Here is a 57,671-nt window from a genome sequence, read left to right on the forward strand (position 1 = left end):
TTGGACGGCACGCCGCCGCTGCCGCGTCCGTGGCAACGTGAATGGGCCAGCGACTTCCAGCGGGCCTACGATGCACTGGCCAAGCGTGTCGACGCCGGGCGCGATAGCGCCATCGACGGCTATGCCGCCGAGGCACCGGAAGAGTTCTTCGCGGTCGTCACCGAGTATCACTTCAGCGACCCGGCACTGCTGCGTCGCGAGATGCCGAAGGTGGCCGCGCACCTGGAGCGTTTCTACGGCCGCTCGCCGTTCGCCTGAGGCTGCCGCTCAAAGACCCGGCGGCAACTGCACTTCGAAACGCGCGCCGCCCAGCTCTTCCGATTTCTGCACGTCGAGCGTGCCGCGGTAGCCACGCACCAGATCCTGCACGATCGACAGGCCGATGCCGTGGCCGTGCACGCGCTCGTCGCCGCGCACGCCGCGCTGCAGCACCATGGCCACCTTCTCGGGCGGGATGCCGGGACCGTCGTCGTCGACCGCGATCATCACGCCGGGGCGGCGGTTCGGCGCCATCTCGCCGAGCTTCACCGTCAACAGCACGCGCGAGCGCGCCCACTTGAAGGCGTTTTCAAGCAGGTTGCCGAGCAGTTCCTGCAGGTCCCCCGGCTCACCGTAGAACTGCACGCCGTCGGCGATGTCGAACTCGCACAGCACGCCCTTGTAGGCATACACCTTCTCCAGGCCGCGCACGATCTGTTCCGCATGCGGCTCGATCGCGATGGGCGCGGCAAACAGCGCATGGCCGCCGGAGGCGGCACGTGCGAGCTGGTAGGACACCATTTCGTTCATGCGCCGGATCTGCACGTCCACTTCCTCACGGAGCTCAACGTCCGAGGAGCGGTCGTCCAGGCGCGCACGCAATACCGCCAGCGGTGTCTTCAGACTATGGGCAAGATCGGCCAGCGTGTTGCGCTGCCGGTCGAGGTTCTCACGCTCGCTTTCGATGAAAGCGTTGATGCTTTCCGTCAGCGGTTCGAGTTCACGCGGATGGCGGCCGCTCATGCGCGAGGCGAGGCCGCGCTGCACGCGCTTGAGCTCATCGATCACGCGACGCAATGGACGCAGGCTCCAGCGCATGATCAGCGCCTGCATCAGCAGCAGGATCACGCAGGCGCCGCCGAGGTATCTCCAAAGCGCCTCGCGGAACACCGCCACCTGGCGGCTGAGCTGTGTGGTGTTCTCAAGGATGTAGATCGTGTACGGGAACTCGGCGCGGGCATCACCGTCCGCGCCCCAGATGACGCCATAGCCGTAGCGGTAGGCCTCACCTGCCGAGCCGTCGAGCTCGATGATCGGCAGCGGCCCCTCGAAGCGTTCGACGCCGGCAGGGAGCATCCCGCTGTCGGGCAGTTCGGGTCCGACCGCCGAAGGCGAATCCCAATGCCCGCGCGGGAAAGCGACCTCGGCGTAGAGGCCGCTGCCTGGCATCTCGAAGCGGGGCTCGACCGACTCGTAGGGAGGAATGAACTCGCCATTGCGGGCGAACTCGCCCTTGGCTGCGTACGCCAGCGCGTAGCTTTTCAGACGCTGGCGCAGGTTGCTCTCGGCCGTCTCGAGGAAGGCGCGGTCCAGCGCGTAGCCGGCCAGTGCCAGGAACGCGAGCAGCACCAGACTGGCCGCCAGCAACTGGCGAACCTGGAGCGAACGCGGTTGGCGCCAGCTCATGCGGTCTGACCTGCGGGGACGGCGTATGAATGAGGCATGCGCCGCCAGATTACCGGGGTTGGCACCGGTTGGCCCGACCAGGGCCAGTTCCGATGCCGGAACCGTGCGTCATTCCCCGCTGCGTGGGATGGCGAAGCGGTAGCCGCGTCCGCGCACGGTCTCGATCGGCTTCATCGACCCGTCCGGGTCGAGCTTCTTGCGCAGGCGGCCGATGAAGACCTCGAGCACGTTGGAGTCGCGGTCGAAATCCTGCTGGTAGATGTGCTCGGTCAGGTCGGCCTTCGAGACCAGCTCGCCCGCATGCATCATCAGGTACTCGAGCACCTTGTACTCGTAGCTGGTCAGGTCGACGTTGCTGCCGCTGACGCTAACCGTCTGCGCGGCCAGATCGAGCATCACCGGCCCGCACTCCAGCGTCGGCTTGCTCCAGCCGGCGGCGCGGCGCACCAGCGCGTTGAGGCGGGCGAGCAGCTCCTCGACATGGAACGGCTTGACCAGGTAGTCATCGGCGCCCTGCTTCAGGCCCTCGACCTTGTCCTGCCAGCTCGAGCGTGCGGTGAGGATCAGCACCGGAAATTTCTTGCCTTCGTCGCGCAGGGCCTTGATCAGCTCCATGCCCGACATCTTGGGAAGGCCCAGGTCGATGATGCCGAGGTCGAAAGGCACCTCGCGACCCATGTAAAGCCCTTCCTCGCCGTCCTGGGCAGCATCGACGGCGAATCCCTCGCGCTTCAGTCGCGCAGCGAGGGTCTCACGGAGCGGGGCTTCGTCTTCAACCAGCAGAATGCGCATGTGGACTCCGTCCTTAGGCGTTTTTTCGGTCTTGGACCGTGGCGTGCAGGTTAGTCGTTGTCGTTGTCGTCGCCGCGTGTACGCGGGGCCTCGCCCCGGGACTGCGGATCATCCATGTATATGCGCACCCGCCCGCTCGAATCGACGACCTTGACGCGATTGACATCGCGACCGTCGAACGGCACACGCTCGGCACTGAGCACCTGGCCACCGGTCTGGCGTTCGACGCGGCGCACGGCATCGGACAGCGCCTGATGATCGCCGCGGCGGTCATGGCCGCGACCTTCCACTCGAGGCGCTTCCGGCGGACCACCGCGCCCGCCCTGGCCGCGGCCCTGCTGCGCCCACGCGTCGAGCGGGCCGGAAGCGGCCAGCACGAGCAGGGGCAGGAGGAACAGGGTGGGTTTCTTCATTGGCGCCAGGCCGGGGATTCCAGGGTGCGTACGGTGCAGACGATATCGCACCCGCTATTCAGTGAGGGTCATTGTCAGAATCAGGCGGTGAATCTGGTCTGAACTTTTCCTTCACGAACATGGCCGAGATTCAGTCCGCTGGCTCAGAACACCTCGCCGACACAGCAACGCAGCGACCCGCCCCCCGCCTCGATTGCGTCCAGGGGCACGGTCCGCAGGTCGAATCCTGCCCCCGCCAACGCCTGTCGGCTGGCCGGGCTCAGCGCAGTCGCGGCCCGCTCGCTCATCCAGACCGCATCCCCCGACAAGGCGATGGCATTGCCTGCGAAGGCGGCATGCTCGGCAGCCGACAGCAGCACCGCATGGGGCGCGTAGAAGCCGGCGATGGCCTCCACCACCTCCGCCTGGGCAAAACCCCCGGGGCAGATCAACGCCGCACGCCCCGCGAGCACCGCCAGCACGACGTTCGTGTGGTACTCGCCCGGCGCCAGGTCGAGCATCAGCGTCGCCCGCAGGCCCAGCGCCTGGTGCATCAGTCGGGCGCCTTCCTCGTCACAGCGCTCCGACAGCCCGCAGAAGCCAATGCCACGGGCGCGGTCGATGACGAGCGCGCCGGTCAGTTCGCACGGGTGCGGCTGCATCGACAGGTCGATCTCCGCGTAGTCGAGGACGCCGGCAAAGAAGGCGCGGATGTCGGCGCGCCCGGCCTCCTGCTGCCGCACCGGATGGCGCATGCGCCCGACCACGTAACGCCCCGCCGCGGTGGCAAAAACGTTGTTGGGGAACAGCGCATCCGGTGTCTGCGGGTTGCCCGCAAAGCAGACCGTCGGCAGCACCTGTGCAAGGGCGCGGTGCAGCTCGCGATGCTGGGCGGACGCCCGCGCCTCATCGAACCCGGCCGCCTGCGCCATGTAGCGGTTGTCGGCTGCGGATTGCTCGGCAAGGCGGAAACCGTCGGGCGCGACCAGGAACGCGGCGCGCGCGGTGGCAGGTCCGAAATCGGGCTTCAGTCCACGCGCGAGGGCGAGGAACTCCGCGATGTCGCGGGTGATCATGCCGCGTCGACCCGCGCGTCCTGGAAGGACTCGGTCAGCGACAGTGCGTGTTCGATCAGAGACCAGTCCGCACCCGGCTTGTGAGCGCCTTCGCTCAACACTTGCCGGAACGCGCGGCCTCCGCGCTCCCCGGCGAACAGGCCCAGCAGGTGCTTCGCGATGTGCTTCAGGTATACGCCGCGCGCCAGTTGCGACTCGACATAGGGGCGTAGCGCGCGCAGCAGTTCGCCACGGGTCTTCAATTCGCCCCCGAACCACGCTACGTCGAGGCGGTGCAGCAGGTAGGGATCGTGGTAGGCAGCACGTCCGAGCATGGCGCCGTCCGTGTGTACCAGATGCTGCGTCGCCTCGTCCTGCGTAGCGATGCCGCCATTGACGACGATCTGCAACTGGTTGCGCTCCTGCTTGAGCCGGTACGCCCAGTCGTAACGCAGTGGCGGAACTTCCCGGTTCTCCTTCGGGCTCAATCCCTTCAACCATGCGTTGCGCGCGTGGATCACGAACATGCGACATCCCGCCGCGGCAACCGTATCGATGAAGGCGAGGAAACGGTCCCAGTCGTGGTCGTCGTCGACGCCGAGCCGGCACTTCACCGTCACGGAAACGTCGAGGCCGTGCTGCTCCAACGCCGCCGCCATCGCCGCCACGCTGTCCGCGACTAGTTGCGGCTCGCGCATCAGACAGGCGCCGAAACGACCGGCCTGCACCCGATCCGACGGACACCCGCAGTTGAGGTTGATCTCATCAAAGCCATATTCGGCGCCGATCCTCGCTGCTTGGGCCAGCAGCTCAGGCTCGCTCCCGCCGAGCTGCAGCGCCACCGGATGCTCGACGGGGTCCATCGCCAGCAGGCGTGCCCGGTCGCCATGGATCACGGCGTTGGCGTGCACCATTTCGGTGTAGAGCCGGGCGTGCGGTGCGAGCAGGCGGTGAAACACGCGGCAGTGCGTGTCGGTCCAGTCCATCATCGGGGCCACGGAGAGCCGAAGGTCGCCTGGCACGCAGGGGTGGCGCGGCTTCTTGGCCGTCTGGGCGGTAACGGAGGGCTGGCTCATCCTGGCACGATATCTGGGGGTTCCGGGCGCTTCTGTCCCGAGGACGAGGCGTGGCGATTGACGCGGCCATTGTAGGCCAAGCGCCCTGATTCACTGGCGAAGCGGCCTTCTGGGGCTGCCATAGCGTGCAGCTCAAGCAGCGCGGACAACCCCGCTAACCGTCTCATGGCGCCCGCCTGCAGCCAGCGCGCCATCCATTCATCTCCCGCAGCGCCGCCCACTTTCCAGGACTAGCGCAAAACGTGTCGATTCCGTCTGTCCTGTTCCAGCGGGACCTCTCGACTACTGGAACATGATTGGGACGAGATACACATTTACATGTTTCATCATCTTGGCGCCACACGCGTGCTGGTGGTTGACGACGACCCCCTGCACGTCGAACTGATCCGACTGATCCTGAACGAATGCGGCATTACGAACACTTACGGTGCCAAGAACGGAGCGGCAGCCCTGGCGATCCTGGCCAACGGCATCGATCTGCTGATCTGCGACTTGAACATGCCGGAGATGAATGGAATCGAGCTGTTGGCGCGCATCGCCAACCTCCAATGCCCGCCCAAGATCGTACTGGCCAGCGGGGCTGACACCCGGATCCTCGAGTCCGCCAGGCACTTCGCCCAAGCGAGCAGGCTGACGGTCCTGGGAACGCTCGTAAAGCCGCTCAATCTCAATCATCTCGACGATGCGCTGCTGAGGTTTGAAGCAGCGCGTCTGCGCCATGACATTGCAAGCCCTGCCATTTCCCCGACGCGCCTCGCCCACGGCATCCGGGATAACGCCGTCAATCTCGAATACCAGCCCAAGCTGGACCTGGTGTCCGGAAAGGTAGCCGGCGTCGAAGCGCTATTGCGCTGGCGGGACGAACTTGGCCCGGCATCACCGAAGCAGGTACTGGACGCCGCGGAAAGCAGCGATATCGGCGAGAGACTGACGGTTTCCATACTGCAGAAAGCAGTCTCTGACAGAACGCTTCTCGCGGAACAAGGCTTCGACGTCAACATCGCAGTGAACATGTCGCTTCCGGAACTGAGTCGCTGCGGCGCCGTCGAAACCTTGCGCGAGATCGTCGAAGCGCAAGGCTGTTCGCCATCCAACTTCACCGTCGAGGTTACCGAGACCTACCTGGTGGACGACATGTCGAAGGCGCTTGAGGCAATCCTCCGGCTGCGCATGCATGGGTTCCGGATATCGCTGGACGACTATGGCACCGGAACGTCCACGATGCAGATGCTTCATATGATTCCGAGCAGCGAACTCAAGATCGATCGCAGCTTCCTGGAGCTCACTTCACAATCCAAGGCCTGCGTGTTCCTGGCTTCCGCGGCCGCGCTGGGCCTGCGCCTTGGCCAGACCGTAGTCGCCGAGGGCATCGAAACGGAAGCCGAATTGCAGGTGGCCAGGGCCTGTGGCTGTCATCTCGGCCAAGGCTATCTACTGGCCAGACCGATGACGCGCGAGCACCTAGCTACCTGGCTCAGTCACAGGGAGAAAGATCCAGCACTTTGCACGCCGGAACGTGCACGCGATCGATTCCAATGACGTACTACTCAAACTCCGGTGACGCCCTGCTGCATCCGGCAGAGGCTCTCCTCCACGAGATTACCGAACGGATGCCGATCGCGGTGTTCCAGTACGTACGGTCCGAAGACGGCACCAATCGGGTGACCTACGCCAGTCCGAGTGCTTTCAAACTCTTTGGCGTCGACCCGGAGGCCGCCGTCGCGGACATGGGCTCGGTATTCAAGCAGGTCTTGCCGGAATACCTGCCTGGCATGCTGCACTGGCTGGAGGAGCGGTACCGGAACCTGGACAACACTCCCTACGAGTTCCGTTTCAGGAATCCACGGGATGGCCGCATCATGTGGGTCATGTCGCAGTCCAATCCGACGCGACTTCCGGACGGCTCCGTAAAGTGCAACGGCTACTGGGCTGACATCACCCAGCGCAAGGCCCTCGAGGACGAGCTTCTTGCCGCCCAGGAATCGGCGATATCCGCAGCATCCGCAAAGGCGACCTTCCTGGCTCGCATGAGCCACGAGATCCGCACTCCGACCAACGCCATCCTGGGCTTCGCCCACCTCCTTCGGAACGAGGCGCTGAACGAGCGTCAGCAAAGCCTGCTGGACAAGGTGGATAAAGCCGCCGGGTCATTGATCGGTGTCATCAACAACGTCCTCGACTTCTCGAAGATCGACGCCGGCAAGATGGAAGTCGATTGCACCGCCTTCCGGCTGGAAGATCTCATCGAGGGCATCGTCACGGTGAATGAGCAGGGCGCGGCCGACAAAGGGCTGCGCCTGGCACGACACATTGCACCCGATGTTCCCCGTCAGGTATGTGGCGACCCCTTCCGGCTGGGCCAGGTGCTCACCAATCTCGTCAACAACGCGGTCAAGTACTCCGATCGGGGCGAAGTTTCTGTCCTGGTAACGCGAAGCAGACGGAAGGGGCACTACGACATCCAGGTTCGCGACGAAGGGGATGGCATGACCCCTGAGCAGTGCGCGCAACTCTTCCAGCCGTACTCACAGGTGGCCCCCTCGATCTCCCGGCGCCACGGCGGCACAGGACTTGGACTTTCGATATCGAAAGAACTCACCGCGCTGATGGGAGGCACGCTCAGCGTGCGGAGCACACCAGGCGAAGGCAGTACGTTCTCGATTCACTTGCCTCTGGGGACGCACGATGCGCCCAAAGCACCGGAGGCGCCCTCGAATTCGGGGCCGCGCCCGGACTTCTCCGGCAAGACCGTGCTGGTTGCCGACGACAGCGAGTTCAACCGCATCCTGGCCGTGGAACTCCTGGCAGCAGTACACGCGGACGTGCTGCTCGCCACCAATGGCCAGGAGGTCATCGAAACACTGTCGACCCACCCCACGCCTATTCACGCGATCCTGATGGATGTGCAGATGCCCGTGCTCGATGGGTTCGATACAACTCGTCTGTTGCGCTCCGATCCGCGCTTCGCGCATCTACCTGTCATCGCGTTGACCGCCGCGGCTTCGGCCGAGGACCGCGATCAGTGCTTGGCGGCCGGAATCGATGCTCACATCGCCAAGCCAATCGAACCCGAGTGGCTGTACCAGCTGTTGGAACAATGGTTGCGTTAGCCGGCCATGACGACTTCGGAGTGTCCTGTGTGAGGCCAGCACTTCGAATAACTCTTTGGCTCCCCTCAAAGCATCCACCGATGCATGCCTCCAGTTCTTGAAAGCGACCTCCTACGAGATTCCCTGCACCTCGCACGCGCATACCCGCATTCCCGTACACGGGGCGGAGGTTAGAGAGCCGGTTGAGATACACCGCCCAGACCACGCGGATGAATTGCTCACCAACCGCGAAACATGAAGTGCTCGGATCCACCCATACAAACTGAGTTCTGAACAGGAAACACAATGAAGCCTATCTTGTTGGTCATCGCCCTTTCCCTCGCTGGAATCGGGAACACATCCGCGCAGACCCAACCCCAGACGCGCGCCCTGGCTCGGCAACACCAAGGGGCACCAGACGTTTCGCCGAATCAATGGCTGGACGCTGCAGCAAGCGTGCTATCTGCCATGGACAGCAACAAGGCCGGCGACCTCTGGGACGGCGCATCACCGGCGGTCAAGAAAGCCGTCCAGCGCAATGCTTTCGTGACACAGTCCGCCGCCACGCGAAAGTCCCTTGGCGCTGCGGCAAATCGCACCTGGATTGCCGTGCGCCGCATGCAGGTAGCCAGTGGCGGGAATGCTCCCGCGGGTCTGTACACATCCGTGGAGCTCCAGACGACTTTCGCTTCCAACAAGGTAGGCAACGAGTTGATCAGCTTTCGCCTTGACGAGGACGGCACCTGGCGCTTCGCTGGTTATACCGTCCACTAAGTCTGTCAGATGAGCCCCCTGGGCATACCTCGAATCATCACGGCATGCCCAGGGGCAAGGCGTGCCATTCGGGCCAACCCTAGATCAGGTGTCGAGCGAACCGCTGCCCTGGTTGTCTCCGCCACTGAGGTGGCTGAAGAGAAATGCCCGCGCCTTCCTCCAGTCGCGCCGAACAGTACGCTCGGTTACCCCGAGCACCTCAGCGATCTCTACTTCACTGAGTCCGCCAAAGTAGCGAAGCTCTACTACCTGGGCCAAGCGCGCATCCAGCTTGGCCAGGTCATTCAACGCCTGATCCAAAATGAGCAACTGCTCAAGTTGAGAGTATTGAGACGGTTCCCTGACCTCATCCAGCGGCAACACATCGACGCCGCCGCCTTGCTTCTCTGACAACGCGCGCCTCGCCTCATCCAGAAGAACGAAGCGCATGGTTCTGGCGATTAGCGCCACGAGATGAGACCGCCCCTCGACGGTGAACTTTGCCCCGGCCAATCGCAACCAGGTTTCGTTCACCAGCGAAGTTGGCGATCCCTGCCCCCAGCGCTGCTGATGGCGGATCTGCGATCGCGCAATCTGGTGAAGGTCGTTATATAGCAGGGCGTAGATGCGATCCCATGCATCCGCCTGACCACCCTGAGCCTCGAGAATGAGTTCCGTGATGGATTCCAGCGTGCTGTCGCTAACGCCCGACAGCGAGGCAGCAAACGGGGAAGCCGTCGGCGGCATCACTCCCTCCCCGTCTTCGCTTGCGTTGCGAGCCATGTCGCAGGCACACCTAGCATTCGGATTTGCAGTATAGAACTGCAACGCAGGCCGTGCGAGCCCACCTTCCGGGGTGACGGACAAACCAGGCAGATCGGTTCTCGACTGGTGGCCATGGCCGGCCAACCAGTCCATGGCACGTGCGGGGTTACGGGCTGGCTTCCAGCATCCAAACCTGCGCGACCCTTTGCCGCCTGCGATGTACGACAGCCGCATGCTGGTCCGCCCTCTGCATCAAGGCGCGCGCCAACGCCGTGTCCCTCCCGATGACGTCGGCGACATCACTCCAGACGCCAACGGCGTTCCAACGCAGGAATCGGACATAGAGCGCGCGCCAAGAGCCAAATTCCCTGGGGAGTTCACCCCAGAACGCATCCTCTCCGATCACCCAGAGAACACCCTCGACAAACTTCCTGTAGGTCAATTCCCGGTTCTTCGCGCGGACACTCAACTTGTCCGGCAACACACCAACGATGGATTCCCATTGGCGGTCATCGATCCGCCGGAGCTGAGCTGACCCCAACCAGTTCGAAATCACTATCTACCCCCTGCGCGGTTGATCTCTTTGTTGACTCTCGACTTACCGGGAAACCCCTGCTATCGAAGAACGCTGATCGGTCCCAAGATTTCGCGTCATAACTTGTACGTACACAGAAAGCAGGAAGCCGACGCCCCAGACCACGGCTGCGAGTAGCGTGCATCGGCCCAGCACTAGGGCTATCGCGCCTACCGCGCACAGGTAGACCGTCGCTCGGCCAGCAAGACGTCTCGGCATGACACCTCCACCTTTCGACTCGCACCGAACCTGGCACGGGTCGTTGCCTCCAGCCGCGCTGACGTAATGCAACAACTCAGCTGGATCCTCCGATCAGAGCCCCGATCAACAGCAACCTCCCGGAATAAGAAGCGACCGGAGGAAGACCTCCTCCGATCAGTCACTCGGTCGTCATGCAAGCCGCTCATCGGGGGACGGCTGCCTGCACCCCATGGCTGCGACAGGCAACAGCCAATGAACCCGAGGACAGAAACCAAAACCTCATATTCGAACGATGTCGGCGCACGTCTCGCTTCTTCCAAACAGCGCCAATCGCGTGGGTGAATCATGTCTCCAGCCAAGAACCTAGCTGCGCTCAAAAACACGAACACCGTGTTCGTAATTCACGAACCATCTCGCCATCGCAGTGCCCAACCCGATTCGGTTGATCAACGCCGGCGCTGCAAACGATATCCACGGCAGCGCGACTCGGTGCTGTCCAACGGCCGTGCGCGACGCCGCCACATCGGCAACGAACTCCTCGCGCGTCACCGCGCTCTTGGCAATCACGGATGCCCCGTACCACATCGACTCCGCGTGCGCCCGATCCATCGCTGCAGCACGCCACTACATCTTGAACATACGGGCGACTGCCGAGACAGCCGCCCGTCTTCCCACTCACGTCACCACTGGATGCCTGCGCCGACTGAGAAGCCCCAGTCGCGGGTCGTGTTGCCGCTCAGTTGCCCCTTGTAGACCCACTGGCCGTTGTCGGTGATACCGGACAGGCCGACTGCCATGCCGTATTCGCCCTGGTAGCCGCCCATGCCGACGGAGAACATGCTCTTGCCAGGGACGTAGACCTGCGGAAGGCCGGCCATGGCCATCGCCGACGCGGTGGCACCTCTGTATCCGCGATCCATCGTCCACATGTCGTTCTGCAACTGCTGAACACGACCGTCTGTGTAGCGGGTGGCTTGGCTGAGCGTGCTGCTCAGGCCTGCCTGCAACTGGCCAACATTGACTGCATCCGTGCTGGCTGTGCCGGCGGCCACGTTATGAATGGTGGTACCTCCAGCGGCTCCGCCCTTCAACGTCAGACTGTAGTAGTTGACGGTTCCATCCGGGTTCTTGTCGTACTGCGCACCGCCCGAGTAGCCCTTCAGCTGGGCAACATTGACCGCGTCGGTGTCGTTGACGCCAGCCGCGACGTTGCTGACGGTGCGCTCACTACCGACTGCACCCACCGAGACGGTGTTGCTTGCGCTGGCCACCGAACCGGCACCGATTGCGACACTGTTGCTACCGCTTGCGGTTGCGCCGGTACCCAGCGCCGTACTACCCGCTGCCGATGCGGTGCTCTGGTTGCCCAGCGCGGTCGCGTTTGCAGCAGAGGCGTTCGCACCGGCACCGCCCGCGATCGAGTTGGCGCCGGTCGGCGTCGGCGACCCAGTGCTGCCCTGGCTGACTTGGAACATGCCCACAGTTCCGTTCTGCAACTCGGCCAGGTCGCCTTCGACCGTGGTCACACGATTGTCCAGGTTCGTAACCGAGCTGCTGAGGTTGGCAACATCGCCCTCCACGCTCGTCACGCGGTTGTCCAGGCTGGTGATGCTGGTGTTGACGATGGAGATCTGGGTGTCGGTGTAGCTCTTGGCGGTGGAAATGGCCTGGTTGACGCCGGCGTTCAGCTGGCTGACGTTCACGGCGTCGGTGGCGGCAGAACCTGCGGCAACACCGGTAATCTGGCGGCCACCTACGTTCATCTCGCCCGTGGAGTTGCTGCTACCGACGTATGCCGCGTTGTAGCCGGTTTGAGCACCTACGGTCGTGGCCGAACCCGCACCCAGCGCCACGCTGTTGTCGTGATTTGCCGTCGCGCCGTTGCCCATCGCCATCGAGTTGGCATTGTTGGCCGCGGCGCTTGGACCGATGGCCACACTGTCGGCACCTGCAGCCGTACCGTCCGCACCCATGGAGTTGGTATGGAAGTACTTGATGCCCGAACCGTTGGTGATGTTGGTCAGCGTGGTGTTGATGGTGGTGATGTCGGCGGTGTTCTGGTCCACCTTCTGGTTGGTGGCGAACAGCTGGCTGCCGTTGACGGCATCGGTGCTGGTCGCGCTGACACGGCCAGCCGCGACGTTGGTGAGCGTGCGCTCAGCACCAGCCGTACCCACGCTGACCGTGCCCACCGGAGCACCGCCAGCATAGGTGTAGGCGGTACCGCCAACCGTGCCGTCGGTGGTCGCCACCACCGGAGCGGTGGCGCTGCCCGCGCCCAGGGCCACGCTGCCGGCATCGTTAGCAACAGCGCCGTTGCCGATGGCGATGGCATTGGTGGCCGTGGCGCCCGTCACCGCGCTCGGGCCGATGGCCACGCTGTCGCTGCCATTCGCCGAGCTGTCCCCACCGATGGAGTTGGCATGGAAGTACTTGATGCCCGTGCCATTGCTGACGATGTTGGTGATGTCGGTGGTGTTCTGATCGACCTTCTGGTTGGTGGCGAACAGCTGGCTGCCGTTGACTGCGTCAGTGCTGTTCGCATCTACACGGCCTGCGGCCACGTTCTGGATCTGGCGCTCGGCGCCGGCGGCACCGACGCTGACCACGCCACCGGCCATCGGGGCGCCACCTGCGTAGGTGTAGGTCGTACCACCCACGACGCCACTGGTCGTCGGCGTCGCGGCGGACACATTGGAACCGTCGCCCAGTACCACCGCACCATCCAGGCCCGCCGCCACGCTCACGTTGTTGCCGAGCACGAACGCTTTCTGGGCGTTGATGGTGTTGTTATTGCCGATGGCATAGGCGTCGTCGGCGTTGATGTAGCTGGGATCGCCGATTGCGCCGGAATTGTTGCCGCTGACCACGTTACCGGTGCCGATGCTGATCGACGAAGCGCCGACTGCCTTCGCACCATTGCCGATGGCGATGGCATCCGTCGCCGCAGCACCCGTCTCTGCATCCGGCCCGATGGCAAGACTGTTGTCACCTCCGGCCTTGCTATCTCCGCCGGTGGCGGAGTTGGTGTGGAAGTATTTGATGCCGTGGCCGCTATTCACGACCCAACCCAGTTGATCCTCAGTCGCCGCTTGGCCGCTGGCGAAGTTGGTCGGGTCGAACGTGGTGTTGCTCAAGCCATTGATCGTGTTGCTGGTGCCACTGACCACGATTGTGCCGGTGCTCAGACCGGTCAGGCCCAGGCTGGTGATGGCGCTGCCGTCGGTGATGGACATGCCGGCCGCACTGGTCGTGGCGGTCATCGTGCCGTTGGTCACCGACGTGCCGCTGGCGGTGTAGCTGCTGACACTTCCCGCACCGTCATCGATGGCCAGGCCGTTGGTGTCCAGCACGCTGTTGCCGGCCGTCACGCTGGCGACCTCGATGTCGTCGGCCAGCTCGAATGTCAGGCCGCTGGCGCCGTCGTTGGTCACCTCCACATCGCCGTCGCCGTTGGTTAGCGTGACCGTGCTGCCCAGCGCCACCGTGTTACTGGTGGTGCCGTCACTGATGACCCAGCCGGTGCTGGACAGCGTGTCGCTTACCGCCTGTAGCTGGCTGACGTTGACCGCGTCGGCGGCGTTGGCACCGGCCGCCACGTTGGTGATGCGACGCTCGGCACCGGCGTTGCCGATGCTGACCTCGCCCACCGGGGCCGTACCGGCCAGGGTGCCGGTGCCCGGGTTGTATGCCGCTGCACCCAGCGTGCTGCCATCGGCCAACGAGTCGCGGCCGATCGCCACGCTCTGGTCGTGGCTGGCGGTGGCGTTGTAGCCAACTGCCGTGGCGCCGCCCACCGTCGCGTGTGCATCGTCTTCGGTCAGGCCGGTGTCGTTGGTGCGGGCGTAACGGGTACCCTTGCCGTTGTTGGTGATGTAGGTGGTGCTGGTGTCGCCGGCCACGGCGAACAGCTGCGAGCCGTTGACCGCGTCGGTCGAGGTCGCATTGACCGCACCCGCCGCGACGTTTGTTATCACCAGGTTGCCGGCATTGATGCCCGCTGTGGTTACGCTCGGGCCGTTGGCGATAGTCATCCCGGTCGAGCCGTACACCGCGCTATCGGCGCCGTCGTCGACCGTCAGGCCGCTGGTGTCCAGCTTGCTGTTGCCCGCTGTCACGCTGGCGACTTCGACATCGTCGGCCAGATTGAACGTCAGGTTGCTGTTGCCATCGTTGGTGACCTCGATGTCACCGTCGGTGCTGGTCAGCGCGACCGTGCCGCCCAGCGCCACCGTGTTGCTGGTGGTGCCATCGCTGACGGTCCATCCGGTGCTCGACAGCGTGTCGCTGACCGACTTCAGCTGGTCTTCCGTCGCCGCCTGGCCGCTGGTGATCGCGGCCGGGTCGAACGTCGTGTTGCTCAAGCCGGTGATGGTGCCGGCATTGCCGGTGTTGACCACGACACTGCCGAACTGCGGTGCGTCGGCCATTTGCAGGTTAATGGCACCGGTGACCGGATCGGTGACGGTCTTCAGGTTGTTGCCGCTGTAGGTGCCGCCGGTGCTCGCACCACCGGCTATCGTCAGGGCCTGGCCCAGGTCGCGGTGCACCACGCCGGCCGTCACATCGTTGCCGGCAAAGTCCAGGCCCGTCGACGTTGCGCTGGTCACGGCGTTTTTCAGGTCGCCGGCATTGACGGCGTTATTGGCGTTGAGCGGGTCGGTGATGTCACCGGCACTCGCCAGGTTGGTGATCTGCAGGCCACCGGCATCGATGCCGGCGGTGGTCATGCTCGGGCCGCCGGTAATGGTCAGGCCGGTGGTGTCCAGCTTGCTGTTGCCTGCCGTCACGCTGGCGACCTCGATGTCGTCAGCCAGCTCGAACTTCAGGTCGCTGGCGCCGTCGTTGGTCACCACCACATCGCCGTCACCGCTGGTCAGTGTCACCGTACTGCCCAGCGCCACCGTGTTGCTGGTGGTGCCATCGCTGACGGTCCATCCGGTGCTCGACAGCGTGTCGCTGATCGACTTCAGCTGGTCTTCCGTCGCCGCCTGGCCGCTCGTGATCGCGGCCGGGTCGAACGTCGTGTTGCTCAGACCGTTGATGGTGTTGGTCGCGCCGCTTACCACGATGGCGCCGGTGCTCAGGCCGGTCAGGCCCAGGCTGGTGGTGGCGCTTCCATCGCTGATGGTCACGCCGGTCGCCGTGGTGGCGGTGGTGGTCGTGCCGTCATCCACGGTCAGGCCGGTTAGGCCCAACACGCTCTGGCCCACCGTCACGCTGTTGACGATCGCCACGTCGTTGGCCAAGTCGAAAGTCAGGTTGCTGGTGCCGTCGTTGGTCACCACCACGTTGTCGTCGTTGCTGGTCATCGTGACGGTGTCGCCCAGCGCCACCGTGTTGCTGTTGATGCCGTCGCTGACGGTCCAGCCGGTGCTGGACAGCGTGTCGCTGACCGACTTCAGCTGGTCTTCGGTCGCCGCCTGGCCGCTGGTGATCGCCGCCGGATCGAATGTCGTGTTGCTCAAGCCGTTGATCGTTCCGGCATTGCCGGAATTGACCACGACGCTGCCGAACTGCGGTGCATCGGCCATCTGCAGGTTGATCGCCCCGGTGGTCGGGTCGGTGACGGTCTTCAGGTTGTTGCCACTGTACGTACCCGCGGTGGTTGCGCTGCCGGCGATCATCAGGGCTTCGCCCAAGTCGCGGTGCACCACGCCCGCCGTCGCGTCGTTGCCGGCGAAGTCCAGTCCGGCCGATGTTGCGCTGCCCACGGCACTGTTCAGGTCCCCGGCATTGACCGCATTGTTCGCATTGAGCGGATCAGTGATGTCCCCGGCGCTGGCCAGCTTGGTGATCTGCAGGCCATTGGCATCGATGCCCGCGGTGGTCACGCTCGGGCCACCGGTGATGACCAGACCGGTGTTGTCCAGCTTGCTGGCGCCGGCCGTCACGCTGGCGACGTCGATATCGTCGGCAAGGTCGAAAGTCAGGCCGCTGGTGCCGTCGTTGGTCACCTCGACGTTGCCATCGGTGTTAGTCATCGTGACCGTGTCACCCAGCGCCACCGTGTTGCTGGTGGTGCCATCGCTGACGGTCCAGCCGGTGCTGCTCAGCGTGTCGCTGACCGACTTGAGCTGGTCTTCCGTCGCCGCCTGGCCGCTCGTGATCGCGGCCGGGTCGAACGCGGTGTTGCTCAGGCCTGTGATGGTGTTGCTGACGCCGCTGATCACGACGTTCCCAGTGGTCAGGCCAGTCGCGCTGATTGCGGTGGTGGTGGTGCCGTCGGTGACCGTCAGGCCACTGGTACTGAGGATCGTGTTTCCGGCCGTCACGCTGTTGACGGCGATGTCGTCGGCCAGGTCGAACGTCACATCGTCGGCGGTCGCGGTCTTGCCCACCACGATGTTGCCGTCGGTGTTGCCCAGGTCTACCGTCTCGCCCGGCGCCACGTTGGTGGCATTAGCGCCTTGGGCGCTGATGTCCCAACCCGAACCTGCTCCGGCCAACGCACTGCCGATATCAGTGTAGGTCGCACCACCGACCACGTAGCTCGGTGCACTGATCGTCCCGTCCGGGTTGACGACGCTGCCGCCGCCCAAGTTGGTCGCCACACTCTGCGATACGCCAAACAGCTGCGAGCCGTTGACCGCGTCGGCCGAGGTCGCGTTGACCGCAGCCGCCGCAACGTTGGTCAGTTTGGTACCACCCGCACCGGCCAGCGTCGCTTGTGTGTAGTCCACCTCGCCCGGGTCGACGAGGCCGTCAGCATTCGCATCGGTCCAGTTGTACTTCACAGCACGGTCGCTGGCTCCGTTGGCGGTATTTGCCACCACGGCCAGTTGGTCTTCCGTCGCCGCCTGGCCGCTGGTGATCGCCGCCGGGTCGAACGTGGTGTTGCTCAGGCCGTTGATGGTGTTGTTGCTGCCGCTGACCAAAACCGTACCAGTGCTCAGGCCGGTGGCGCCCAAGGTCGTGGTGGCGGCGCCGTCGGTGATGGTCACGCCAGTCGCTGTGGTGGCGGTGGTGGTCGTGCCGTTGCTGACCGTCAGGCCGTTGTTGTCCAAAGAGCTGTTGCCCGCCGTGATGCTGTCGACGTCCAGATCGCGGTTCAACGTCACATTCACCTGGCCGGCGTCGTCCGTGCCGGCCTGCTCCACTGTGATGTTGGCGTCACCGTCGAACGTCACCGTCCCGTTCGGGCCGATGTTCGCCGCCGTGGTGCCGTCGGTGACGTTCCAGCCGGCGCCGGCCGTGGTGCTGACCGCCTTCAACTGCGCGAGGTTGACCGCATCGGTGTCCTGCGTGCCCGCGGCAACGCTGGTGATCTGGCGAGTGATGCCGACATCAGCGCGACCGACGCTCACAGCCCCGGCCGTGCTCAGCCAAGCCGGGCTCGCATCCGTCGAAGCAGCGCCCGTCAGCGGGTCATAGCCCGCAACACCGGCAGCGGTCGATGCCACCGATTGGCTGCCAAGCGCGACGCCGTCATCGGCTGTGGCATTGGCATGATCGCCGATTGCGACCGCGTTGAGGCCGGAGGCCTTGGCGTAGGAGCCCTGCGCGATCGCCGAGTCGGCAGTGGCCGACGTAGCGTAACCCTGCGCGATCGATGCGAAGCTGGACGCCTCGGCATCGACACCGGCAGCCACGCTGTAGATGCCCGTGGCGCCATCGTTGGCATAGTTGCCGCCAGCCATGCCGCCGTCATTGACGTTGTAGTAATGCGTGCTGCTCGCTTCCAGCTGCGCCACGTTGACCGCGTCGGTCGCCGCCGTGCCGGCTGTCACGTTGGCGATGACCGTGTTGGCGGCGTCGATGCCGGCTGTGGTCACGCTGGGGCCGCCGGTGATGACCAGCCCGCTGGTGTCGAGCTTGCTGTTGCCTGCGGTGACGCTGGTGACGTTGATGTCGTCGGACAGTTCAAAGAACATGCCCTGTGGGGGGTTGTTGACGATCTGCAGGTTGCCGTCAGTGTTTTGGAAGGCCACCGTGTCGCCCAGCATCACCGTGGTGGTGTTGCTGTTATCGCTGATCTTCCATCCGGTGCTCGCCAAGGATTGCAACTGCCCGACGTTGACCGCGTCAGTGATTTGCGAGCCCGCGGCTACACCGGTGATCTGGCGGGTGGCGTTGGTGCCGCCAACACTCACCGCGCCGTGGGTGCTCGTCCAGGAGGCATCCCCGAAGTTAATGCTGGAAGTTCTGGTGGCCGGGTCGTACCCGGGGATGCCGGCCGCCGTCGATGCCTCCGAGTCGCTGCCGATGGCCACACCGCCGGTTGCGGTCACGCTAGCGTTGTTGCCGAGCGCGAAGCCATTCGATGCCGTGATGGAGCTGTTGTTGCCGACGATGCGACTACCGGTGACACCAGCCGTGGACAGGTTGTTGTTGTTGCCGAAGATGCCGGACTCGTCGGCGGCGACCGTGCCGTTGTTGTTGCCGATCGTGTAGGTGCCGCCGCCGGTGATGATGGTCGGGTCGCCGATGGCGCCGGAATTGTTGCCGGAAACGGTGTTGCCAGTGCCGATGCTGATGGACTGTGTGCCGGTGGCCGTGGCGCCATTGCCGATCGCAAGTGCGTTGGCCTTGCTGGCCGCGGCCGACGTGCCGATGCTGATGGTGTCGCTCGCCGTGATGCCGTTGCCCGCGTTCAGGCCAATGGCCACGTTGTTGGCGCCGGTGACAGTCCGGCCAGACTGAAAGCCGACGGATGTGTTGTAACTGCCCACGCTGTTCTGGCCGGCGTAGGCGCCCACTCCGGTGGTGCCGGTGCCCTGCGTCCTGAAATTGGCTGCCTGGCCGACGGAGACGTTTGCGTCGCCCATCATCTGGGCGCCTGCATTCTGCGAACCGATGGCGGTATTCATCCCACCCGCAGTGGACTGACCGGCGCTTGAGCCGACCGAGACGCTCGCGAAGCCGTCGGTGGCGAACTGGCCCGCCCCACTACCCACGGATACCGCGTAGGTGTTCACTGTGGTGGCGCTGGAACCGATGGCGGTGCTGAGCATGCCCCCCGCGCTGGCCCCATCACCCATGGCCGCGCTGTTGGTTGCCGCAGCGGCGACGTTGGCTCCACGGCCGATGGCGATGCCGGAAGTAGCCGTGGCGTTGACCGAGGACTGACCGCCGAGGGCGATGGAGTTGGTAGCCGCCGCGCTGGCGCCAGCCGCAAGGTTGCCGCCGATGGCGATCGAACCCGTGCCGCTCGCACTGCTGTCTGCGCCGGTCGAATTGGCATGGAAGTACTTGATGCCCCCGCCACCCGTCACCACTGACTGCAACTGCGCAACGTTGACGGCATCGGTGGCGGCCGTACCCGCTGCCACGCCGGTGATCTGGCGGGTGGCCGTGGTGCCGTTGCCGACGCTGACCGCCGCGAGCGTGCTCTTCCAGGTGGCGGAAGTGTTGGTGCTGGCCAACTGCGTGACCGGGTCGTAACCCGCCACACCAGCCGCGGTCGAGGCCACCGAATTGCTGCCGATCGCCACGCCGCCGGCCGTCGTCACGCTGGCGCTGTTGCCGAGCACGAAGGCATCGGAAACGGCGATGCTGCTGTTGTTGCCTACGATGCGGCTGCCGGTGACGCCAGCCGTCGACATGGTGTTGTTGTTGCCAAAGATGCCGGACTCGTCGGCGGCGACCGTGCCGTTGTTGTTGCCCACCGTGTAGGTGCCCGAACCGGTGATGGTGGTGGGGTCGCCGATGGCGCCCGAGTTGTTGCCGGACACGGTGTTGCCCGTGCCGATGCTGATGGACTGTGCACCCGTGGCCTTGGCGCCCTTGCCGATCGCCACGCCGCTGGCCGCTGCCTGGGCGCTATCGCCTTGCGCGATGCCAAACCCTCCCGTGACGGACGCGCCGCGACCAACGGCGATACCGGATGCGCTTGTCCCGCTGACGCTCGACTCGCCGCCGATGGCGATGGCATCGGTCGCCGATGCGGTGGCGCCGCCGAGGGCATTGGCGCCCAGCGCCGTGGCTCCGGCGCCGGCAGCCGTCGTCGACTTACCGATGGCGACGGCGTTTGCGGCACCCGACTGGGCGCCGTCACCCGCGGCGATGCCGAGGGACGCCGACGCCGTCAGGTTGGCGCCGCGGCCGATGGCGATACCGGAGGTCGCGCCGCTAATGACCTTCGATTGGCCGCCGATGGCGATGGCGTCGGTGGCCGCCGCGCTGGCGCCCGTACCGTTGGAGCCGAGCGCCACGGCGCCCGTGGCGGATGCTGCCGCGCTGGTGCCCAATGCAATCGTATTGGTATTTGAAGCGCCAGCGCCGTTGCCCAATGAGACCGCGTTCGTCCCGCCTGCGCTCGCCAGCCTGCCGATTGCGGTGGCTGCGCTGCCGTTCGTGACGGCGCCCTCGCCCACGGCGATGCCGAAGGTCGCCGCCGCCGCATTCACCCTGGCGTTGTGACCGACGGCGATGCCGGAGGTGGCCGCCGCGTTGACCACGGATTGGCCGCCGATGGCGACGCTATCGGTCGCCCCCGCGTTGGCGCCGGCCGTCGCGTTGGAGCCCATCGCCATGGCACCCGCGCCGGATGCCGAAGTGTTGGCGCCCAACGCGAGCGCATTGGTGCTGGACGCTGCGGCACTGGTGCCCAACGCGACCGTGCCCGTGCTGGATGCCGCCGCGCTTACACCTAATGCCACGGCATTCGTGCTGGATGCCGATGCCGACTTGCCGATGCCGATGCCCGAATCGCCGCTGACCGTGGCGCCGTCACCCTGTGCGATGCCGTACAGCGCGGCCGCGCTCAGATTGGCGCCGCGGCCGATGGCGATGCCCGATGTGGCCGCCGAGTTCACAGACGATTGGCCGCCGATGGCGATGGCGTTGACTGCCGAGGCGGCGGCACCGGCCCCGGTGGCCGGGCCGGCATCGTAGTTGGAACCCACCGCCACGGCACCGGTAGCGCCAGCCGAGGCCTTGCTGCCGACGGCAGTCGCACTGATGCCGGACGAGAGGGCCTGGCTGCCCATCGCGATGGAATCGATGCCGGTTGCTTTGGTCGCCACCGTGTCGCCGCCGATTGCGAGCGAACGGGCTCCCGTACCGGTGGCAGCCACCGTCGCAGTACTGCCGATCCGCATGGAGCTGGCGCCCCCGCCGGGGTTGGTCGTGCCCCCACCCAGCGCCAGGCTGCCGGTGTTGACAGACAGCCTGCCACCAAGGCTGAGGTTGTTGGCGTCGCCACTGGTGCCGTTGTTATAGAACAGCGCAGTGCTGTTCTGCGTGTCGCTGCTGTTACATCGGGTATCGCCTGATCCGGTGGAGCCTGTCGTAGTGCTACTGGAGTCGTAGTTGACGTAACCGCACGGGCCGCCGGTCGCGGTGTTGTTGATGAAGATGGCGGCAGCCATCGCAGGTTGCGGAACTCCTAGTGCTGCGGGCAAGGCCGTCAAAGCCAGCATCAACGTCGCCAGCCGCGGAACTGCACGACCCATGCCGCCATCCGCCACCACGCCTACGGTGTCACTGCTCGCCAGTTCCGAAGCCACGACCAGCTGGCCCAGTTCCTTGTTCCACACCTTGCTGTAGATCTTGTTCATGGCTGTCCTTATGAAATCCGGCGAAGCAGTGAAAGCGACGAGGGACTCAACGAGAGCCGCGCGCCGCAAGTGAACCCAAAGTAGAAGGTGGGCTTTTGGTGGTGTTTCGTTGCTTGGCGCCATGACAGGACACACCTGACATCGATGTGATCTCGCATCGCGAAGGAATCACGCGTTCAAGCGATTCGCCCTGCAGATGAATGCGGCAACCGTGCCGCGCGTAACACATCGCGTCCTGTATCGGACTCGCAATGCGAAAGGGAAAGGGTCGAAACCGACTTCAGGGCGGGCATATGCCCGATGGCGGCGTTCGATGACGGATCGATTCCCTGCGCAAGGACGTGGCGATGTCAGACTTCAAGGCGCGCGCTATGAAACTGTTCGACGACTTCGTCGACATGCCGAAATCCAGGCAACTGCGATCGCTGGCGCGACTGAGACGAGACGACGCCGACCTTCACGACGCGCTAGACGCGTTGCTGAAGGCCGACGCGCAAGAGCATCCTCTGGACTCGCTTCCATTCGAGCGGATGCTCGGTGCAACCGACGGCCGCGGAGGACAGGACACGCAGGCCAGGGTGGGAACCGTGCTGGGTCCTTGGCGTCTGGAGCGCGTGATCGGCAACGGCAGAACCGGCACGGTGTACGAGGCGTACCGCGCCGACGGCCACTACGAGCAGCGTGTCGCACTCAAGTGCGTCCGCACGGAACTGTTGTCGTCGACGATGATCCAGTCGCTCCTCAATGAGCGAAAACACCTAGCTCAGCTTCACCATCCACACATCGCGCCCCTCCTGGACGGCGGAACGGAACCCAACGGACACCCATGGTTCGCGATGCGCTATGTGGATGGCGAAAGCATCGACTGCTGGTGCAAGCGGCGCCGGGCGTCGGTTCGCTTGCGCGTGGAGCTGCTGATCCAGACCTGCGATGCACTGGCGCATGCCCACAGCCGTTGCGTGTTGCATCAGGACATCAAGTCGTCGAACGTTCTGGTCACCGAGGATGGCCGAGTTCACCTCGTCAGTTTTGGCTTGTCGGCAGATTTGTCGATCGAGTCCGAGCCAGCGCAGCACGCCATTACCAACGGTCATGCGGCTCCTGGCGCTGCCCGAGGCAAGGCTTCGGACGCGACAAGCGACATGCACGCACTTGGCGTCCTGATGTACCGCCTGCTGTGCGCGAGCTGGCCCGTCCCGCCTCGACCCACGGGGGCATGCTTGCCATGGCTGCTGGAATCGCCACAACGGATGGACACCCTGCTTTGCGCTGCGCCGAGGTGGGTCGCCTGGCAGCGCGGGCACGCGGATGTCGCCGCGTTGGCGACAGAGCTGGCCGGCGACTTGAGCAGCATCGCGTACCAATGCATACACCCCGAGGCGGCACTGCGCTACCACAGCATGGGCGAGCTTCGTGACGACCTCCAGCGCTGGCTCGACCACCGCCCCGTCAAGGCGCACAGCGCAGGCATTGGCTATCGGCTCCGCAAGCTGCTGCGACGCAACCGGCTGACGCTGTCGTTTGGCGCCACGACTGCGGCATGGGCCTGCGTCGCTACCGTGGCGCTGATCTGGCACGGGCGCCAGCCGAGGGACAACGTGGAGGTTTCGCGAGCGGCCAGCTTGCTGTCGTACGGAATACAAGGCTCGGCCCCCGCGCCTTCGAAACACGTGAACGAACGGCTCGCCGGTCGCCAAAGCCCCCCGGCGAAAAACCATCCGGAAACGGTGCGTGCGTGGCTGACCCGTGGCGAGGCGCAGCTTCGCACTGGCCAGCTACGCATGGCCGCCCGGTCGCTCGAACAATGCCGCCGGGTCGTGCTCGAACGCCTGGGCAGCCAGCATGTCGAATACGCGCGATGGCTGCTGCTGCAATCGCGCCTGGAGGCAGTAACCGGAGCGGAGGACCGCGCCGTCGCCGATGCCCGGCAGGCATTGGCGATATTCCTGCAGAACAACGAACCGGCCCATGCGGCGAAGGCAGAGCTGGCCGAGCGCCTGATGGACCTTCATCGCACGCCGGATGCGGACACCATTACGGAAGCCATCGTCCTGTGGAGGGATGCCATCGACATCTCCGGCCCGTGGCACTTGCCCAGACCCGAATACAAGCTCGGACTGGCCCAGGCGCTGTGGCGGCGCAACGCAGGGCGCGGCGACGATCGTACGGAGGCCGTCGCTGCCATCGACGACGCGGTGGCCGATTACCTCGCGTTCCATGGCCTGGACCACTTGCAGACGCAAATGGCGCTGCAATGGCAGATGCTCATCCACGACGCAGTGACGCCCACCGGGGAAAGACTGCTGGTGGCGCTGGCTTGAATTTCACCTTCGCGAGGCGTACATCGAGCGTCAGGAACACCTGCCAAGGGAAGGCGCTTTCCCTTCGCTCGCGTGCCGATGAAGCGCGCCGCGCGGACTGCCATGTCAGATCCTAAGCTGCGGGCGCTGGCCCTGTTCGATCGCTACGTCGGGCTTTCGCGATCCCGGCAACGCCAGGCGCTGGAAAAGCTGCGCGAATCCGATCTTGCGACCTATCACGCGCTGGCATCACTGCTGGATGCCGATCGCATGCAGCAGGGGCTGCTGGACACGACCGCTGCCGCGCTGCTGAAGCCACCCCGCGAATCCGCCGACGCCCGCGTCGGGCATCGGCTGGGTGCGTGGGTGATCGCGCGCCTGATCAGCAGCGGCGGCATGGGCACGGTGTACGAAGCACATCGCGCCGATGGTCAGTACCAGCAGCGCGTGGCACTGAAGTGCATCAGACGCGAGTTGGACTCGCCCACGCTCGCGGCGGCATTCGTCAGGGAGCGCAGTGCGCTGGCCCAATTGGAGCATCCGAACATCGCAAGCCTGCTGGACGGAGGCGTGGAAGCCGATGGCCGCCCCTGGTTCGCGATGCGCTATGTGGAAGGCGTCAGCATCGATCAGTTCTGCGACGATGCCGCGCTCGACATCCACGCACGCATCGCGTTGCTGCTGCAGGCCTGCAACGCGCTGGCTTACGCGCACCGCAACGGTGTGCTGCACCACGACATCAAACCTTCCAACCTGCTGGTTACTCCTGAAGGCCAGGTGCAGTTGCTGGACTTCGGGCTGTGCAGCGCCATGTCCGCTTCCGCACCGGAGCCTGCACCCGAAGCCGGATCCGGCGGGGCCTTGCTGGCGGCCTCCCCCGGCTATACGGCACCGGAACGCCTGACAGGCAAACTGGCTTCCGTCTCCGGCGATGTGTATTCGCTCGGCGTGGTGATGTACCAGTCGCTGTGCGGCGACTGGCCATTGCCATCGACGTTCCCCTCGGCGGCACCCGCGCAGCCTCGCCCCATGGATGAACTCGCCGCGCACGCGACGGTGCGTACCGCGCAAACGCGCGGCCTCCGCAATGCCCGTGCCCTTGCACGATCGCTTGCCGGCGACCTGACCGCCATCGCCCTGCGCTGCGTCGACAACGATCCACGGCAACGCTATCCCGACATGCAGGCGTTCGGGGATGATCTTCGCCGCTGGCAGCGAGGCTATCCCGTGTCGGCGCGGCGCGGCGGTCGCGTCTATCGGCTTGCGCGTTTCCTGTCGCGAAACCGGCTTCCCAGCGCACTGGCCGGTGGCGTCGTGCTGGTGCTGGTGTCGAGCCTGGCGTTCATCGGCTGGCAATGGCGGCAGGCCGCGCGCGAAGCCGAGGCGACGCGCACGGTCGGCCGGATGTTCGAATCAACCTTGGGCGCGGCCACCCTGTCAGGCCTCAGCGAGGCTCCCATTTCCAGCCAGGTGCTGCTGCAGAAAACCGAGCGCCAGCTTCGCGAGCAACGGGCACTCGAAGACCACCCAGTGCTACTGGCACGCAGCCTGGCCACGCTCGCCCGAAGTCATGCCATGAGCGGCGACTACCCACAGGCCATGCGACTTGCGCGGGAAGCCAGCGCACTGGCAGGCGACGATCCGGTGCTGCGCGCCGAGACCGAAGCCACCCTGGCGTCGTTGCTCAATCTGCAAACCTCCTATCGCGAGGCCTTTCGGATCGCATCGGCTGGGCTGACTGCTTTGCAACGGGCTCGTGGCGCCACAGCGGATGAGGCCGGGCTGGCCCGGATCCATCTGCAAGCGGAGCAGGCACGCGCGCAATGGGGCCTTTCGAACTACGGCGACGCGATGGTCCTGCTGGACACGGCGATGGCTGCCGCCAAGCGGCGCGGTCCGGAATCGTCGGAATCGCTTGCCGAACTGCTCATCCTGCGCGGGCAATGGCGTGTCCTCCCTTGGACGCCGGAGTACCGCCTTGAACCGGCGATCAACGACCTGCAGGAGGCGATCTCCCTCACCGAAACCAGCAACCCGTTGCTGGCCGATTCCGCACGCCTGCCGTTGGTGCGTGCGTTCAATGAGATGGACCGGATCGAGGAAGGCCGGAGCCACGCGGTGCTGCTGGTGGAGAACCGGCGACACCGCCTGGGCGATCACCATCCGGAAACGGGAAAAGCCTGGGTGGCCCTGGCCGAGAACCAGTGGTGGCTCGGTCAGTTCGCCGATGCGGAGAAATCGCTGCGTCGTGGCGAAGCGATCCTCGAGAGCGTTTTCCCGCCACTCCATCCGGAACGGATCGAGGTACTGAAGATCCGAGGCCGGATGGACATGACCGTGCGCTGGGTAGGCGCGACCCGGCACGACGCATCGACCGTCATTTCACTGGATGCGGTGCGCAAGATGGTGGCTGCATTCGACAAGAGCGAGGGCCCCGAATCCAACCTGGCGATCAACGGACGATATTGGGTCGCCTTGTTGCTGACCTATCCGCTTCCACGTGAGCAGCGTTGGCAAGTGGCGCATGACCAGCTCGAGGAAGCGCGGGCGCTTTACGAGCTGAACCTCGGCATCATGCGGCGCAAGCAGGCTCCCGCGATGCTGCAGAAGGTGCACTACGCGCGAGCACTGGCCAGGATGACGCAGCTGACCGGCTATGCAGATGACATTCGCCTCGCCCAGCAGGTGCTCAAGGAGGCGATCCCCGAGACGATCCGCTACCTGGGACCGGAACATCGCCTGCTGATCCATGCCCGCCAGACCCAGGCAATGCTGCTGTATCAGTCAGGCCAGTTCGATGAAGCCGACCGCCTGCTGGACGGTGTGATCCGTGACGCCAGGGCCGCCGTCCCACGCCCGACCGCCAATGGCGTGCTGATCGAAGCGCAGGAGTTGCGGGGGCTCGTCGCCGCGCGTCGCAACCAGCACGAACTCGCGCGTGAATACTGGCAGCAGGCATTGCGCGACGCCGACCAGATGGGCCTGACCGGCCATCCCGTCGTCCTGGCGCTCGCGACAACGCTGTCGCAGTACGACCGCACCCAGCGGGTTCCCGACATCCGCTTCTGACGTTCGCCATACGGACAGCGGGAATGCAGGCTTAGGCCTCGGGTTCCCAGACCATGTAGACGTCGGCACGTGCGTAATGCGAGCCGGGGCGCGGCGCCGGATGGTGGCGGAATCCAACGCTCTCATACAGGGCCAGCGCCGGCCCGAGCTTGCTGCTCGATTCCAGGAACAACTCCCGGCCGTTACGCGCACGGAACGCCTGCAGCGCGCCCAGCATCAGCAATCGCCCGATGCCGGCGCCACGCACCGCGGGGTCGACCGCCATCTTGGTCAGTTCGAACACGCCATCGCCTTCGTGCTTGAGCGCGACGGTGCCGACGGCGCGGCCCTGCCCGTCGATGGCGAACAGCACGTGACCGCCCCCCGAAAGGATGTGGGACTCCGGGTCGCCCAGCACCTCGCGGTCGATGGGCTCGACGATGAACCACCGTTCCAGCCACTCCAGGTTCAGGCGAGCGAAGTCTCCGCGCCATTGCGGCGCGTAATCGACGATGCGGGTGTCGGCGTGCGGTTGGTCCATGCGCAGATGGTAAGCGCAAGGCTTCGCTGCGTGGAACAAGGTTTGTGCCAGCGCGCCGGCCGATGTATCGGCTTTGTAACGCGCGAATTTGGCCCCGTGTAGGAAATGTCAACGTTCTATGTGAGTGAAGCACACGCAGGAACCCGGTGACTTCCCCCGGCGACAGGAACGACGATGAAACGTACCTACCTCGTGTCCGCGCGGTCCGGCGTCGCGGTGGGCGCCTTGGCGGCGGCGATCGGCTCGCTGGTCTGGGCCGCGACCTCGCTCAACCCTTCCGAACCGGACAGCACTGCAACCGCAGCCGCCGAAAAGGCTCCTGACGCCGACACCTGGGCCGAGCAGAAGCGCGACTCCATCCGGCAGAACGAAGGCGATACCAGCTTCTACTACGCGATGACGACGCCCTCGCGCGGCAAGGTTGCACGCGGCGACACCGATGCCGTCGCGCGCTTCGCGTTGAGCCAGCCCATCGGGGCGTTGACGGCCCTTCCCGCGACGGGCGACCCCGTGCGCGGAACGTTCTCGCCGGTGATCCCCTGGCCGCTGGTGGGCATCCATTCGGTGCTGACGGCCGACGGCCGCGTGCTGAGCTACGGCACCAAGACCAACGGCATCCAGACCGGGTACTACGTCTACGACCTGTGGGATCCGCAACTGGGAATGGGCCTTGATGCGCATACCACGCTGCCCAACACCACCGCCGTCGACCTGTTCTGCAACGCGCAGCAGCTGCTCCCAAGCGGCGACATCGAGATGTGGGGCGGCGACGTGCTGCGCGTACCCCAGGATTTCGCCAGCAACCTGCCTACCGACGATACCAACCTGTTCCGCGGTGCCGACGACGGCCTCGTGCGCACCGGCAAGATGTTCCGAAAGCGCTGGTACGCCAGCGCCATCACGCTCCCCAATGGCAACGTTTTCATCCAGGGCGGCGATGGCGGCAAGGACCGACCGGAAGTCCGTACCAGCACCGGCACCTTCCGCCTGCTGAGCGGCGCGGACACCAACTACCTGGCGGCCTATTACCCGCGCAACTTCGTCGCGCCGGACGGCAAGGTCTTCGGCATCGCCTACTCGCAGATGTTCAGGATCGACGCGAGCGGCACTGGCACGCTGACACGTGTCGGCAAGTTCACCAGCACCAATATCGGCGGCAGCTCTTCCGCGGTGATGTTCCGTCCGGGCCGCATCCTGCAGGTCGGCGGCGGAATCGACGACACCCTGGCCAGCCGAGCCTCCAGCATCATCGACATCAACGGTGCCAGCCCGGTGATCACTGCGTTGCCGCAAGTGACTTACCGGCGTCACTGGCCTAACGTCACCGTCCTCGCCGACGGCCGCGTGTTCCTGTCCGGTGGCAGCACCATCAACAACAATCCCGCCAACGGCGTGGCGTACACCACCGAGATATTCAACCCGGCCACCAACACCTGGTCGCTGGGCGCCACCGCGCAGCAGATGCGCCTGTACCACTCCACATCCCTGCTGTTGCCCGATGCGACGGTGCTCACGCTGGGCGGCGGCTCACTCGGCGGCGGCAATCCCGGCCCGCAACTGAACCTCAATGGCGAGATCTATTACCCGCCCTATCTGTTCAATGCCAACGGCACGCCGGCCGCGCGACCGATCATCAGCACGGCGCCGATGTCGGTGCAGCCGGCGACGAAGTTCCGCATCGGCACGCCGAGTCCATCCGCGATTTCCCGCGTGACAATCGTGAGGTCAGGCTCGGTCACGCATTCCTTCGACATGGGCCAGCGCTTCCTGCAGCTGCCCTTCACCGTCGTCGGCAGCGAGATCGAAGCCACCTTGCCCACGAACACCTTCGAAACACCACCGGGCTTCTACCTGGTATTCGTGATCAACAGCCAGGGCGTGCCTTCCGAGGCTGCGATGATGCGGATCAATGTCGCCGGCCAGACGCCGCCCCCTCCGGCAAACGCCACGTTGACCGTCCGCAAAGTGGTCGTCAATGACAATGGCGGCACCGGTACGGCTCCGAACTTCAGCTTCTCGGTCAACAACGGCACGCCGGTCGCCTTCGAGGCGGATGGCAGCAACGCGCTGACCGTGCCTGCCGGAACCTACAACGTCACCGAACCGGCCGCATCCGGTTATGCGACCACGTACTCGGGATGCAGCAACGTCGTGCTGGCCGCCGGCGGAAATGCGACGTGCACGATCACCAACAACGACATCGCCACGTCGGCGTCGCTGACCGTGCGCAAGATCGTGGTGAATGACAACGGCGGCGCGAAGGTTGCCTCCGACTTCAGCTTCTCGGTCAACGGCGCCGCCGCGGCGCCATTCGAAGCGGATGGCAGCAACACGTTGACCGTTGCGGCGGGCACCTACAACGTGACCGAACCCGCATCGAGCGGCTACGCGGCGAGCTTCTCCGGCTGCAGCGGCATCGTGCTGGCGGCCGGCGGAAGCGCGACGTGCACCATCACCAACAACGACATCGCCAGCGGAACGACCAACCTCATCGCCAACGGCGACTTCGAGGTCAACAGCCTGGCGCCCGGCACCGCGGCACTGGTGGCCAACGTGCTCGGTTGGACCAACTCCGCGGGCCCGGTCAAGCTGTGGAAGGGACGCAACGGCCTGGTCGCGGGTTCGGGCCAGTCGAACATGGAGATCGATGCGGTCATCACCGTGCCCAACTCGGTCTACCAGGACATCGCCACGGTCGCTGGCGCCACCTACGACCTGTCGTTCCTGCAGTCACCGCGCCCGGGCTTCGGCTTCAAGTCCAACCGCTTCGAGGTCTGGTGGAACGGCACCCTGTTGGCCACGTTCGCGCGCGACGGGCTGGTTCTGACCAATGCAGACTGGCAACGGGCGAGCTATGTGGTCACGGGTACCGGCAATGATCGCTTGTCGTTCCGCGAAGTGGACGTCGATGTCGGTGGTGGACTGGTGGACGACGTGCGCCTGACTGCACGTTGAGCCGGGAATGCGGAGGCGCACGAGCGCGCCTCCGCCATTGGACAACCTAGATGTCTGTCAGATGCGCGATGGCCGCGGTCTGCGCTTCGCGCTGGTTGTCGTCGAATGGCGTGACGGTCACCCGCGTGACGGTGCCGGCATCGAGGCAGCGCACGTTGACGTCGATCCCATCCGGATGCGATCGCGGCACGTAGAAGCTCTTGATGCCACAGTGGCGGCAGAAGCGATGCTTGGCCGCTCCGGTGTTGAAGGTGTACTCGACCAGGTCACCCTCGCCCGACAGCAGGCGGAAGCGCGTGGCCGGCACGATCAGGTGCAGGAAGCCGCTCATGCGGCAGATCGAGCAGTTGCAGTCGAGTGCTTCGATCTCGGCCGGAGCATCGACTTCGAAGCGGACGCGGCGGCAATGGCAGCCGCCACTATGGGTGATGACAGGGGCGTCGGGCGTGTTCACCCGCCAAGCTTAATGCTTGCCGCCGCTGCCTTGGCTGTTGCCGTTCTTGTTCTTGCCTTGCCCCTTGCCTTGCGCCGGCTTGCCCTTCGATTGCGCGCCAGCCTGCGCCGCCTTCTGCTTGTCCGCGCCCTTGGCTCGGCCGGGGAAGTCACGCTGGAGGTCGGAATCGATGGTGATCGGACGCGCCCAACGGTCGTAGGTCGGCACGAAGCCTTTCTTCAGACGGTGGAACTCCGCCGAGCCCGGTTTGATGCCGAGGCTGCGGGCGACAGCGCCCCAGCCCTGCTCGTGGTCGCGCTCCCACACTTCGACGACATAACGGCATGGGCGCCCCATTACCGACGCCATGGCACAGGCGTAGTAGATGTCGCCCGGCGCCCAGTGGCGGTTGAGCAGCAGGTCGGTGACCAGATCACGCGGGGCGCCGTAGTAGCGCACCATTTCGTCGACGAACGGATCGCGGTAACGCGAACCGTAGCGATTCATGTCGCCGAGCCAGGTGTCGACCCAGGCGTCGCCGCTGCGCGGGTCCCAGCCAAAGGTATAGTCCTGCGCCGATGCGGTGCCGAACCCCAGCAGGGTGGCCATGGCGGCTGCCAGCGTCATCAGGCGGGTCTTGGACTTGGGTTGCATCGGAATCGTCTCCATGGGCGGTCGCCTGCTCGCGGCGCCGTGGAATGCTCGTGCTTCGCCGGTGAATCCGCTCTGAAATTCCGGGCGCTGGCCGATTCCCCTTCGGTTTCAGTTTAACTGCCATCGCGTCCGTGCGCGCCTTCACCGGCTTCCCGGAAACGAAATGGCGCACACGGCCAAGCTGTGCGCGCCATGCTTGCAGCTACTGGCCGATGTCAATCGTCGTCGGTGTGCCAGCGTCGGCTATCCCAGTAACGATCGCCGTACTCGAACGAGTCCTTGTAACGGTAATGGCGGTCGTCCCGGTCGTAGCCGTAGTAGCGGCGATCGTAGCGGGAGTCGTAATACTCGACTTTGCACTTGCCGTGCTTGTTGCAGTTGGCATACCGGCGCGGTGCATTGCGGTAGTAGCCATAGGCGTTGCCGTACGGCGCTCCGGCGCGGTAGTAGCGCGGCACCGTCCGGTAGTAGGTCGGGCGGCCGTAGCGGTCGTGCACGACAACCAGACGGTTGCCGTAGCCGTAATCGTTGCCATAGCGGTAGTACGGATAGCCGCTGTGGTAGATCACGTCCGCGACGTCGACGATCACGCGGACCAGATCGTCGCCGTCGTCAGCGCGCGCCGGAGCGGGCGACAAGCCGGCCACGCCGAGCCCGGCAGCAAGCACAACCGGTGCGACCCAGCGGGACAGGACAGTGGACATGGTGGTTCTCCTGGTTCACCTGAGAGCCGCCTGCCACCCCGACAGGTTCCTGGTCTCTCAGGTGTCGGCGATGACGATGAGGCCGACTCGGTGAACCATTTTTTAATGCGGCCCGTGCACCGCGAAAACGCTCAGCCGGCGTTGGGTTTGCCGCCCTCAGGCCTCGCGAGCGGCCAGTTCCCGGACCGCCGCAGGCAGTGCGTGCGCCCCGTCCACCCGGCGCAGCCTCGGCGCATCGTCGGCCAGGTCCGTCTCTTCTTCGTGGGCCCAGGTCGTGTGGTACGGCATGTGGATGCCCCAGCCGCCCAGCTCCAGCACGGGTGCGATGTCCGAACGCAGCGAGTTGCCGATCATCACGAAGCGCTCCGGCGCCAGGTCGAACTCGCCGAGCACGCGCGAGTAGGTCGAGGCGTCCTTCTCGCTGACGATCTCGATGCGGCGGAACAGATCCGCCAGCCCGCATTGCCTGACCTTCGCCTCCTGGTGGAACAAATCGCCCTTGGTGATCAGCACGATGGCGTAGTCGGCGGCAATGGCCGCCACCGCTTCCGGAATTCCAGGAAGCAGTTCCACCGGATGCCGCAGCAGCTCCTTGCCCAGCCCGACGATGCGGTGCAGGTCGCCGGCACTGACGCGCGACTGGGTGATGTCGACGGCGGCTTCGACCATCGACAGCACCATGCCCTTCACGCCGTAGCCGAAGAGCGCGATGTTGCCCTTCTCCACTTCATAGAGGCGGTCGAGCACGCGCGCGTCGCGCAGGTCGACGTAATGGCCGACGATGCGCTCGAACTCGCGCTGGGCCTCATCGAAGTAATCCTGGCTGCGCCAGAGCGTGTCGTCGGCGTCGAAGCCGACCAGTTCAAACTTTGCCATGCGCCTAGTATCGCCTCTCCGAGCTGCGGCCTGAAGCCGGAACGCTGCTTTCGACCGACGCAGCAAGAAAAAGGGGCGGCCCATTGGGCCGCCCCTGCATCGTGGGGGGAGGAAGGCAGCTGAGGCTACCGCGCGGTGGTCATCCGCCGGCCGGGTTGCCCTTGGTGGCCTGGACCTTGGCGACGTAGTTCTTGTACTCGTCGGTAGTCAGCGCGCCATCGGCGTTGCCGTCGGCCTGGTCGAACACCTTGCCCAGTGCCGGGACCGCGGCGGCCTCGGTCTTGGTGAGCTTGCCGTCCTTGTCGAGATCGACATCGGACCAGCTCTTCTTCTGCGGCGTTGCGGCGGGCGTCTCAGCCGGAGCAGCAGTCTGCGGTGCGGCAGGGTCGGCCGACTGCGCGAAGGCAAGCGGCGCCGTCAGCGACGCGAGTACAGCGAACACACCGATCATGGATTTGCGCGAAGACGTGAACTGGCTCATGCGTGTACTCCGGAATGGAAAGTAGTGGCGCGTGTCGGTTTCGAATGCACGACCTCGACCGCACGACCGCACCATGCCGATGCAGGCATGAACGCGAACACGTCGCTGGCAACGGGAGTAACGCCGCTTTAACCACGCACGCTTCGATTGCGGATAGCAGACCACCCGGAATCGCGCCGGATCACAGCCACAGCGTGATGCGCGCAGCACTTCGCGATGACCGCGCGAGTGAACGCAACACAACCTTCACGAATGCGCCATCGCAACAGCCCACGTGGATGCCTAGGCCTCGTCCTCGCGAGCGACGTCGACAGAAGGCATCCCTTCGTCGTCGACATCGAGCATCACCACGATCGGCCTGCAGCAGACCTGGCAATCCTCGACATAGCGCTGCCCGCCGCCCGACACGTCGACCTCGAGATCGATGCTCTCGCCGCAGTACGGGCACACGACAGTGGCGAACGGCAGCATCGCAAGGCCTACGCTATTGCGGCTTGGCAGGAGGCAGCGGCACATCCGCTGCCACCACGAGCAGCAGGTCGACCGGCTCGCCCGGGTTATGGCTGCGCAGGCGCAGGTTTTCTCCGTCGTACCCGAGGATTTCGGTACGGTAGGGGCGCCCCTCCTCGATCAGCGTCAGGTTGCCCTGCTCGAAGCGCCACTCGCCGTACAGCGGAGTGCCGTGGGCCGACGCGATCACCAGCGTGCCGTTGGCCAGGAACGCATAGGTAGTGCCCGGCTCGACCGCGGTGGATTCCTTGACGCGCCAGACCCGGTCGGCGAACAGGGACCGGTCCACGCTAGGGGCCGCAGGCGTCGTAGCAGGCGTCGGCGCAGGCGATGACGAGTCTGCCGGGGCAGTTTGGGCTGCGGGCGCCGGAGCGCCTGCCGCAGGTGTCGCCTGATCGTTCTCGTGGCCCTTGCATGCAGACAACGCCAGCACGACGACCATGAGCGCAACGGGGTTTCGATTCATCGGCGATCTCCATGTCCGCGACGGCCGCACCTTAACACCTGGCGCCATGCACATCGTTGCAGCGTCTTCACCATCACGCGCCAGTAACCCGCGCGGCGCAAAGCTGCCCGAACACCGGCCGGGCCCGATGCGATGCCGACCGGCAACGACCTCCCGGTTGGCCAGGAGACAGACGATGAAAGTCCGCCACGTGTTCAGCACGCCCGACATCGACACCGCCCGCAAGGTGATGGAGGCCGCGGAGCGTGGGGGAATCAAAAGTGGCGACATCCTGCTGGCGGCGCGTTCGGACATCGAGCTGGACGAGCTCCCCAACGAGCACAAGGAAGCAGACACCGACCTGATACCCGCTGCCCTACGCGGTGCCGGGTACGGCGGCGCAGCCGGCCTGCTGGCCGGGCTCGCGGCGATCGTGCTGACGCCGATCGGCCTCACACTGGCCGGAGCCGCGGCGGCCGCAGTTGCGGGTGCAGTGGTGGGCTGCTGGGCTTCGGCGCTGGTGGGCTCTTCGCTGCCCGACCCGATCCGGCGCAAGTTCGACGCCGAGATCCACGCCGGACGGATCCTGGTCGTCATCGACGCCGAGAAGGAAGAACTGGACGCGATCGAACCGGACCTGCTCAGCGCCGGTGCGTCCCTGCTGCCCTACGAACAGACCACGGTGCTCGTGCGCTGAGCAGCGCCGTTACGGTTTGTCCACGCCCTGCGACTGGACGTGATATTCGGCATCGGTGACGAACCCGTCGCTGTTCGCATCCAGGCTCGCGAAGCGCGTGCTGAAGCCCGCATCGGCGCGGCTCTCGGTCGCGCTGATCCGGCCGTCCTGGTCGCGATCCAACTGCATCCACAGCGTAGAGCCCGCCGCGGGTTCAGGTGAGGACGCCACGGCCTGAGATAGCGCTGGAGGCGGACGCGAACTCATCGGATCCTCGTTGCCCTGAACCGGCGTAGGCAGGCCATCGCGCGCATGGTCGATCGGGTCGGCGGCCTGCTCCGTCACCGGCGGTGGCGCGGTTTGCGGCGCTCCGCGTTCGACCGAACGGGTCGCTTCGGTCTGCTGCGTGCTCTGCTGCGCGTGCAGCCGCGGCGGCACGGCAAGCAGCAGCGGGATCAGCAGCCACTGGATCGGGGACAGGCCTTCCGACGCATGCAGTGGTTGGCAACGTGTCTGGATGCGGATTGGGGTCTTCATGTCTGGCTCCGCGGGCACTTGCCCGTACTACCTCAGAAGCATCGAACCGGACGGCTGTATAGGCGACAACGCAGGCGCAGCTAACGACGCCTTCATTCCATCGTGTCCGCGGCGTATCGATTCCGCCTATTCAGGCGCCAGAAAGTGGCCAGCGGATGCTGCCCTGCGGCATGTCCCTGCGCTGCTACGGAGCCGCGCGGCCGCGCGCCGGCCGCCGCCCGAGTGCATCGCGATAGCGCTCATGCAGCACCTGCACCTTGGCGACGTAGGCCTGGGTTTCCGCATAGGGCGGCACACCGCCGTAACGGGTCACCGCACCGATGCCGGCGTTGTAGGCCGCCGCCGCCAGCATCAGGTCGCCGCCGTATCGGCGCAGCAGCAGCTTCAGATGCCGCGCGCCCGCACTGATCGACTGCTCCGAGGAGAATGGATCGGTGACGCCGTATTCGCGGCTCGTTTGCGGCATCAACTGCATCACGCCCTGCGCGCCTTTCGGCGACACGGCGGCGGAATCGAATCCGCTTTCGGCATGTGCGATCGCGCGCAACCAGGCATCGTCCACACCGGTCGCCTTGGCGGCGGCGCGGAACTGCGTGGGATACCGGTCCAACTGTGGACGCCCGATGCGTCCCAGCCCCGGATGCGCCGGCTCGCCCGGCGGCGTCTTCACGGTGAAGGCCAGCACCTTCACTGAACCAGGCAGCTTGCGGGTGCTGTAGACCGTGCGTCCGTCCTGTTGCCGCTCGTACAACGTGCCGTTGACCACGCCCATCGCACCCCACAGATTGGGCAGCTTCACCGCGTTATCGTCGATCTCGCGCGCGGCGCATTGTGACCCGGGCTCCGGCGCAGTGGCGAGGCTGACGGTGCCATCGCGCACGCAGCGATACACGGTTCGTGCGTCCGCGTCGAAGGCGACTACGGCGATCGGCAGCACGAGCAATGCCGCTGCACGGGCCGCCCAACGGGAGGAATGGCGGGTACGGAGCATCCGCCGATTCTAGGCCGCGGATTCGGTCGCAATCGCTAACGCTGCGTGAATCCGCTGCGTGTGTTCGATGAATGCGCAGTCATTTCACCGGCACGTCGAATGCGGTTTCCGGCGCCGGCTCCATCTGGAACGTGTAATGCCACCATTCCAACGGATAGTTGCGGAATCCGTGCCGCTCCATCGCATCGCGCAGTGCTCCGCGATTCGCCCTTTGCCGATCATCCGTGCCGGGCGCGTCGGTATGCGCACGCTCATCGAAGAAGTCGAACTCGGTTCCCATGTCCACCGGAACGCAGGTCCGTCCTTGCATGTCGCATTGCATCAGCGTCAGGTCGACGGTGGCGCCACGGCTGTGTCCGGAACGATCGGCGATGTAGTCGGGGACGAGCGCGGACTTGTCGACATTCGGGTAGTAGCGCGGCTTGCTGCGCTGGTCGTCGAGGTCGTGCGCCCAGGCCATGAAGTGCTGCACGGCACGCACCGGCCGATAGCAGTCGAACACACGTAGCCGCATGTGGTGCGTGCGTAGATCCGCCTCGACGGCAGCCAGCGCGCGCGCCGCTTCGACGAGCAGGTAGCAGCGTGGTGCCTCGTAGCCGTCGACAGGCGCGCCGACGAAGTTGTTGGACCCCGCATAGCGGATGTCGAGATCGATACCGGGCGTCAGCCGCTGCACGTCGACCAGGCCCGTGCCGGCCAGGCCATCGGCCACCGGCTCACCGGGAGCGGCCGCGATGGATGCGCAGGCGGCCGCGAACAATGCCGCGGCGCAACCGGCGGTGCCGCTAGTTGCAGCGGCCCGTGCGAGTGAACGCCAGATCTTCATAGTCGTAGCTGAAGTCCGCCTCGGGATCGACCTTGGACATGTTGAGCGACACCGTCTGGCCATGGCTTGCGAAATCGAGCCACGCCTCGGCATCCACGCTGGCGTCGTCCCAGTCGACCAGCCAACGTCCACCGACGTTCTGCACGACGCCGCTCAGCATCGGCGACTTGAGTGATGTGAAGCGCACGTGCCCGCTATTACCCGGACAGACGCTGACCTCGCCGAACCAGGGGTCGCGATAGTGACCCAGCCACGGCCGCATCGCTTCGATGGCCGCCACCGCGCGCGCGGACGTGTCCGGCGCGCGCTTTGCGGGTGGCGTGTCGGCCCGCTCGCGATCCAGGTCGCGCGCATAGTCGGCGACCTTGCGCGCGTCGGCCGGGGCGGTGAAGTGCTTCACCAGCACCTGCGTCAGCACCGTGCGCGCCTCCTCTGCCTCGCCGTTGGCCATGATCACGAATCCGACGTGCTTGTCCGGCAACAAGGTGACGGCCGAGTACATGCCCATGAGCGTGCCGGTGTGGGCAACCTTGAACGTGCCGTCGACATCGCTGAGCCGCCAACCATAGCCGTAGGCGCTGTAGTGGGCGTTGTCCCAGCGGCGCTGCCGGTCCGAAAGCGGCATCGGCATCTGCGCGGACCACAGCGCGCGTCGCTGATCACGCGACAGCCAGGACGACTGCGCGGGCTCCTCACGCAGCCACGCCTGCACCCAGGCCAGCATGTCGTCGAGGCTGCAGCGCACCCCGCCCGCGGCCGCCATCGTGGTGGCTGGGATCACCTCGCCGTCGGCGCGCACGGGCACGTTGTTGTCGCCCTGGCGCATGTGCGGCTGGGCGACGTTGCCGACTTCGTCGCGGTTCCATTGGCCGACCCGGCAGCGCTTCATGCCAAGCGGCTCGAAGACTTCGCGCTGCAGCAGCGTCTCATAGGACGCGCCGCCCGCGGCGGCGGCGACTTCGCCGGCCACGATGTAGAGCAGGTTGTCGTAGGCATAGCGCGACCGGAAGCTGTACAGCGGCTTCAGATAGGCCAGGCCATGGATGATGTCGTCGCGCGCGAACGCGTTAGGCTCCGGCCACAGCATCAGGTCGCCGGCACCGGCACGCAGCCCGCTGTTGTGGATCAGCAGGTCTCGCACCTGCATCTCCTGCGATACCCACGCGTCATGCATCCGGAACTGCGGAAGGTGGCGAACGACCGGATCGTCCCAGCGCAGCTTGCCCTGGTCGACCAGCCGCGCGAGCAGCGCCGTGGTCATGGCCTTGGTGTTGGATGCGACCTTGAACAACGTGTCCGCATCGATCTTCTCGCCGCTGCCGGCAACGCGTTCGCCGCTGGTGCGCATGTAGGTGACGCGACCGTCCTCGACGATGCCCACCGCCAGTCCCGGCAGGCGATAGCGCGCCACCGCATCCTCGAACGCAGTGTCGATCGTCGCCATCGAAGGCGACGCCGCCATGGCCGGCGCCATCATCAGCGCACAGGCCACACCAAACATCCAATGTCGCGGCTTCATGCGGTCTCCCAGGCCTCCGCCATGCACTCGCCGGCAATCATCTCCTCGAACGTCTGCCGGCGTCGAATCACCGCATGCCGGCCGCGGTCGAGCAGCACTTCGGGCGTGAGTGGCCGGGAATTGTAGGTGGACGACATGGATGCGCCGTACGCGCCGGCGTTGGTGATCATCAGCAGGTCGCCCGCCTCGCACTCCGGCATCAGGCGATCGACACCGAACGTGTCGCTGCTCTCGCAGACCGGCCCGACCACGTCGTAGCGCACTTCCCTCATCTGCTTCCCGTGCAGAGGCACGATCTCGTGCCAGGCTTCGTACATCGCCGGGCGCAGCAGGTCGTTCATCGCCGCGTCCACCACCAGGAAGGTACGGTTGGCGGCTGCCTTGACGCGGATCGCCCGCGTCAGCAGCACACCCGCCTCCGCCACCAGCCAACGTCCAGGCTCGAGTATCAGCGTGCCTGGAAAATCGGTGAATACTTCTTTCAACACGGCGCCGTAGGATTCCACGGCAATGGGCCGGTCGTGTCCGGTGCGATACGTCACGCCGAGACCGCCGCCCACATCGATCGTCCGCAACCGATGGCCAGCCGCGGCCAGTTCGCGCGCGAAGTCGGCCATGCATTGCATGGCCCGGCGGAATGGCTCCAGGCTCAGAATCTGGGAGCCGATGTGCGCATGCAGGCCGTTGAGCCGGACATCCGGCAACGCCTCGCGCAGGGAGAACCATTCCCGCGCCTCCTCGATGCTGACGCCGAACTTGTTCTCCTGCTTGCCGGTGGAGATCTTCTCGTGCGTCCCGGCGTCGACGTCCGGGTTGATCCGCACTGCCGCATGAGCGGTCACGCCCAGCCGGCCGGCCACCTGTTGAAGCAGAAACAGCTCGTCACGCGATTCCACATTGAACTTCCAGACGCCCGCCTGCAGCGCCTCGACGATCTCGGCTTCGGTCTTGCCTACGCCGGAGAACACGATGCGGCTGGCCTCGATTCCGGCCCGCAGACTGCGCCGCAGTTCGCCGGCCGAGACGATGTCCGCGCCGACACCATGCCGGGCCATCAATTGCAGCACGGCCGTGTTGGAGTTCGCCTTGACCGCATAGCAGATGCGGGCGTCCAGGCCCTCGAGCGTGTCCTGCAGCGCTGCGATGCGTTGCCGGATCGCGCTGGCCGAGTATGCGTAAAACGGCGTCGGCATCTGCGCCGCCAGCGCCTGCAGGTCGACGCCATCGAAAAAGTGGTGCGAAACCGTCATCTGGTTGTCCGTTAAGCGAGCACGCCGCCCTTCGGCGGCGTGCTCTGGTTACTACGTGCCGGTCAGAACTGCCAGCTGACCACCAACTGCGCGTAGCGCGGCGACTGCCAACGGGTACCTGTGTTGAAGGTGTTGGCGAGCGTCGACGGCGCCCCGTTCCACATCGGTTCGCCGTTGCGGTAATCGCCCGGCTGACCTTCGTAGCGCGCGTGGATGTTGACCGTCTCCTGGTTGTTGGTCAGGTTGAAGACCGAGAAGCGCACCTTCAGGTCGACGCCCTCCACCGGCAACGTCCACGTCACGTTCGCACCCAGTTCCCAGGTCCACGGCAATTCGCCGAAGGCGCCGCGGGGCGAGTACTCGTACACGCGGTCCGCGTACGTGTAGGGGCGGCCGGTGGCCGGATTGTTGCCGGTACATTTGTCAACGCAGATCCAGCCCGAACCGCCGCCGCTGGCCTCGTTGGTGAACGAGCCGGCTCCCAGAGTGTCGTTCGGCCAGGTCGTGCCGAAGGCGGTGATCGGGCCGCCCGACAGCACCTGCAGGTTGGCGCCGACGGTCCACTGCTCGCTGAGGGCGTAGCTGCCACGGAACTTGAACTGGTGACGGTGATCGTTGAACAGGACGCCGTAACGCTCATTGGCGGCCGGGTGGTCCCAGTGCTGGACGATGCCGGTGTCGCCATAGCCGGTGTCCGAGTTCACCGGGCCTTCGAAGTTGCCCTCGGACTTGGACCACAGGTACGAGGCGTTGAACGCCCACTTGCCGTCCCATGCACGATCGATCTGGAACTCCAGCGCCTTGTAGGTGCGCTCGGGGTCGGAATAGCCGATCACCTCGTTGCTGCCGCCCTTGCGATAGCCATCCTTCGAGGTGTCGATGGTGATCCAGCCCGGTGTAGCGCAACCCATGCTGGCGTCACCCCAGATCGTCAGCGACTCGCCCGGGTTGCCGATCGGGAACAGCGTGGCCGTGGGGCCGCAAGGCGTGTGGTTGATGCGGATGTCGTCGAGCGCACGTTCCACGCGTCGATACGTGCCGTTGACTCCCCACGACCAGGCGTCGTTGAGCATGGCCTGGTAGCCGAGGAGCATCTCATCCTGGTACACGGCCTCGAGGTCGCGGTCGACGCTCTTGCGCAGGTCCGCAGTACTGAGGTTCAGACGGTCGTCCACCGGACCGATCTGGGCGCCGAGGATCGGAGCCGAGTACGGCGCGCCGGTGACCGGGTTGGCCTGCTGGTTCCAGCCGTTCAGGACGTAGTAGGTGTACTCGTCGATCAGGCCGCCGGCGATGGTCGCGTTGACGTTGTTCGTGACCGGCATGTAGTAGCGGCCAAGGTTGCCGTACACCTTCGTGGTGCCGTCGCCCTTGACGTCCCAGGAGAAGCCGCCGCGCGGCGCGACCATGTCGTCCTTGATGAAGCTGTTGCCTCCGGCATCGCGGTTGTCGAACTGGTCCCAGCGCAGGCCCAGGGTCAGCAGGAAGTTCGGGGTGACGTTCCAGACGTCTTCCACGTAGAACGCGGTGGCCTCGGTTTCGAACACGCCGCCCTGGCTGCGGCGGCGTCCGCGTATCACTTCGGTCACGCCCGCCGGCACCGCGACGTCTTCCCACAGCAACTGACCCGGCCTCACGCCGAGGGCGGTGTAGATCTTCCCTTCCGGTCCCGGGTAGAAGTTCGTCTGGTCCGTCGTCATCAGTTCGCGGTCAAATCCGAACCGCAGCAGGTGTTCGCCGAGGGTCCATTCGAAGTCCAGGCGCGAGGCCTCGCGCTCGTCGTCACGTTCGATGACCGCGTTGCCGGTCGGGTGGCAGCCCACCACCGGGCGCCCCAGGGCGATCCAGCGCGCGTTGTAGCTGCTGTCGATGGTCACGCGGCTGCACTGCTCGTCCAACTGCGAGCGCGTGAAGCTGCTGCGGTTGTTGATGCCGTACATGGCCTTGGCCACGAAGTTCTCGGCCAGCCAGCCGGTGTAGGTGACCGACCAGTTGTCGCCACCGCTGTCGGCGAAACTGTCGCCCTGCGAGAGGCCGACATCACTGGTCGCGAAGTTGTAGTTATAGGTAGTCAGCTTCGCGTCGCCCGCGTCCGAGAACGCGAGCACTTCAAGCAAGTGGTTGTCCGAGATCCGCCAGTCCAGCTTCGTGCCCCAGAAACCATCCGAAGCGTAGCTGTCCGTCCACTGGTTGCCGAGGTTGTTGGTGTAGCCCTTGTCGTTCTGGCGCTGCTCGTACATGGCGAACATGAACAAGCGATCCTTTACCAGCGGGCCGGACGCCCACACGTTGGCCTTGGTGAACTGCTGCGTGTCGTGGCTGGCGTACGCGTGCACCGAGCCGTCCGGGTGGAAGTGGTCGTCGGCGCTGGAGCGCATCGCCGCCGGCTCGAAGGTGACCTCGACGCCGCCCTCGAGCTCGTTGCTGCCCGAACGCGTGACCGTGTTGATCACGCCACCGGTGCTGCGGCCGAACTCCACGGAGTAGCCGCCGGTCTTGACCTGGAACTCCTTGTAGAAGGCGAACGGTGCGGTCGAGAAGCCTTGGCGGGTGTAGAAGTCGGTGACGTTGAGGCCGTTGATGTAGACCGCGTTCTCGGCAACCGAGGCGCCGCCGAAGCTCAGGCCGCCGAACGAGGCGTTGCCCACGTTCACGCCCGGCGCCAGCTCCGCGACCGACTCCAGGTTCTGGTCGACCGGCAGGCGCGCAATCTCTTCACGGGTGACGTTGGTGGCCGATTCGGTGGAACGCACGTCCACGCGGTTGACCACCGCCTGGCCCACCACCTGCACCGACTCCAGGTTGACGACATTGCCCGCGGCGCCGAGGTTGACCGTGGTGGTGCCGCCCAGCGCGACATTGACCGCGACCCCGCTGCCCACGTCCTGCCCATCGCGCACGACCTGCAGGCTGTAATCGCCTACCGGCAACTGCGCCAGGCGGTAGCTGCCGTCGGCATCGACCGTGATGTTGCGGGTCATGCCGGTGGCGGTGTTCGTCAACACGATCCGGTCACCTGCCGTGGCACGACCGGCCACCGCACCTGTCGCACTCTGCGCCATCACGGGCGACATGGCGCCGATACACGCACCCAACGCAATGCAGAGCGCCGCTCTGCGCAGAACCGCCTTCCTCATTCCTCTCCCCTTTTTGTCGAACAGTCGTTATGTCCGCGAATCTTCGTTCGCGGCTCTTATTGCAGTACTTGTGCTTCGAATCCGTAGTCCCACTGGTCGAAGTAGAGGTTGCCCCCTGCCCACTCCACTTCGCCGCGTTGCGAATCCACCGTTTCCGAGCGGAAATGGCGTTTGGCCGGCACCAGGTCCGTGCCGTAGTCGTCGTTGAAGGCAATGCGATAGGCGTCGAGTCCGCCCAGGTAGAACCACTCGATGGACGGATCCTTCGCGTCCTTGAACTGGCCGGTGGTGACGTCCATCGGCACCCATCCGTAGGGCGCGAGGTAGAACCAGCCCCAGTCGTGCAGGTTGTCGTACTTGCCGTCGGAATAGACCATGCCCGACTGCCAGCGCGTCGGAATGCCATTGAGCCGCAGCAGCGTCATCAGCAGCAGCGTCTGCTGGCCGCAGTCGGCGTGACCGGCATGCAGCGCGTAGTCGCTGATGTTGGTCAGTGTCGAGTATTCGCGCGCGCCGGCCCACGGAATGCGATCGACGGCGGCGTAGAGCTTCTGCGCGATGCGATACGGATTGGTCTCGTCGCCGACGACCTCGCGTGAGAAGCGGCGGATGTCGTCGCTGAAGACGATGTGCGGCGCACGCTCGCCCAGGTACGGCGCCAGGTCCGGACGGCGGCCCAGCGCGGTGACCTTGGCGGGATCGATGCGGTTCACCTGGCCGAACACGGTCAAGTCGTAGGTGATCGAGAACTCGGTCGGCTTGCCGGCCTGCGCCGGCTTCTCCAGGTACACGGTGCGCTGCAGCGTGGATTCGGGCGCGATCTGGTGCCGCGCCGGCACGCTGTCGGCGAATCGGATGTTTTCCTGCTGCCCGGGCAGCGCGCGCGGATACGGGATCCACGCCCTCACCGTCTCGCCCGCCGGCACGGCATCGGCGTTGACGACGATCGACTGGGTCACGCGCACGCGCCGCGGTGCGACGCTGCTCTTCCCGCTTTCCTGCGCGTCGCGCACGGCTTCAGCGTGATAGGCGTTGGCACTCTCCATCGGGCCGTCGTTGCGGACGATGGGCTTGCTCAGGCGCGTCGCCGCTTCGGGACTGATGCGGAACAGGTTCGAGACCGAGCGATTGAAGTAGTACGGCTGGCCATCGATGACGAGATGTTCGAGCTGGTTGGAGCGCTTCCACCCGGCGAACTCATCGTCGCGCAGGTCGGGAATGCGTTCGCGCAGCTTCTGCCTGGCCTCGGCCTCGGTCAGCGGGAAGTCCAGGCGGATGCGGCGCATCCGTTCGCGTTCGAACTGCAGGGCCCGGGTCGTATCGGCGTCGATGTCGGCGGCGGCCAGCGCGGCATCGATCCGCTCTTCTGCGCCACGGAAGTCCCCGGCATCGACCTGGGCCTCGACCTCGGCCTGTATCGGAGCCCCCCCGACAGCGCGCGCGTCGCCCGTCAGGCAGTACGACGCGACCAATAAAAAGGCGCCCGCGGTGGCACCCCAGCCGCGGGCAAGGGGTTTTGCAGAACCGTGCGGATGTTCGATGCCGTCCACGCGCCGCCACCACCTCGGAGCCCAGTCACGGCTGTGTAACATGGTGTTAACGGATTGGTCAATAATTTATTCTTGACAAATCACAATCCTGAAGTATGTATTCCTTAGGCGGCCAGCCCGTCGCTCGGCGCAAGGGGAAACAATGATCCAGTCGGTCTGGCCATACCTGGCGGTAGTGCTGCTGGCGGCCGGCCTGTTCCCCTCGCTGGAGAAGCGCTACGGCTGGCGCGTGTTCTCGGTACTGCCGCCGATCGTGCTGACCTACCTCTTCGTGACCGCGCTCGCGGTGGGCGGCGTGTGGCGGACCACGCCCGACATCGAGGCCGCGCAGAAGGCGCTGATCACGCAACTGCTGCCAGCGCTTCTTTTCCTGTTGATGGTCGGCTGCGACCTGCGCGCGATCCTGCGCCTGGGTCCGCGCATGCTCGCCGTGTTCGCTTGCGCAATGGCCAGCATCTTGGCCGCGATAGTGATTGCCTACCTGATGTTCCGTCATGCGCTGCCGGCCGACGGCTGGAAGATGCTGGCGGCATTGAGCGCGACCTGGACCGGCGGTTCGGCCAACCTGGTGGCGGTGAAGCAGTCGATCGGCCTGCCTGACAACCTGTTGCCGCCGGTGCTGCTGGCCGACGCGCTGTGCTACTCGCTGTGGGTCGTCGTGCTGTTCTCGGCGGTCCGCTTTGCGCCGACGTTCAATCGCTGGACCCGTGCCGACAGCCGGCCCCTGCCCGTCGCGGCCGCACCACAGGCCACGGGCAGCGCCAGTGCCGGCGGCGCGCTGCTTTGGCTAGGGATCGCACTGCTGGTCGGCAACGGCGCCGCCGCAATTGCGGCGATGCTGCCCGCCAACGGCTTCCTCACCACCACGGCATGGACGGTGCTGATCGCCACCGCGGCCGGGCTGATCCTGGCACGCACGCCGCTGGCCGCCTCGCCGGTGCCGTCGCCGCTGGCAGGCGCGCTGCTCGCCTGCCTCGTCGCGACGCTGGCCTCGCAGAGCAATTTCGCCGGCATGGCGGCGGCGCCGCTGTTCGTGCTGGTCGGCGCGACGGTGCTGCTCCTGCACATCGCGCTGTTCGTCATGGCCGCGCGTTTGTTCCGCTTCGACCTGTTCCTGTGCGGCATCTCCTCGCTCGCACAGATCGGCGGCGTGGCGACCGCGCCGGTGCTGGCCGCGACCTATTCGCGTGCCCTGGTGCCCGCCGCGGTTCTGCTGGCGATGCTGGGCCTGGTGCTGGGCACGGGCATCGGATTGTTCATGGCCGGCGTGCTGTCCGGCCTTTCTCCTGCTGCAGGCTGATCATGCGACTGCTCGTACCCGTCACCGCCGCCCTGCTGTTCGTCGCGCTGCAACCGCTGCAGGCGCGCGAAGCCCCGGCGCACCCGTCCAACATCCCGGCCAGCGGCATCATCGGCGTCGACGACGCCATGCTCGATCCGGCCTTCTGGGTGCGGCGCCTGCCCGATGCCGACCGAGTCGTGCTCGATCGCGATGCGATCGCCGCGCAGAACGAACGGCTTCGCCGCCAGGACCGCAGCATCCACGACCTCGACGCGCTGCCGGCCACGCTGGAACGCAAACGCGTCGCCGGATGGATCGAGGGTTTGTCGAAGCGGCCGTCCAAGCCGCTCTACGACGAACAGGGCAAGCCGGTGCCTGCGGCCACGCTCGACGACATCGTCGCCGGCATCAACCTCGGCGCAATTCCGGCCCAGCAGAGCACGCGCCATGGCCTGGTCGTGCACCGCGCCGACCTGCGCACGTTTCCGACGCGGCTGCGCGTGTTCTCCTCCAGCGGCGACCACGATATCGACCGCTTCCAGGAAAGCGGTCTTTTCCCGGGCGATGCGGTCGTGATCGCGCACGAAAGCCGCGACGGACAATGGTGGTTCGTGGTCAGCTCGCGTTACGCGGCGTGGGTCGAGAAGCGCCACGTTGCTGAAGGCACGGCGGAGCAGGTAGCGGGCTACGCACGCAAGGCGCCGTACCGCATCGTCACCGGCGCCACCGCGCACACGCTGTACACGCCGGAGGAGCCGGGCGTGTCCGAAGTGCAGCTCGACATGGGCGTGCGCGTGCCGGTACTGGCGGACTGGCCGGCCGACAAGCCGGTCAACGGGCAGCATCCCTACACCTCGCATGTGATCGAACTGCCGGTGCGCAACGCCGATGGTTCCCTGCGCTTCGCCCCGGCATTGCTGCCGCGGCGCGAGGCCAGCGCCGACCAGTACCTGGACCTGAGCCAGCGCCACCTCATCGAGCAGGGCTTCCGCTTCCTCGGCGAACGCTATGGCTGGGGCCACAGCTACAACGGGCGCGACTGCAGCGGCTTCGTGTCCGAGGTCTACCGCAGCATGGGCGTCGAACTGCCGCGCAACACCAGCGACCAGGCGGTGAGCCCGGCGCTCAACCGCATCGCACTGGGTGAGCACGACAGCCGGGAGCGCAGGCAGGCGGTCGCTCGCGAACTGCAGGTCGGCGACCTGGTCTACATCCCCGGCCACGTGATGATGGTCATCGGCCAGGTAGACGGCGCGCCTTACGTCATCCACGACACCACCGGGCTGAGCTATCTCGGCCGCGACGGTCGCATGGCCCGCGCCAAGACCAACGGCGTGACCGTGTCGCCGCTGCTGCCGCTGATGTTCAACGCCACCCAGACCTACATCGATCGCGCTACCAACATCCAGCGCATCCGGCCCTGAGCCTCATCTCTCCTTCCACCCCCCAACTTTCCAGACCTCGCACTGCATGAAAATCACCGATATCCGTTTCGGCATGATCCGCGTCCCCCTGAAGACGCCGTTCAAGACGGCGCTGCGCACGGTCGACACGGTCGAAGACATCGTCGTGTCGGTGCACACCGACACCGGCCATGTCGGCTATGGCGAGGCGGCCGCCACGGCGGTGATCACCGGCGACACCCATGGCTCGATCATCGAGGCGATCCGCAGGTACATCGCCCCGCGCCTGGTCGGCCAGGAAATCGCCGACCTCAACCGCATCACCCAGCTGATCCAGTCAGCGCTGGAGAAGAACACCAGCGCCAAAGCCGCCGTCGAAATCGCCGTCTACGACTTGTGGGGCCAGCTCTATGGCGCGCCGCTGTACCAGATGCTGGGCGGCGGTGACCCGGTCATCACCACCGACATCACCATCAGCGTCGACTACATCGACAAGATGGTCTCCGACTCGCTCAGCGCGGTGGACCGCGGCTTCGAGTCGCTGAAGATCAAGGTCGGCAAGGACATCGGCGTCGACATCGAGCGGGTCAAGGCGATCTACGCTGCCGTCGAGGGGCGCGCCCTGCTGCGCCTGGACGCCAACCAGGGCTGGACCGCCAAGCAGGCGGTGTACGCGATACAACAACTGGAGGACGCCGGAGTGCGGCTGGAACTGGTCGAGCAGCCGGTCAAGGCGCATGACCTGGATGGCATGAAGTACGTCACCGAGCGCGTGCACACGCCGATCATGGCCGACGAAAGCATCTTCGGCCCGACCGAGGTCATCGACCTGATCCGCATGCGCGCTGCCGACATCATCAACATCAAGCTGATGAAGACCGGCGGCATCTCGAACGCGATCCGCATCGCCGACATCGCCGCGCTGTACGGCATCGAGTGCATGATCGGCTGCATGATCGAGACCAGCATCAGCGTCGCCGCCGCCGTCCATGTCGCCGTGGCCAAGGCCAACGTCATCAACAAGGTGGACCTGGACGGGCCGTCGCTGTGCGCGTTCAACCCGGTCGACGGCGGCGTGATCTTCAACGAGTCGGAGATCTCCGTCACCGACGCGCCGGGCCTGGGCATCCGCGAGATCCGCGGCCTGGAACTGCTGACGGCCGCCTGAGCCACGGAGCCGCCCCCACGTCATGTCGCCACTGCTGAAAATCCGGGCCGAACGAGACCAGATGTCCGCCATCGAGCGCCGCATCGCCGACTTCCTGCTGGACAACGCCCACCTGCTGCGCGACTACTCCTCGCAGCAGTTGGCCAACGCGCTCGGCATCAGCCAGTCCAGCGTCGTGAAGTTCAGCCAGAAGCTCGGCTTCAAGGGCTACCCGGACCTGAAGTACTCGATCGGCGAGGCAGTCGCGCGCGGCAACGGCGGCGACGAGGGCGGTGTGGTCGCAGCCGCCGCCGAGGACCCCCGCACCGCGCAGGCCGAGCAGCTCTGGCAGCTGAAGGCGCAGGCCGAGGCGGAAACCCGGCTGATCAATCCCACCGACCGCATCGATGCGATCGCCTCGGCGCTGCAGCAGGCCGGCAAGGTGTACATCATCGGCCTCGGCGAGGACGGCATCCCGGCGCGCGCGTTCGCGACGCGGCTGTCGATGCTGGGGATAGTGACTGTCCACTACGTCGACGCCATCCTGATGCAGGCCGGCGTTTCCAGCGCCGCGCCCGGCGACGTACTGCTGGTGTTCTCCGAACACGGACGCCAGCCGGAGCTTTGCCAGATCGGACGCCGCTTCCGCGAGCGCTCGGGCAAGGTCGTCACGGTGACGCGGCACACGCCCAATCCGTTGCGCGCCTACGCGGACGCCTCGCTGCTCGTGTCGGCGCATGACGGCCGCAGGCACATCGAACCGCTGCTGTACCAGTCGGCGCTGCAGCATCTGCTCGACCTGATCTATGTGCTGCTGTGCGATGGCAATGAAGGCCGCCGCCGCCAGTTCGACCTCAATCTCGAGCTCATGCACGACCTGCTCGACAGCTGACGACCCGCATGCGCGCCCTTCTCCGTAGCACCCTGCTGACCCTGCCACTGCTGGCGCTCGCCGCCTGTGCCACCGTCACGTCGCCTTCGCCGGCGAAGGGCTGGGACGATGCGCGGCAGCTCGTTCTCGTCACCACCGACGGCTGGGATGCCACGACCGGACGGATGCGCCGCTTCGAGCGCGATGGCGATGCCTGGCGCGAAGTCGGCAGCGCAGCACCGGTCAGCGTCGGCCGCAACGGCAGCGCGTGGGGCACCGGATTGCATCCATCGCAGGGCAGCGAACCGCAGAAGCGCGAGGGCGACGGACGGGCTCCCGCCGGCGTGTTCGCGATCGGCACCGCGTTCGGCTATGCCGGCAACGCGGATACGACCATGCCCTATGAGGCCATGACCGCCGCCGACTACTGCATCGACGTCAATGCCTCGCCGCTCTACAACCGCATCGTCGACGCCGGCGACGTCGGCCAGGCCGCGGTCGAGGGCTCGACCGAGCCGATGCGCCGCGACCTGCACGCGGGAGGCGACCAGCGCTACCGGCTGGGATTCGTCATCGAACACAACCCGCTCAACCAGCCGGGCGGCGGCAGTTGCATCTTCGCCCACCTGTGGAAGGCGCCGGGCGAGCCGACCGCCGGGTGCACCGCGATGGCCGATCCGGCGATGGAACAGCTGCTTGCCTGGCTGCGCCCGGAACGCCACCCCGTGTTCGTGCTGCTGCCCCAGGCGGAATACCTGCGCCTGCAACACAGCTGGCGCCTGCCGGCGCCATGATCCACGCTCACCCTCTCACTTCTCCTGACGATTGAACGCATGCCGACCCTGTCGATGACCACGCGTGTCCTGCTGGCGCTGATCGCCGGCGCCGTAGCCGGCCTGCTGTTGGTCGCGATTGCGCCAGGCCCGGCCGACACCGCTGCCTCGGTGATGCAGCCGATCGGGCGCCTATGGCTCAACGCATTGCAGATGACGGTCGTGCCGCTGGTGGTGTCGCTGGTCGTGATCGGCGTGACCTCGGCCAGTGACGCCGCCTCATCCGGACGCACTGCGCGGCGCGCCATGGTGGTCTTCATCGTGCTGCTCAGCGCGGGCGCCGCATTCACCGCCATCGCCGCACCGGCCCTGCTCTCGCTGGTGCCGCGCGACGACGCACTGGTGCAGTCGTTCCGCGCCGCAACCGCCGTCCCGCACGCACCCGCCACGCCGCCGGCGCTCGCCGACTGGTTCACCGCGATCATTCCCAGCAACGTCGTCGCCGCAGCGGCGGCCAGCGCGATGCTGCCGCTGGTGGTGTTCGCGCTGTTCTTCGGCTTCGCCTTGACCCGCATCGAAGCGAGCCGCCGCGAGCGCGTGGTCGAGCTGTTCCAAGCCATCGCCGATGCGATGATCGTGATCGTGCGCTGGCTGTTGTGGATCGCGCCGCTGGGCGTGTTCGCGCTGATGTTCGCAGTCTGCGCGCGGGTCGGCGTCGGCATGCTCGGCGCATTCGGTTACTACATCGCGCTGCAGTGCGTGCTGTACATCTCGGTCACGCTGATGCTGTACCTGGTCGCGCGCGCCTCCGGCACGCCGCTGCGGCGTTTCGCGGCCGGCGTGCTGCCGGCCCAGACGATTGCCGCGAGCACCCAGTCCTCGCTGGCCTCGCTGCCCGCGATGGTCGACAGCGCGCGGGTGCGTTTGGGCTACCCGCTGGAGATCGCCTCGCTGGTGCTGCCGATGGCGGTGTCGCTGTTCCGCATCACCAGCCCGGTGCAGTACATCGGCGTGACCGCGTTCGTGGCGTGGATCTACGGCATCGACCTCAGTGCCGCGCAACTCGCCGGCTGCGCCGCGCTCGCCGTGGTGATCAGCCTGGGTTCGGTCGGTTTGCCGGGGCAGGTGAGCTTCATGGCCACCAACATGCCGGTGGTGCAGGCGGCCGGTCTGCCGGTGGAACCCCTGGGCCTGCTGCTCGCCGTCGACACCATTCCCGACGTGTTCGCGACGGTCGGCAACGTCACCGCCGACCTCACGGCAACCGGCGTGGTGGCCGGACGCGAAGCCGCGGAACATGCGCCGCGGCACGACGCGGAACGCGTACAGGACGGCCAGCCCGGTTGATCCGGACAAGCGAAAGGCGGCCGTAGCCGCCTTTCGCACCACACCACTCGAAGTGGCCGCCCTCTGCGGGGCGTCTGATCTGTTGCAGGAGCCTTAGGGAGTCGTGCCCGAATCCGCGGCCGGCGCCGGAGCATCCGCCGGTGCGGCCTGCGCCGCCGGGGCCTCCTCCGCCGGTTTCTGGCTGGCGCATGCCGCCAGTGTCAGCGTGCCCACCACGAGCAGCGCCAGGGTTGCGTTTCGAGCAGTGATCTTCATGAACTCTCTCTCGTATGCGCCCATTGATGGGCCCGCGCACGTTGACGATGACGCGATGAACCCAAGCCCCCGCGCAAAACCGGCGTCGACATGGCTTTAACCACGGCGTGCGTCGAAACGGCTAGCGCCGGGCCAGGACGTGCGAAGCGTCGTACGCGAAGCGCGACAGCACGCACGATTGCGCACTGAACGAAACACAACACGCGATTGCGACACGCTCGTGCGCCCGCGTCACGGCATGGCGGGCTTCACGGCACCGGCGGTGCTTCGATCAGCTGCTGCTGCAGGTCGTACAGCAGCTCCTCGTCGCCGGCCTGCCATTGATCGTCCTCGTTGCCGCGATAGTGGCGATGGAACGCGCGCACCGCAGCGGGACGATCGCGCAGGTCGTAACCGATCAGGCGCAGCGCCGCCCACGGATCGAAACCCGCTGGCGCCGGCGCCAGCGATTCGCGCGGCCACAGCCCGAACCCCGCTTCGGCCAGACGCTGCCAGGGGAACCGCACGCTGGGATCGTTCTTGCGCGGCGGCGCGACGTCGCCGTGACCGATGATCAGATGACGCGGAATATCGAAGCGGTGGGTGATGTCTTCCAGCAGCACCAGCAGCGTCGCGATCTGCGCCTCACTGAAGGGCTCAGCGCCGTCGTTATCCAGCTCGATGCCGATCGAGGCCGAGTTGAGGTCGGAGATGCCGCCCCAGCGCGCCGCGCCGGCGTGCCAGGCGCGCTCGCTATCGGCCACCAGCTGGTAGAGATGGCCGTCGTCGCCGATCAGATAGTGCGAGCTGACCGGCCCGCCCGAGTTGCGGGTCTGCAACGTCAGCAGCGCCGCCGCCGCGCTTTCCATCTCGGTCTGGTGCAGCACGATCAGCTGCGCCCCGCGCTCGTTGCGGTTCGGCGACGGCTGCCAGTCGGCCAGCGGGTTGCGCGCGGCCGGGGGCACGCTGGCGCAGGCGGTCAGCACCGACAGCATGGCGAGCAACAGCAGGCACTTGGTTGACGGTGTCCGCAACATCGGTTCCACCCTGGATGAGCAAGCCCTGGATGAGCAGGGCTTCATTCTTTCACAGCCGCAGGCCTGCCAAACCATGCGCAAGCGGCGACAATGGCCGCAGACGACAGGGGAATCGCCATGCAGCGCCACGCACCCGCCACGGCAGCGACATCCACGCCGCTCCCTCGGGACACCTGGATGGCCCGTGCCGCCCTGCACTGCGCCGCCTGGGCCGAGCGCTGGTTCCCCGATGCCTACGTGTTCGCGGTGCTTGGCGTGGTCGTGGTCGCGGTGGCCGCACTGGCCTTCGGCGCGACGCCGCAGGCGACGGTCACCGCATTCGGCGACGGCTTCTGGAGCCTGATCCCCTTCACGATGCAGATGGTGTTCGTCGTGATCGGCGGCTACGTGGTGGCCACCGCGCCTGTCGTGGCGCGACTGATCGAGGCGCTGGCGCGCGTGCCGCGCAGCGGCCGTGGCGCGATCTGCTTCGTCGCCCTGGTCAGCATGTTGAGCTCGCTGCTCAGCTGGGGCTTCTCGCTGGTGTTCGGCGGCCTGCTGGCGCGCGCGCTCGGCCGACGCGAGGACCTCGACATGGACTATCGCGCCGCCGGCGCCGCGGCCTACCTCGGCCTCGGCGCGGTCTGGGCGATGGGACTGAGCTCGTCCGCCGCGCAATTGCAGGCCAACCCGGCCAGCATGCCGCCCGGGCTGGTGGAGATCACCGGCGTGCTGCCCTTCACCAAGACGATCCTGCTGTGGCAGTCGCTGCTGCTGACCACGGTGCTCATCCTCGTGTCCCTTGCGGTGTGCTGGTGGACGGCGCCGCGCGGCGAATCCGCGCGCAGGGCACGCGAGTTCACCACGGTCGACGCATCCGCGACTCCGGCCTTGCCGCCACGCACGCGGCCCGGCGAGTGGCTGGAGTACAGCCCGTTGCTGACGGTGCTGCTGTCGCTGCTCGCATTCGGCTGGCTTGCGCGCGAGTTCGCCAGCAAGCCGGCGGTCTCCGCGATCGCCAGCCTCAACACCTACAACTTCCTGTTTCTCGCCGTCGGCCTGCTGCTGCACTGGCGGCCGCGCAGCTTCCTCGACGCGGTGACGCGCGCGGTGCCCAGCACCACCGGCGTGCTGATCCAGTTCCCGCTCTACGGCGGCATCGCGATGATGCTGACCGCCGCTGCGGGCGATGGCGGGCAAACGCTGGCCCATCGTCTCTCCAGCGCGTTCGTGCAGGTCGCCTCCGCCGATACGTTCGCCGTCGTGATGGGTGCGTACTCCGCGGTTCTCGGGTTCTTCGTGCCTTCCGGCGGCGGCAAATGGATCATCGAAGCACCCTACGTGATGCAGGCCGCCAACGAGCTCAAGGTGCACCTGGGCTGGGCAGTCCAGGTCTACAACGCCGCCGAGGCGCTGCCGAACCTGGTCAACCCGTTCTGGATGCTGCCACTGCTCGGCGTGCTCGGGCTGAAGGCGCGCGACATCGTCGGCTTCACCTTCATGCAGCTGCTGGTGCACATCCCGCTGGTGCTGGGACTGCTGTGGCTGCTGGGGCTGACCCTGCCCTACGAGCCGCCGGCCATGCCGTGACGGCTCAGGCGAGGCCGAGGTAGTCCTTCTTGCCCAATGCAACGCCTTCCTTGCGCAGGATCGCGTAGCTGGTCGTGCAGTGGAAGAAGAAGTTGGGCAGCAGGAAGCCTGTGAGGTAATCGCGCCCCTGGAACTGCAGCTCCTGGCCACCGGACGGCACGCGGATCGTCCGCTCCTCGCAGCCGTCGATCAGCGCCGGCGCGAACGTGTTGATGTAGTCGCTGGCGCGCTCGATGCGTGCATACAACTGCGCGAACGTGGTTTCGGCGTCTTCGAACTTCAGCGGGTCGACTCCGGCCAGCCGCGCGACGCCGTTCTTGGCCATGTCGGTGGCGATCTGCACGTTGCGCACCAGCGGCAGCATGTCGCCGATCAGGCGCGATTCCAGCAGCGTTTCCGCTGCGAACCCCTGGTCCCTGGCATGGGCCTCGCCCTTCTCCAGCACGTGACGCAGGTTCTGCAGCGAACGGACGAACATCGGCACGGTGGCCTGGTACATCGACAGGGACATAAGGGTTTCCGGAGGGAGGAAGGGGCGCCAGCGGCTGCCTCAGCCTAACGTCTGCATTCCACTCCGATTAGCCGGCGCGGCGGGGAAAGCCTGTCCCGCCCGCGGGCCAATCCTCACTCGCTGCGTTTGATCGCGTGACCGCCGAACTCCGCGCGCATCGCCGCGAGCAGCTTGTCGGCGAAGGAGTCGTCCTCGCGCGATCGCAGCCGCTCCAGCAACGACAGCGTGATTACCGGCGCCGAGACATCCAGGTCGATCGCTTCGGCCACCGTCCAGCGCCCCTCGCCCGAGTCCGACACGTGCGGCGCGATTCCGTCCAGCCGCGGATTGCGATCGAGCGCATCGGCGGTGCGGTCGAGCAGCCATGAGCGCACCACGCTGCCGTGCTGCCAGATATGCGCGACCTGCTGCAGGTCGAGGCCCAGCGCGGTCTTGCGTTGCATGATCGCGAAGCCCTCGGCATAGGCCTGCATCATTCCGTACTCGATGCCGTTGTGGATCATCTTGGTGAAGTGCCCCGCACCGCTCGGCCCCACCCGGCCCCAGCCGCGGTCCGGCGCCGGCGCCAGCGCGGAGAAGATCGGACGCAGCCGTTCCACGGCGGCTTCATCGCCGCCGATCATCAGGCTGTAGCCCTCCTTCAGGCCCCAGATGCCGCCGCTGGTGCCGCAGTCCAGGTAATGGATGCCGTGGCCAGCCAACATCGCGCCGCGGCGCATCGTGTCCTTGTAGTTCGAGTTGCCGCCGTCGATCACCACGTCGCCTTCGGACAGCAGCGGCAGCAGTTCGGCGATGGTGGCGTCGACGACTTCGCCCGCCGGCACCATCAGCCAGAGGACACGCTGCGGCAGCAGTTGCGCGACCAGTTCCACCAGCGAGCCCGCGGTGACGACGCGTCGAGCCGTAGCCTGTTCGCGCGCCTTGGCGCCCGGGTCGAACCCGACGACGTGGTGCCCGTGGCCGACCAGCCGCTCCGCCATGTTGGCGCCCATGCGGCCCAGACCCACCATGCCCAGTTCCATAGCCTCGCTCCAGCGCAGCAGTGACGGCGCATGTTCGCATGCGCCGGTTGAAGGCGGCGCATGCAACCTTCCCGGGCTTGCGGCTAGAGCGGAATGCGCGCGGCGTTGTCGTCCAGCCACTGCGCGAACGTCTGCAGGCGCGGATTGAGTTCGCGAGTCTTGCCGACGTCGCGGGCGCCGCAGTACGCGGACTCGAAATCGCGCTTGTATTGGAACATGTTGCCGAGGTCTTCGGCGCCCGGGAAGCCCAGCCGCCGGTACTGCGCCGGCGTCACCTCGCGATAGCGAACCTCGCGACCGAGCGCTCGCGTAAGCGCCTGTGCCATTTCCGCGCCGGTGAGGAGTTCGCCGGCAACGCCGACCCGCTTGCCCACATAGGTATCGCCCGCCTTGAAGAGGCCATACGCCGCGCGGCCGATGTCCTCGACAGCGATGCCAGGCAGCTTCGCGTCGCCCATCGGCAGCACGAACTCCAGCACGCCGTCCTCGCCGGGCTTCGGGCCCATGCCGAAATGGATGAGGTTGTCCCAGTAGAACGACGTCTTCAGCAGCGTCAGCGGCAATCGCGCCTCGAGGAAGTACACGTCCGATTCGCCCTTCGCATCGAAATGCGGAACCTTGTACTGCTCCAGCAGCGTCGGCATGCGCTCATCGTCGAGGGGAAGGCGCAACCGCGTGTCGTCCAGCGTCGACCAGATCACGTGCTGCACACCCGCGGCCTTCGCGGCCTGCGCCATGTTGCACGCCTGCGCCTTCTCGCGCTCAGGGTCGAAGTGTTCCCAGAAGTTGGTCACGAAGAACGCACCATATGCACCCTGCAGCGCCCTCTCGAGACTCGGGGCATCGTCGCTGTCGGCCGTCACGACATCGCCCCCGCGGCGCGCCAGCGCAACTGCGTTGCTCGAGGCCACGTCGCGCGTGATGGCGCGCAGCGCGAAGCCTCCATCGGGATCGTCGAGGATGGCGCGCGCCAGCCCACCGCCTTGCGCGCCGGTCGCACCGACGACGGCGATTACCTTCTTTTCGTTCATTGAAGCCCCAAACGACCGCGCGAACCGCGCACACGGATGTTCAACGGGATGGACGCATTGCTGCGGCCAAAAGAATGCCCGGGCGAGCCGGGCAAATGCTGCTTGACCTTGAATGCATTCCGTATCAGGCGCGCTTCGCCAATCCGAT

45 protein-coding genes (2 of these 45 only partly in view) are annotated in these 57,671 nt (G+C 66.0%); 15 read left to right on the forward strand and 30 right to left on the reverse strand.

Annotated features, from left to right (window positions below; genetic code table 11):
- Positions 1-258: the final stretch of a M90 family metallopeptidase gene (locus tag IU514_RS13215; protein ID WP_386761123.1), read on the forward strand. The gene continues 483 nt to the left of window position 1, outside the view; the window shows 258 of its 741 coding nt (coding positions 484-741); its start codon lies beyond the left edge, outside the window; the stop codon is at positions 256-258.
- A 9-nt stretch (positions 259-267) separates the two neighbouring features.
- Here the strand turns inward: IU514_RS13215 and IU514_RS13220 are convergent, their stop codons facing one another.
- The 5 genes from IU514_RS13220 to dusA all read right to left on the reverse strand — a co-directional run bounded on the left by IU514_RS13220 (position 268) and on the right by dusA (position 4,980).
- Positions 268-1,665 carry an ATP-binding protein gene (locus IU514_RS13220; protein ID WP_194931602.1) on the reverse strand — a complete coding sequence of 466 codons (1,398 nt, stop codon included), beginning with the start codon at positions 1,663-1,665 and terminating at the stop codon, positions 268-270.
- Between the two features lie 108 nt (positions 1,666-1,773).
- Positions 1,774-2,457, reverse strand: a complete 684-nt coding sequence (locus IU514_RS13225) for a response regulator transcription factor (RefSeq protein ID WP_194931603.1) — start codon at positions 2,455-2,457, stop codon at positions 1,774-1,776.
- A 50-nt stretch (positions 2,458-2,507) separates the two neighbouring features.
- A complete protein-coding gene (locus IU514_RS19160; protein WP_324187841.1) occupies positions 2,508-2,870 on the reverse strand; it encodes a PepSY domain-containing protein in 363 nt (120 codons plus the stop codon).
- A 143-nt stretch (positions 2,871-3,013) separates the two neighbouring features.
- Positions 3,014-3,925 carry an arginine deiminase-related protein gene (locus tag IU514_RS13235; RefSeq protein ID WP_194931604.1) on the reverse strand — a complete coding sequence of 304 codons (912 nt, stop codon included), beginning with the start codon at positions 3,923-3,925 and terminating at the stop codon, positions 3,014-3,016.
- Positions 3,922-4,980 carry a tRNA dihydrouridine(20/20a) synthase DusA gene (gene dusA / locus IU514_RS13240; RefSeq protein WP_194931605.1) on the reverse strand — a complete coding sequence of 353 codons (1,059 nt, stop codon included), beginning with the start codon at positions 4,978-4,980 and terminating at the stop codon, positions 3,922-3,924. Before dusA ends, IU514_RS13235 begins: the two co-directional genes overlap by 4 nt.
- Before the next feature lie 318 nt (positions 4,981-5,298).
- Here dusA and IU514_RS13245 point away from each other — a divergent pair, with 318 nt between their 5' ends.
- The 3 genes from IU514_RS13245 to IU514_RS13255 all read left to right on the forward strand — a co-directional run bounded on the left by IU514_RS13245 (position 5,299) and on the right by IU514_RS13255 (position 8,843).
- Positions 5,299-6,519: an EAL domain-containing response regulator gene (locus IU514_RS13245; protein WP_194931606.1), complete on the forward strand. Its 1,221-nt coding sequence runs from the start codon at positions 5,299-5,301 to the stop codon at positions 6,517-6,519.
- Positions 6,516-8,090, forward strand: coding sequence for a PAS domain-containing hybrid sensor histidine kinase/response regulator (locus IU514_RS13250; protein WP_194931607.1), 1,575 nt, complete (start codon positions 6,516-6,518; stop codon positions 8,088-8,090). Before IU514_RS13245 ends, IU514_RS13250 begins: the two co-directional genes overlap by 4 nt.
- A gap of 285 nt (positions 8,091-8,375) precedes the next feature.
- On the forward strand, positions 8,376-8,843 hold the full coding sequence (locus IU514_RS13255; RefSeq protein ID WP_228760722.1) for a DUF4019 domain-containing protein: 468 nt from the start codon (positions 8,376-8,378) through the stop codon (positions 8,841-8,843).
- A gap of 84 nt (positions 8,844-8,927) precedes the next feature.
- Here the strand turns inward: IU514_RS13255 and IU514_RS13260 are convergent, their stop codons facing one another.
- The 4 genes from IU514_RS13260 to IU514_RS13275 all read right to left on the reverse strand — a co-directional run bounded on the left by IU514_RS13260 (position 8,928) and on the right by IU514_RS13275 (position 21,863).
- A complete protein-coding gene (locus tag IU514_RS13260) occupies positions 8,928-9,605 on the reverse strand; it encodes an ECF-type sigma factor (RefSeq protein WP_194931609.1) in 678 nt (225 codons plus the stop codon).
- 148 nt (positions 9,606-9,753) lie between these two features.
- On the reverse strand, positions 9,754-10,143 hold the full coding sequence (locus IU514_RS13265) for a transposase (protein ID WP_194931610.1): 390 nt from the start codon (positions 10,141-10,143) through the stop codon (positions 9,754-9,756).
- A 582-nt stretch (positions 10,144-10,725) separates the two neighbouring features.
- Positions 10,726-10,929, reverse strand: coding sequence for a hypothetical protein (locus IU514_RS13270; RefSeq protein WP_194931611.1), 204 nt, complete (start codon positions 10,927-10,929; stop codon positions 10,726-10,728).
- A 113-nt stretch (positions 10,930-11,042) separates the two neighbouring features.
- Positions 11,043-21,863 carry an ESPR-type extended signal peptide-containing protein gene (locus IU514_RS13275; protein WP_194931612.1) on the reverse strand — a complete coding sequence of 3,607 codons (10,821 nt, stop codon included), beginning with the start codon at positions 21,861-21,863 and terminating at the stop codon, positions 11,043-11,045.
- A gap of 371 nt (positions 21,864-22,234) precedes the next feature.
- Between IU514_RS13275 and IU514_RS13280 the strand changes: the two genes are divergently transcribed.
- A complete protein-coding gene (locus IU514_RS13280) occupies positions 22,235-24,184 on the forward strand; it encodes a serine/threonine protein kinase (protein WP_194931613.1) in 1,950 nt (649 codons plus the stop codon).
- A 102-nt stretch (positions 24,185-24,286) separates the two neighbouring features.
- Positions 24,287-27,232 (forward strand): serine/threonine-protein kinase, encoded by a 2,946-nt coding sequence (locus tag IU514_RS13285; RefSeq protein ID WP_194931614.1) that lies wholly within the window; start codon positions 24,287-24,289, stop codon positions 27,230-27,232.
- Between the two features lie 31 nt (positions 27,233-27,263).
- On the opposite strand, the gene IU514_RS13290 is transcribed toward IU514_RS13285, so the two are convergent.
- A complete protein-coding gene (locus tag IU514_RS13290) occupies positions 27,264-27,752 on the reverse strand; it encodes a GNAT family N-acetyltransferase (protein WP_194931615.1) in 489 nt (162 codons plus the stop codon).
- 174 nt (positions 27,753-27,926) lie between these two features.
- Here IU514_RS13290 and IU514_RS13295 point away from each other — a divergent pair, with 174 nt between their 5' ends.
- Positions 27,927-30,707, forward strand: a complete 2,781-nt coding sequence (locus IU514_RS13295) for a galactose oxidase-like domain-containing protein (protein WP_194931616.1) — start codon at positions 27,927-27,929, stop codon at positions 30,705-30,707.
- Positions 30,708-30,753: 46 nt separating this feature from the next.
- On the opposite strand, the gene IU514_RS13300 is transcribed toward IU514_RS13295, so the two are convergent.
- From IU514_RS13300 to IU514_RS13330, 7 genes are all read right to left on the reverse strand, one after another.
- Entirely contained in the window at positions 30,754-31,161 is a 408-nt protein-coding gene (locus tag IU514_RS13300; protein ID WP_194931617.1) for a GFA family protein, read from the reverse strand.
- Positions 31,162-31,170: 9 nt separating this feature from the next.
- Positions 31,171-31,794, reverse strand: coding sequence for a hypothetical protein (locus tag IU514_RS13305; protein ID WP_194931618.1), 624 nt, complete (start codon positions 31,792-31,794; stop codon positions 31,171-31,173).
- A gap of 215 nt (positions 31,795-32,009) precedes the next feature.
- Entirely contained in the window at positions 32,010-32,498 is a 489-nt protein-coding gene (locus IU514_RS13310) for a hypothetical protein (protein ID WP_194931619.1), read from the reverse strand.
- Between the two features lie 156 nt (positions 32,499-32,654).
- Positions 32,655-33,374 (reverse strand): HAD family hydrolase, encoded by a 720-nt coding sequence (locus tag IU514_RS13315; RefSeq protein WP_194931620.1) that lies wholly within the window; start codon positions 33,372-33,374, stop codon positions 32,655-32,657.
- 139 nt (positions 33,375-33,513) lie between these two features.
- Positions 33,514-33,855, reverse strand: a complete 342-nt coding sequence (locus tag IU514_RS13320) for an EF-hand domain-containing protein (protein WP_194931621.1) — start codon at positions 33,853-33,855, stop codon at positions 33,514-33,516.
- Between the two features lie 282 nt (positions 33,856-34,137).
- On the reverse strand, positions 34,138-34,326 hold the full coding sequence (locus IU514_RS13325; protein WP_194931622.1) for a CPXCG motif-containing cysteine-rich protein: 189 nt from the start codon (positions 34,324-34,326) through the stop codon (positions 34,138-34,140).
- A 13-nt stretch (positions 34,327-34,339) separates the two neighbouring features.
- Positions 34,340-34,654: a hypothetical protein gene (locus tag IU514_RS13330; protein WP_194931623.1), complete on the reverse strand. Its 315-nt coding sequence runs from the start codon at positions 34,652-34,654 to the stop codon at positions 34,340-34,342.
- Between the two features lie 352 nt (positions 34,655-35,006).
- On the opposite strand from IU514_RS13330, the gene IU514_RS13335 reads away from it, so the two are divergent.
- Positions 35,007-35,507 carry a hypothetical protein gene (locus IU514_RS13335; protein WP_194931624.1) on the forward strand — a complete coding sequence of 167 codons (501 nt, stop codon included), beginning with the start codon at positions 35,007-35,009 and terminating at the stop codon, positions 35,505-35,507.
- 9 nt (positions 35,508-35,516) lie between these two features.
- Here IU514_RS13335 and IU514_RS13340 read toward each other — a convergent pair whose 3' ends face one another.
- From IU514_RS13340 to IU514_RS13370, 7 genes are all read right to left on the reverse strand, one after another.
- Positions 35,517-36,023, reverse strand: coding sequence for an EF-hand domain-containing protein (locus IU514_RS13340; RefSeq protein WP_194931625.1), 507 nt, complete (start codon positions 36,021-36,023; stop codon positions 35,517-35,519).
- 184 nt (positions 36,024-36,207) lie between these two features.
- A complete protein-coding gene (locus IU514_RS13345; RefSeq protein WP_194931626.1) occupies positions 36,208-37,014 on the reverse strand; it encodes a lytic transglycosylase domain-containing protein in 807 nt (268 codons plus the stop codon).
- Between the two features lie 79 nt (positions 37,015-37,093).
- A complete protein-coding gene (locus IU514_RS13350; RefSeq protein WP_228760723.1) occupies positions 37,094-37,840 on the reverse strand; it encodes a M15 family metallopeptidase in 747 nt (248 codons plus the stop codon).
- The gene (locus IU514_RS13355) at positions 37,800-39,359 is read right to left on the reverse strand and encodes a serine hydrolase domain-containing protein (RefSeq protein WP_228760724.1); all 1,560 of its coding nucleotides are present in this window, start codon (positions 39,357-39,359) and stop codon (positions 37,800-37,802) included. Before IU514_RS13355 ends, IU514_RS13350 begins: the two co-directional genes overlap by 41 nt.
- Positions 39,356-40,609 carry a diaminopimelate decarboxylase gene (gene lysA / locus IU514_RS13360; protein ID WP_194931628.1) on the reverse strand — a complete coding sequence of 418 codons (1,254 nt, stop codon included), beginning with the start codon at positions 40,607-40,609 and terminating at the stop codon, positions 39,356-39,358. Before lysA ends, IU514_RS13355 begins: the two co-directional genes overlap by 4 nt.
- A 62-nt stretch (positions 40,610-40,671) precedes the next feature.
- Positions 40,672-43,746, reverse strand: a complete 3,075-nt coding sequence (locus IU514_RS13365; protein WP_194931629.1) for a TonB-dependent receptor — start codon at positions 43,744-43,746, stop codon at positions 40,672-40,674.
- A 56-nt stretch (positions 43,747-43,802) separates the two neighbouring features.
- Entirely contained in the window at positions 43,803-45,296 is a 1,494-nt protein-coding gene (locus IU514_RS13370; protein ID WP_386760618.1) for a transglutaminase-like domain-containing protein, read from the reverse strand.
- Between the two features lie 142 nt (positions 45,297-45,438).
- Between IU514_RS13370 and IU514_RS13375 the strand changes: the two genes are divergently transcribed.
- The 6 genes from IU514_RS13375 to IU514_RS13400 are packed head-to-tail and all read left to right on the forward strand — an operon-like array spanning position 45,439 to position 52,119.
- A complete protein-coding gene (locus IU514_RS13375; RefSeq protein WP_194931631.1) occupies positions 45,439-46,596 on the forward strand; it encodes a DUF819 family protein in 1,158 nt (385 codons plus the stop codon).
- Positions 46,597-46,598: 2 nt separating this feature from the next.
- The gene (locus IU514_RS13380) at positions 46,599-48,002 is read left to right on the forward strand and encodes a C40 family peptidase (protein WP_194931632.1); all 1,404 of its coding nucleotides are present in this window, start codon (positions 46,599-46,601) and stop codon (positions 48,000-48,002) included.
- Between the two features lie 46 nt (positions 48,003-48,048).
- A complete protein-coding gene (locus IU514_RS13385) occupies positions 48,049-49,149 on the forward strand; it encodes a dipeptide epimerase (protein WP_194931633.1) in 1,101 nt (366 codons plus the stop codon).
- Between the two features lie 22 nt (positions 49,150-49,171).
- The gene (locus IU514_RS13390; RefSeq protein ID WP_194931634.1) at positions 49,172-50,020 is read left to right on the forward strand and encodes a MurR/RpiR family transcriptional regulator; all 849 of its coding nucleotides are present in this window, start codon (positions 49,172-49,174) and stop codon (positions 50,018-50,020) included.
- Between the two features lie 8 nt (positions 50,021-50,028).
- Complete coding sequence (locus IU514_RS13395; protein ID WP_194931635.1) at positions 50,029-50,793, forward strand: L,D-transpeptidase family protein; 765 nt, start codon at positions 50,029-50,031, stop codon at positions 50,791-50,793.
- Positions 50,794-50,841: 48 nt separating this feature from the next.
- On the forward strand, positions 50,842-52,119 hold the full coding sequence (locus tag IU514_RS13400; RefSeq protein ID WP_194931829.1) for a dicarboxylate/amino acid:cation symporter: 1,278 nt from the start codon (positions 50,842-50,844) through the stop codon (positions 52,117-52,119).
- A 93-nt stretch (positions 52,120-52,212) separates the two neighbouring features.
- Here IU514_RS13400 and IU514_RS13405 read toward each other — a convergent pair whose 3' ends face one another.
- Both IU514_RS13405 and IU514_RS13410 read right to left on the reverse strand, forming a co-directional pair.
- Positions 52,213-52,374, reverse strand: a complete 162-nt coding sequence (locus tag IU514_RS13405; protein WP_194931636.1) for a hypothetical protein — start codon at positions 52,372-52,374, stop codon at positions 52,213-52,215.
- A 248-nt stretch (positions 52,375-52,622) separates the two neighbouring features.
- Positions 52,623-53,390 carry an N-acetylmuramoyl-L-alanine amidase gene (locus tag IU514_RS13410; protein ID WP_194931637.1) on the reverse strand — a complete coding sequence of 256 codons (768 nt, stop codon included), beginning with the start codon at positions 53,388-53,390 and terminating at the stop codon, positions 52,623-52,625.
- 177 nt (positions 53,391-53,567) lie between these two features.
- On the opposite strand from IU514_RS13410, the gene IU514_RS13415 reads away from it, so the two are divergent.
- The gene (locus tag IU514_RS13415) at positions 53,568-54,959 is read left to right on the forward strand and encodes a short-chain fatty acid transporter (RefSeq protein WP_194931638.1); all 1,392 of its coding nucleotides are present in this window, start codon (positions 53,568-53,570) and stop codon (positions 54,957-54,959) included.
- A 4-nt stretch (positions 54,960-54,963) separates the two neighbouring features.
- On the opposite strand, the gene IU514_RS13420 is transcribed toward IU514_RS13415, so the two are convergent.
- The 4 genes from IU514_RS13420 to IU514_RS13435 all read right to left on the reverse strand — a co-directional run.
- Positions 54,964-55,470 carry a DUF1993 domain-containing protein gene (locus IU514_RS13420; RefSeq protein ID WP_194931639.1) on the reverse strand — a complete coding sequence of 169 codons (507 nt, stop codon included), beginning with the start codon at positions 55,468-55,470 and terminating at the stop codon, positions 54,964-54,966.
- 113 nt (positions 55,471-55,583) lie between these two features.
- Positions 55,584-56,492 (reverse strand): phosphogluconate dehydrogenase (NAD(+)-dependent, decarboxylating), encoded by a 909-nt coding sequence (gnd, locus tag IU514_RS13425; protein WP_194931640.1) that lies wholly within the window; start codon positions 56,490-56,492, stop codon positions 55,584-55,586.
- An 83-nt stretch (positions 56,493-56,575) separates the two neighbouring features.
- Positions 56,576-57,523: an NmrA/HSCARG family protein gene (locus IU514_RS13430; RefSeq protein WP_194931641.1), complete on the reverse strand. Its 948-nt coding sequence runs from the start codon at positions 57,521-57,523 to the stop codon at positions 56,576-56,578.
- A gap of 124 nt (positions 57,524-57,647) precedes the next feature.
- Positions 57,648-57,671: the end of a GlsB/YeaQ/YmgE family stress response membrane protein gene (locus tag IU514_RS13435; protein WP_194931642.1), read on the reverse strand. It continues 219 nt past the right edge of the window; only the last 24 of its 243 coding nucleotides appear in the window; its start codon lies off the right edge, out of view; it ends in the stop codon at positions 57,648-57,650.

It is taken from the genome of Lysobacter niastensis (assembly GCF_015453285.1).
In the GTDB taxonomy this organism is placed as follows: domain Bacteria; phylum Pseudomonadota; class Gammaproteobacteria; order Xanthomonadales; family Xanthomonadaceae; genus Lysobacter_J; species Lysobacter_J niastensis.

Coding starts and splice junctions, on each gene's coding strand:
- IU514_RS13220 (WP_194931602.1), bottom strand. CDS start 1,665: ATGAGCTGGCGCCAACCGCGTTCGCTCCAGGTTCGCCAGTTGCTGGCG.
- IU514_RS13225 (WP_194931603.1), bottom strand. CDS start 2,457: ATGCGCATTCTGCTGGTTGAAGACGAAGCCCCGCTCCGTGAGACCCTC.
- IU514_RS19160 (WP_324187841.1), bottom strand. CDS start 2,870: ATGAAGAAACCCACCCTGTTCCTCCTGCCCCTGCTCGTGCTGGCCGCT.
- IU514_RS13235 (WP_194931604.1), bottom strand. CDS start 3,925: ATGATCACCCGCGACATCGCGGAGTTCCTCGCCCTCGCGCGTGGACTG.
- dusA (WP_194931605.1), bottom strand. CDS start 4,980: ATGAGCCAGCCCTCCGTTACCGCCCAGACGGCCAAGAAGCCGCGCCAC.
- IU514_RS13245 (WP_194931606.1), top strand. CDS start 5,299: ATGTTTCATCATCTTGGCGCCACACGCGTGCTGGTGGTTGACGACGAC.
- IU514_RS13250 (WP_194931607.1), top strand. CDS start 6,516: ATGACGTACTACTCAAACTCCGGTGACGCCCTGCTGCATCCGGCAGAG.
- IU514_RS13255 (WP_228760722.1), top strand. CDS start 8,376: ATGAAGCCTATCTTGTTGGTCATCGCCCTTTCCCTCGCTGGAATCGGG.
- IU514_RS13260 (WP_194931609.1), bottom strand. CDS start 9,605: ATGGCTCGCAACGCAAGCGAAGACGGGGAGGGAGTGATGCCGCCGACG.
- IU514_RS13275 (WP_194931612.1), bottom strand. CDS start 21,863: ATGAACAAGATCTACAGCAAGGTGTGGAACAAGGAACTGGGCCAGCTG.
- IU514_RS13280 (WP_194931613.1), top strand. CDS start 22,235: ATGAAACTGTTCGACGACTTCGTCGACATGCCGAAATCCAGGCAACTG.
- IU514_RS13285 (WP_194931614.1), top strand. CDS start 24,287: ATGTCAGATCCTAAGCTGCGGGCGCTGGCCCTGTTCGATCGCTACGTC.
- IU514_RS13290 (WP_194931615.1), bottom strand. CDS start 27,752: ATGGACCAACCGCACGCCGACACCCGCATCGTCGATTACGCGCCGCAA.
- IU514_RS13295 (WP_194931616.1), top strand. CDS start 27,927: ATGAAACGTACCTACCTCGTGTCCGCGCGGTCCGGCGTCGCGGTGGGC.
- IU514_RS13305 (WP_194931618.1), bottom strand. CDS start 31,794: ATGCAACCCAAGTCCAAGACCCGCCTGATGACGCTGGCAGCCGCCATG.
- IU514_RS13310 (WP_194931619.1), bottom strand. CDS start 32,498: ATGTCCACTGTCCTGTCCCGCTGGGTCGCACCGGTTGTGCTTGCTGCC.
- IU514_RS13315 (WP_194931620.1), bottom strand. CDS start 33,374: ATGGCAAAGTTTGAACTGGTCGGCTTCGACGCCGACGACACGCTCTGG.
- IU514_RS13320 (WP_194931621.1), bottom strand. CDS start 33,855: ATGAGCCAGTTCACGTCTTCGCGCAAATCCATGATCGGTGTGTTCGCT.
- IU514_RS13325 (WP_194931622.1), bottom strand. CDS start 34,326: ATGCTGCCGTTCGCCACTGTCGTGTGCCCGTACTGCGGCGAGAGCATC.
- IU514_RS13335 (WP_194931624.1), top strand. CDS start 35,007: ATGAAAGTCCGCCACGTGTTCAGCACGCCCGACATCGACACCGCCCGC.
- IU514_RS13340 (WP_194931625.1), bottom strand. CDS start 36,023: ATGAAGACCCCAATCCGCATCCAGACACGTTGCCAACCACTGCATGCG.
- IU514_RS13345 (WP_194931626.1), bottom strand. CDS start 37,014: ATGCTCCGTACCCGCCATTCCTCCCGTTGGGCGGCCCGTGCAGCGGCA.
- IU514_RS13350 (WP_228760723.1), bottom strand. CDS start 37,840: ATGAAGATCTGGCGTTCACTCGCACGGGCCGCTGCAACTAGCGGCACC.
- IU514_RS13355 (WP_228760724.1), bottom strand. CDS start 39,359: ATGAAGCCGCGACATTGGATGTTTGGTGTGGCCTGTGCGCTGATGATG.
- lysA (WP_194931628.1), bottom strand. CDS start 40,609: ATGACGGTTTCGCACCACTTTTTCGATGGCGTCGACCTGCAGGCGCTG.
- IU514_RS13365 (WP_194931629.1), bottom strand. CDS start 43,746: ATGAGGAAGGCGGTTCTGCGCAGAGCGGCGCTCTGCATTGCGTTGGGT.
- IU514_RS13375 (WP_194931631.1), top strand. CDS start 45,439: ATGATCCAGTCGGTCTGGCCATACCTGGCGGTAGTGCTGCTGGCGGCC.
- IU514_RS13380 (WP_194931632.1), top strand. CDS start 46,599: ATGCGACTGCTCGTACCCGTCACCGCCGCCCTGCTGTTCGTCGCGCTG.
- IU514_RS13385 (WP_194931633.1), top strand. CDS start 48,049: ATGAAAATCACCGATATCCGTTTCGGCATGATCCGCGTCCCCCTGAAG.
- IU514_RS13390 (WP_194931634.1), top strand. CDS start 49,172: ATGTCGCCACTGCTGAAAATCCGGGCCGAACGAGACCAGATGTCCGCC.
- IU514_RS13395 (WP_194931635.1), top strand. CDS start 50,029: ATGCGCGCCCTTCTCCGTAGCACCCTGCTGACCCTGCCACTGCTGGCG.
- IU514_RS13405 (WP_194931636.1), bottom strand. CDS start 52,374: ATGAAGATCACTGCTCGAAACGCAACCCTGGCGCTGCTCGTGGTGGGC.
- IU514_RS13410 (WP_194931637.1), bottom strand. CDS start 53,390: ATGTTGCGGACACCGTCAACCAAGTGCCTGCTGTTGCTCGCCATGCTG.
- IU514_RS13415 (WP_194931638.1), top strand. CDS start 53,568: ATGGCCCGTGCCGCCCTGCACTGCGCCGCCTGGGCCGAGCGCTGGTTC.
- IU514_RS13420 (WP_194931639.1), bottom strand. CDS start 55,470: ATGTCCCTGTCGATGTACCAGGCCACCGTGCCGATGTTCGTCCGTTCG.
- gnd (WP_194931640.1), bottom strand. CDS start 56,492: ATGGAACTGGGCATGGTGGGTCTGGGCCGCATGGGCGCCAACATGGCG.
- IU514_RS13430 (WP_194931641.1), bottom strand. CDS start 57,523: ATGAACGAAAAGAAGGTAATCGCCGTCGTCGGTGCGACCGGCGCGCAA.